This is a genomic window from Deinococcus marmoris, assembly GCF_001949125.1.
GTDB lineage: Bacteria > Deinococcota > Deinococci > Deinococcales > Deinococcaceae > Deinococcus > Deinococcus marmoris_A.
The window spans coordinates 1-55439 of the sequence record NZ_MSTI01000077.1; the positions used below are offsets into that span (position 1 = coordinate 1).

At 64.5% G+C, this 55439-nt stretch carries 56 protein-coding genes, 1 other RNA gene and 1 pseudogene (1 of these 58 running past the window's edge); 36 read left to right on the forward strand and 22 right to left on the reverse strand.

All coding sequences use genetic code 11. From position 1 onward, the window contains the following. Nucleotides 1-334 precede the first annotated feature (334 nt). Entirely contained in the window at nucleotides 335-907 is a 573-nt protein-coding gene (locus BOO71_RS11570; protein ID WP_175607432.1) for a CBS domain-containing protein, read from the forward strand. 29 nt (nucleotides 908-936) lie between these two features. Here BOO71_RS11570 and BOO71_RS11575 read toward each other — a convergent pair whose 3' ends face one another. Beyond that, nucleotides 937-1314: an NADH-quinone oxidoreductase subunit 15 gene (locus BOO71_RS11575; RefSeq protein ID WP_075832470.1), complete on the reverse strand. Its 378-nt coding sequence runs from the start codon at nucleotides 1312-1314 to the stop codon at nucleotides 937-939. Nucleotides 1315-1794: 480 nt separating this feature from the next. Between BOO71_RS11575 and BOO71_RS11580 the strand changes: the two genes are divergently transcribed. From BOO71_RS11580 to BOO71_RS11610, 7 genes are all read left to right on the forward strand, one after another. Then, on the forward strand, nucleotides 1795-2448 hold the full coding sequence (locus BOO71_RS11580) for a GntR family transcriptional regulator (RefSeq protein WP_254843133.1): 654 nt from the start codon (nucleotides 1795-1797) through the stop codon (nucleotides 2446-2448). A 38-nt stretch (nucleotides 2449-2486) separates the two neighbouring features. Continuing rightward, entirely contained in the window at nucleotides 2487-3656 is a 1170-nt protein-coding gene (locus tag BOO71_RS11585) for an ABC transporter substrate-binding protein (protein WP_075832474.1), read from the forward strand. A gap of 220 nt (nucleotides 3657-3876) precedes the next feature. Next, nucleotides 3877-5037: an ABC transporter substrate-binding protein gene (locus tag BOO71_RS11590; RefSeq protein ID WP_075832476.1), complete on the forward strand. Its 1161-nt coding sequence runs from the start codon at nucleotides 3877-3879 to the stop codon at nucleotides 5035-5037. Nucleotides 5038-5154: 117 nt separating this feature from the next. Next, nucleotides 5155-6042, forward strand: a complete 888-nt coding sequence (locus BOO71_RS11595) for a branched-chain amino acid ABC transporter permease (protein WP_075832478.1) — start codon at nucleotides 5155-5157, stop codon at nucleotides 6040-6042. 208 nt (nucleotides 6043-6250) lie between these two features. Next, nucleotides 6251-7255 (forward strand): branched-chain amino acid ABC transporter permease, encoded by a 1005-nt coding sequence (locus BOO71_RS11600; RefSeq protein ID WP_083653366.1) that lies wholly within the window; start codon nucleotides 6251-6253, stop codon nucleotides 7253-7255. Next, a complete protein-coding gene (locus BOO71_RS11605; protein ID WP_075832480.1) occupies nucleotides 7252-8025 on the forward strand; it encodes an ABC transporter ATP-binding protein in 774 nt (257 codons plus the stop codon). The genes BOO71_RS11600 and BOO71_RS11605 overlap by 4 nt, the downstream gene beginning before the upstream one ends. Nucleotides 8026-8136: 111 nt before the next feature. After that, nucleotides 8137-8895 carry an ABC transporter ATP-binding protein gene (locus BOO71_RS11610; protein ID WP_075832482.1) on the forward strand — a complete coding sequence of 253 codons (759 nt, stop codon included), beginning with the start codon at nucleotides 8137-8139 and terminating at the stop codon, nucleotides 8893-8895. 41 nt (nucleotides 8896-8936) lie between these two features. Here the strand turns inward: BOO71_RS11610 and BOO71_RS11615 are convergent, their stop codons facing one another. Then, complete coding sequence (locus BOO71_RS11615; RefSeq protein ID WP_075832484.1) at nucleotides 8937-9677, reverse strand: MBL fold metallo-hydrolase; 741 nt, start codon at nucleotides 9675-9677, stop codon at nucleotides 8937-8939. Next, the gene (locus tag BOO71_RS11620) at nucleotides 9674-10006 is read right to left on the reverse strand and encodes a DUF2568 domain-containing protein (RefSeq protein ID WP_083653367.1); all 333 of its coding nucleotides are present in this window, start codon (nucleotides 10004-10006) and stop codon (nucleotides 9674-9676) included. Before BOO71_RS11620 ends, BOO71_RS11615 begins: the two co-directional genes overlap by 4 nt. A gap of 53 nt (nucleotides 10007-10059) precedes the next feature. On the opposite strand from BOO71_RS11620, the gene BOO71_RS11625 reads away from it, so the two are divergent. From BOO71_RS11625 to BOO71_RS11645, 5 genes are all read left to right on the forward strand, one after another. After that, entirely contained in the window at nucleotides 10060-10647 is a 588-nt protein-coding gene (locus BOO71_RS11625) for a TetR/AcrR family transcriptional regulator (protein WP_075832850.1), read from the forward strand. Between the two features lie 32 nt (nucleotides 10648-10679). Next, complete coding sequence (gene ispG, locus BOO71_RS11630) at nucleotides 10680-11906, forward strand: flavodoxin-dependent (E)-4-hydroxy-3-methylbut-2-enyl-diphosphate synthase (RefSeq protein WP_075832487.1); 1227 nt, start codon at nucleotides 10680-10682, stop codon at nucleotides 11904-11906. A gap of 10 nt (nucleotides 11907-11916) precedes the next feature. Further along, complete coding sequence (locus tag BOO71_RS11635) at nucleotides 11917-12417, forward strand: DUF6843 domain-containing protein (protein WP_075832489.1); 501 nt, start codon at nucleotides 11917-11919, stop codon at nucleotides 12415-12417. 62 nt (nucleotides 12418-12479) lie between these two features. After that, the gene (locus BOO71_RS11640) at nucleotides 12480-12842 is read left to right on the forward strand and encodes a hypothetical protein (protein WP_075832491.1); all 363 of its coding nucleotides are present in this window, start codon (nucleotides 12480-12482) and stop codon (nucleotides 12840-12842) included. 25 nt (nucleotides 12843-12867) lie between these two features. Next, nucleotides 12868-13269, forward strand: coding sequence for a DUF4259 domain-containing protein (locus tag BOO71_RS11645; protein WP_075832493.1), 402 nt, complete (start codon nucleotides 12868-12870; stop codon nucleotides 13267-13269). 52 nt (nucleotides 13270-13321) lie between these two features. Here BOO71_RS11645 and BOO71_RS11650 read toward each other — a convergent pair whose 3' ends face one another. Further along, complete coding sequence (locus tag BOO71_RS11650) at nucleotides 13322-14968, reverse strand: methylmalonyl-CoA mutase family protein (protein ID WP_075832495.1); 1647 nt, start codon at nucleotides 14966-14968, stop codon at nucleotides 13322-13324. A 128-nt stretch (nucleotides 14969-15096) separates the two neighbouring features. Between BOO71_RS11650 and BOO71_RS11655 the strand changes: the two genes are divergently transcribed. Together BOO71_RS11655 and BOO71_RS11660 are read left to right on the forward strand one after the other, a co-directional pair. Further along, the gene (locus tag BOO71_RS11655; protein WP_075832497.1) at nucleotides 15097-16029 is read left to right on the forward strand and encodes a hypothetical protein; all 933 of its coding nucleotides are present in this window, start codon (nucleotides 15097-15099) and stop codon (nucleotides 16027-16029) included. 42 nt (nucleotides 16030-16071) lie between these two features. Beyond that, complete coding sequence (locus tag BOO71_RS11660; RefSeq protein WP_075832853.1) at nucleotides 16072-16983, forward strand: aldo/keto reductase; 912 nt, start codon at nucleotides 16072-16074, stop codon at nucleotides 16981-16983. 64 nt (nucleotides 16984-17047) lie between these two features. Here the strand turns inward: BOO71_RS11660 and crtI are convergent, their stop codons facing one another. The 3 genes from crtI to BOO71_RS11675 all read right to left on the reverse strand — a co-directional run bounded on the left by crtI (nucleotide 17048) and on the right by BOO71_RS11675 (nucleotide 21040). Next, the gene (gene crtI, locus BOO71_RS11665; RefSeq protein ID WP_075832499.1) at nucleotides 17048-18766 is read right to left on the reverse strand and encodes a phytoene desaturase family protein; all 1719 of its coding nucleotides are present in this window, start codon (nucleotides 18764-18766) and stop codon (nucleotides 17048-17050) included. Nucleotides 18767-18875: 109 nt separating this feature from the next. Beyond that, nucleotides 18876-19454, reverse strand: a complete 579-nt coding sequence (locus BOO71_RS11670) for a hypothetical protein (RefSeq protein WP_075832501.1) — start codon at nucleotides 19452-19454, stop codon at nucleotides 18876-18878. Between the two features lie 92 nt (nucleotides 19455-19546). After that, complete coding sequence (locus tag BOO71_RS11675) at nucleotides 19547-21040, reverse strand: serine hydrolase (RefSeq protein WP_083653383.1); 1494 nt, start codon at nucleotides 21038-21040, stop codon at nucleotides 19547-19549. A 260-nt stretch (nucleotides 21041-21300) separates the two neighbouring features. On the opposite strand from BOO71_RS11675, the gene leuS reads away from it, so the two are divergent. Further along, complete coding sequence (gene leuS / locus BOO71_RS11680; RefSeq protein WP_075832503.1) at nucleotides 21301-23778, forward strand: leucine--tRNA ligase; 2478 nt, start codon at nucleotides 21301-21303, stop codon at nucleotides 23776-23778. An 82-nt stretch (nucleotides 23779-23860) separates the two neighbouring features. Here leuS and BOO71_RS11685 read toward each other — a convergent pair whose 3' ends face one another. Together BOO71_RS11685 and BOO71_RS11690 are read right to left on the reverse strand one after the other, a co-directional pair. Next, nucleotides 23861-24820 carry a hypothetical protein gene (locus tag BOO71_RS11685; RefSeq protein WP_254843134.1) on the reverse strand — a complete coding sequence of 320 codons (960 nt, stop codon included), beginning with the start codon at nucleotides 24818-24820 and terminating at the stop codon, nucleotides 23861-23863. Continuing rightward, nucleotides 24817-25500 (reverse strand): M23 family metallopeptidase, encoded by a 684-nt coding sequence (locus BOO71_RS11690; RefSeq protein WP_075832505.1) that lies wholly within the window; start codon nucleotides 25498-25500, stop codon nucleotides 24817-24819. The genes BOO71_RS11685 and BOO71_RS11690 overlap by 4 nt, the downstream gene beginning before the upstream one ends. A 193-nt stretch (nucleotides 25501-25693) precedes the next feature. On the opposite strand from BOO71_RS11690, the gene BOO71_RS11695 reads away from it, so the two are divergent. Then, the gene (locus BOO71_RS11695) at nucleotides 25694-26851 is read left to right on the forward strand and encodes an aminotransferase class V-fold PLP-dependent enzyme (protein ID WP_075832507.1); all 1158 of its coding nucleotides are present in this window, start codon (nucleotides 25694-25696) and stop codon (nucleotides 26849-26851) included. 199 nt (nucleotides 26852-27050) lie between these two features. On the opposite strand, the gene BOO71_RS11700 is transcribed toward BOO71_RS11695, so the two are convergent. Together BOO71_RS11700 and BOO71_RS11705 are read right to left on the reverse strand one after the other, a co-directional pair. Further along, entirely contained in the window at nucleotides 27051-27674 is a 624-nt protein-coding gene (locus tag BOO71_RS11700) for a CBS and ACT domain-containing protein (protein WP_075832509.1), read from the reverse strand. Nucleotides 27675-27925: 251 nt separating this feature from the next. Continuing rightward, nucleotides 27926-28858, reverse strand: a complete 933-nt coding sequence (locus BOO71_RS11705; RefSeq protein WP_083653369.1) for a cation diffusion facilitator family transporter — start codon at nucleotides 28856-28858, stop codon at nucleotides 27926-27928. A gap of 325 nt (nucleotides 28859-29183) precedes the next feature. Here BOO71_RS11705 and BOO71_RS11710 point away from each other — a divergent pair, with 325 nt between their 5' ends. Continuing rightward, the gene (locus BOO71_RS11710; protein WP_075832511.1) at nucleotides 29184-30203 is read left to right on the forward strand and encodes a DUF4384 domain-containing protein; all 1020 of its coding nucleotides are present in this window, start codon (nucleotides 29184-29186) and stop codon (nucleotides 30201-30203) included. Between the two features lie 240 nt (nucleotides 30204-30443). Here BOO71_RS11710 and BOO71_RS11715 read toward each other — a convergent pair whose 3' ends face one another. Both BOO71_RS11715 and BOO71_RS11720 read right to left on the reverse strand, forming a co-directional pair. Beyond that, on the reverse strand, nucleotides 30444-31028 hold the full coding sequence (locus tag BOO71_RS11715) for an NUDIX hydrolase (protein WP_075832861.1): 585 nt from the start codon (nucleotides 31026-31028) through the stop codon (nucleotides 30444-30446). Nucleotides 31029-31063: 35 nt separating this feature from the next. After that, complete coding sequence (locus BOO71_RS11720) at nucleotides 31064-31696, reverse strand: MazG family protein (RefSeq protein WP_075832863.1); 633 nt, start codon at nucleotides 31694-31696, stop codon at nucleotides 31064-31066. A gap of 113 nt (nucleotides 31697-31809) precedes the next feature. Between BOO71_RS11720 and BOO71_RS11725 the strand changes: the two genes are divergently transcribed. From BOO71_RS11725 to BOO71_RS11760, 8 genes are all read left to right on the forward strand, one after another. After that, nucleotides 31810-32298, forward strand: a complete 489-nt coding sequence (locus BOO71_RS11725; RefSeq protein WP_075832513.1) for a hypothetical protein — start codon at nucleotides 31810-31812, stop codon at nucleotides 32296-32298. Between the two features lie 179 nt (nucleotides 32299-32477). Next, the gene (locus tag BOO71_RS11730) at nucleotides 32478-32723 is read left to right on the forward strand and encodes a hypothetical protein (protein ID WP_075832514.1); all 246 of its coding nucleotides are present in this window, start codon (nucleotides 32478-32480) and stop codon (nucleotides 32721-32723) included. 90 nt (nucleotides 32724-32813) lie between these two features. After that, nucleotides 32814-33572, forward strand: coding sequence for an SDR family oxidoreductase (locus tag BOO71_RS11735; RefSeq protein WP_075832516.1), 759 nt, complete (start codon nucleotides 32814-32816; stop codon nucleotides 33570-33572). Nucleotides 33573-33849: 277 nt separating this feature from the next. Then, nucleotides 33850-34326, forward strand: a complete 477-nt coding sequence (locus BOO71_RS27800) for a hypothetical protein (protein WP_175607433.1) — start codon at nucleotides 33850-33852, stop codon at nucleotides 34324-34326. Then, nucleotides 34248-34679: an SsrA-binding protein SmpB gene (gene smpB / locus BOO71_RS11745; protein WP_151846700.1), complete on the forward strand. Its 432-nt coding sequence runs from the start codon at nucleotides 34248-34250 to the stop codon at nucleotides 34677-34679. The genes BOO71_RS27800 and smpB overlap by 79 nt, the downstream gene beginning before the upstream one ends. A 109-nt stretch (nucleotides 34680-34788) precedes the next feature. Further along, the gene (locus tag BOO71_RS11750) at nucleotides 34789-36153 is read left to right on the forward strand and encodes an N-acetylmuramoyl-L-alanine amidase (RefSeq protein ID WP_075832522.1); all 1365 of its coding nucleotides are present in this window, start codon (nucleotides 34789-34791) and stop codon (nucleotides 36151-36153) included. After that, a complete protein-coding gene (locus BOO71_RS11755) occupies nucleotides 36153-36695 on the forward strand; it encodes a GerMN domain-containing protein (protein ID WP_075832865.1) in 543 nt (180 codons plus the stop codon). Before BOO71_RS11750 ends, BOO71_RS11755 begins: the two co-directional genes overlap by 1 nt. A 90-nt stretch (nucleotides 36696-36785) precedes the next feature. Then, nucleotides 36786-40097 carry an AAA family ATPase gene (locus tag BOO71_RS11760; protein WP_075832525.1) on the forward strand — a complete coding sequence of 1104 codons (3312 nt, stop codon included), beginning with the start codon at nucleotides 36786-36788 and terminating at the stop codon, nucleotides 40095-40097. Here BOO71_RS11760 and BOO71_RS11765 read toward each other — a convergent pair. Beyond that, on the reverse strand, nucleotides 40094-40738 hold the full coding sequence (locus BOO71_RS11765) for a CatA-like O-acetyltransferase (protein ID WP_075832527.1): 645 nt from the start codon (nucleotides 40736-40738) through the stop codon (nucleotides 40094-40096). The two genes, BOO71_RS11760 and BOO71_RS11765, sit on opposite strands and share 4 nt — an antisense overlap. Before the next feature lie 112 nt (nucleotides 40739-40850). On the opposite strand from BOO71_RS11765, the gene BOO71_RS11770 reads away from it, so the two are divergent. Then, entirely contained in the window at nucleotides 40851-41234 is a 384-nt protein-coding gene (locus BOO71_RS11770) for a hypothetical protein (protein WP_075832529.1), read from the forward strand. Between the two features lie 100 nt (nucleotides 41235-41334). On the opposite strand, the gene BOO71_RS11775 is transcribed toward BOO71_RS11770, so the two are convergent. Further along, the gene (locus BOO71_RS11775; RefSeq protein WP_075832531.1) at nucleotides 41335-42282 is read right to left on the reverse strand and encodes a carbohydrate kinase family protein; all 948 of its coding nucleotides are present in this window, start codon (nucleotides 42280-42282) and stop codon (nucleotides 41335-41337) included. Between the two features lie 155 nt (nucleotides 42283-42437). Next, nucleotides 42438-43304, reverse strand: a complete 867-nt coding sequence (gene rsmA, locus BOO71_RS11780) for a 16S rRNA (adenine(1518)-N(6)/adenine(1519)-N(6))-dimethyltransferase RsmA (protein WP_075832533.1) — start codon at nucleotides 43302-43304, stop codon at nucleotides 42438-42440. 194 nt (nucleotides 43305-43498) lie between these two features. Between rsmA and BOO71_RS11785 the strand changes: the two genes are divergently transcribed. Then, complete coding sequence (locus BOO71_RS11785) at nucleotides 43499-44281, forward strand: glucose 1-dehydrogenase (protein WP_075832535.1); 783 nt, start codon at nucleotides 43499-43501, stop codon at nucleotides 44279-44281. Between the two features lie 139 nt (nucleotides 44282-44420). Here BOO71_RS11785 and BOO71_RS11790 read toward each other — a convergent pair whose 3' ends face one another. Both BOO71_RS11790 and BOO71_RS11795 read right to left on the reverse strand, forming a co-directional pair. Continuing rightward, nucleotides 44421-44798, reverse strand: coding sequence for a RidA family protein (locus tag BOO71_RS11790; protein WP_075832537.1), 378 nt, complete (start codon nucleotides 44796-44798; stop codon nucleotides 44421-44423). A 61-nt stretch (nucleotides 44799-44859) separates the two neighbouring features. Further along, nucleotides 44860-45945, reverse strand: a complete 1086-nt coding sequence (locus BOO71_RS11795) for a PP2C family protein-serine/threonine phosphatase (protein ID WP_075832539.1) — start codon at nucleotides 45943-45945, stop codon at nucleotides 44860-44862. Nucleotides 45946-46477: 532 nt separating this feature from the next. On the opposite strand from BOO71_RS11795, the gene gatA reads away from it, so the two are divergent. Next, on the forward strand, nucleotides 46478-47947 hold the full coding sequence (gene gatA, locus BOO71_RS11800; protein WP_075832541.1) for an Asp-tRNA(Asn)/Glu-tRNA(Gln) amidotransferase subunit GatA: 1470 nt from the start codon (nucleotides 46478-46480) through the stop codon (nucleotides 47945-47947). After that, a complete protein-coding gene (locus BOO71_RS11805; protein WP_075832543.1) occupies nucleotides 47937-49109 on the forward strand; it encodes a S41 family peptidase in 1173 nt (390 codons plus the stop codon). Before gatA ends, BOO71_RS11805 begins: the two co-directional genes overlap by 11 nt. A 4-nt stretch (nucleotides 49110-49113) precedes the next feature. On the opposite strand, the gene truB is transcribed toward BOO71_RS11805, so the two are convergent. Beyond that, on the reverse strand, nucleotides 49114-50040 hold the full coding sequence (gene truB, locus BOO71_RS11810; RefSeq protein ID WP_075832867.1) for a tRNA pseudouridine(55) synthase TruB: 927 nt from the start codon (nucleotides 50038-50040) through the stop codon (nucleotides 49114-49116). 468 nt (nucleotides 50041-50508) lie between these two features. Between truB and BOO71_RS11815 the strand changes: the two genes are divergently transcribed. The 3 genes from BOO71_RS11815 (at nucleotide 50509) to rnpB (ending at nucleotide 52298) form a co-directional block, all read left to right on the forward strand. Beyond that, complete coding sequence (locus BOO71_RS11815; RefSeq protein ID WP_075832545.1) at nucleotides 50509-50892, forward strand: hypothetical protein; 384 nt, start codon at nucleotides 50509-50511, stop codon at nucleotides 50890-50892. Then, complete coding sequence (locus tag BOO71_RS11820) at nucleotides 50889-51650, forward strand: pseudouridine synthase (RefSeq protein WP_075832547.1); 762 nt, start codon at nucleotides 50889-50891, stop codon at nucleotides 51648-51650. The genes BOO71_RS11815 and BOO71_RS11820 overlap by 4 nt, the downstream gene beginning before the upstream one ends. A gap of 208 nt (nucleotides 51651-51858) precedes the next feature. Next, an RNA gene (gene rnpB / locus BOO71_RS11825) (RNase P RNA component class A) lies at nucleotides 51859-52298 on the forward strand. Between the two features lie 101 nt (nucleotides 52299-52399). Here rnpB and BOO71_RS27805 read toward each other — a convergent pair. Further along, nucleotides 52400-52663, reverse strand: a pseudogene (locus BOO71_RS27805) (DMT family transporter); the annotation flags it as partial. Beyond that, a complete protein-coding gene (locus BOO71_RS11835) occupies nucleotides 52660-52968 on the reverse strand; it encodes a DMT family transporter (protein ID WP_075832549.1) in 309 nt (102 codons plus the stop codon). The pseudogene BOO71_RS27805 and the gene BOO71_RS11835, both read right to left, overlap by 4 nt. A 97-nt stretch (nucleotides 52969-53065) precedes the next feature. Here BOO71_RS11835 and BOO71_RS11840 point away from each other — a divergent pair, with 97 nt between their 5' ends. Beyond that, nucleotides 53066-53662: a TetR/AcrR family transcriptional regulator gene (locus BOO71_RS11840; RefSeq protein WP_075832551.1), complete on the forward strand. Its 597-nt coding sequence runs from the start codon at nucleotides 53066-53068 to the stop codon at nucleotides 53660-53662. Here BOO71_RS11840 and BOO71_RS11845 read toward each other — a convergent pair. After that, nucleotides 53654-54031, reverse strand: coding sequence for a DUF423 domain-containing protein (locus BOO71_RS11845; protein ID WP_075832553.1), 378 nt, complete (start codon nucleotides 54029-54031; stop codon nucleotides 53654-53656). The genes BOO71_RS11840 and BOO71_RS11845 overlap by 9 nt on opposite strands. A 462-nt stretch (nucleotides 54032-54493) precedes the next feature. Between BOO71_RS11845 and mraZ the strand changes: the two genes are divergently transcribed. Next, a complete protein-coding gene (mraZ, locus tag BOO71_RS11850; protein ID WP_075832555.1) occupies nucleotides 54494-54922 on the forward strand; it encodes a division/cell wall cluster transcriptional repressor MraZ in 429 nt (142 codons plus the stop codon). Between the two features lie 3 nt (nucleotides 54923-54925). Beyond that, nucleotides 54926-55439 carry the 5' portion of a 16S rRNA (cytosine(1402)-N(4))-methyltransferase RsmH gene (rsmH, locus tag BOO71_RS11855; RefSeq protein ID WP_075832557.1) on the forward strand. It continues 455 nt past the right edge of the window, so the window shows 514 of its 969 coding nt (coding positions 1-514); the start codon lies at nucleotides 54926-54928; the stop codon falls past the right edge of the window.

The window sequence follows — 55439 nt, forward strand, 5'->3', positions numbered from 1 at the left end:
TCTGGACTCAGCACCGTGGGTGCGCCCTGGTTGTGCGCCCGGCCATCCCCTAAACCGTCCAGCCCCAGGGTGTGATACCGCTGCAAAATGTGACGCGCCCCAGAGACGGAGTATTTGGTCAGTTCCAAAAGCTCAGTTTCTGTTCTGCCTTCCGCAAGGAAGGCAAAGAACTGCGCTCTGCGCCGCTCCACAGCGCAGGTACTGGCCCGATAAATGGCCCAGAAGTCGTCAGCGGAGTGCTGGAGTTGGATGGAAGAGAAGAATTTTTTGATCTGGACAGTCTACAAGATTTAATCGGAGTCCGTATGAGTTAAAAAGAACTAGAGAAATGGGAATGGGCGGTTATAAAGATATATATCTCCAATTATTTGGTTTTGATGTAAAAATTCAAGCAAAAATTGAAAAACTATTCACTCAAATAAAAGACGCCCGCAATGATAAAGCTCATCGTGGGCCATTTGCAAGAAGTGTTGTCAAAAGGGCCAGCGAATTCGCTCTTTTCGTTGAAGGAGAGCTAGCAGAGATGCTATACAACGCTGAAGATTTTATGAGTAGTTCTGTAGTTTTTGCTAGAGAAAAAGATTATTTATATAAGATAAGAGGTATAATTCTTGAGAACTCTTATTCTTATATACCAATACAAATTAAAGAGGATTATTATTTCGTTAGTGATTTTGAAATTTCTAAAATATGGACAAAATTGAGTAAAACCGATAAATATAGCAAGAAATTGAGCGATCTGATCAAGGCAGATCAATTGAAACTACTTCAAGCAGAATTTGTAAATACTAAAGATGATCTGAAAAAAGTCATTGAAAAAATGGAAAAGAGTCAGTTTATTCCAATCTTGGTTAAGGATAAAGACGGTGATGTTGTTGGGATCATCACCGCGTTTGACCTTCTCTAACCTGTATCAAATAAGGACTGAGACTTTCTTTAAGCAACTCCTCTCAAAGCCCCGTCCATTAATGTGTCCAGCCGCTCTTGTGTGAAGGGCCGTTTGCCTTCCAGCAGTCCAGTTTGCCCGGCGTGCAGGTGCCAGTGCTTGCTGCCGCCCATCAGACGCAGGCTGACGCCTTTCAGGTCCACATGGCGGGGGCTGACGGCTGCCAGGATCAGTGGTTGCCCGGCCACGCCCACGCTGACGCTCATGACCGTGGTGGGCAGGTCATAGGGGCGTTCCATGCGGTAGATGTAGTCGGGGAAATCGGCCACCTTCTCAAAGGTCAGGCCGCGCGCCGCCGCTCCGGCTTCCAGCCAGCCGAGCAACTCTATCCACTGCGTATACAGCGCCGAATCTGGTGCGTGTGACATGTGGGAGGCAGCATAGCGCAGCGGGAGGAGTGGGTGGCTCAACCCTCAACCCCGGAGTTGGAAGTTGCCTGCTCGCCGCATTGAGAGTGACCCCGCTGCCCTGAAACATCTCGTCCATTCATCCCGCCACTTTTCTGTAGGCCGTCTGGGTGAGCTTCTCCCCAGTGGCGGGTGACGATGACAGTCCACCCGTTTCCACCCTGTGCTCGCGCAGGAAGGCGATTTAGCCCTGGCATGGAATCCGCCTACTTTGCAGTGCAAGTGGATTCAGTGCCCCGCGCCCTGCCATCTGTCCCCACGTCAACTTTTCCGCGTTCCAGGGCAGCTGCACAGCAATCTGGGCGCGGATCTGCACAGGTCAAGTCTCATACCGCGCTTGCATTCCTGCTTTCTACATGTAACACTCTCCCTGTTCAAAAACTCTTCATGTGGCAGTCGTTCGCAGGTCAGACCTGACGACTGAAAGGAGGTCATCCTCTGTTGCAACCGATTGCCAGCGCCCGTGTCGTGGATGTGGTGCGCGATCAGCTTCGTTCCGCCATTCTGGCCGGAGACCTTGCCCCTGGTTCGCGCCTGAGTGTGCCGGAACTGGCCCGCCAACTGGGCGTCAGCCGCTCGCCCGTGCGCGAGGCCGTGCTGCTGCTGGTGGGCGAGGGTCTGGCCGTGGAGCAGTCGCGCCGGGGCGTGGAAGTCGCGCGGCTAGAGCTGGGTGATGTGCTGGAGCTGTACGAGCTGCGGATCAGCCTGGAAAGTCTGGCTGCCCGTCACGCCGCCGAACGCATGACGAACACCGATCTGGTGGCGCTGCGCGGCGTGCTGGACGCCCAGGGTGCAGCGGCGGTGGGCGACGCCCGCAGCTTCCGCGAACTGGACCTGCGCTTTCACGAGATCGTTTCCCAGACCTGCGGCAATACCCGGCTGGCCCGGCACGCCGCGCTGCTGGCCCGCGAGATGCGGCTGGCCGCGCCGCTGATGGTCAACGAGCCGTGGCACCTGCGCCAGAGCCACGAGGAACACCGCACCATTGAACGCGCCCTGCGCCAGCGCGACGGCCCCGCCGCCGAAAACGCTATGCGCGAACACCTCGGTCGCGTGTGCCAGAGCGTGCGAAACCGACACAGCACAACCCCCTGAATTCCACTGCCGATACCCGGCCTCACAAGGAGAACACCATGCGTACATCTCTCAAAAAGACCGCCCTCTTCACCCTCGCCCTGACCCTCGCCGCCAGCGCCAGCGCGCAGGACACCATCAAGGTGGGCGCGATCACGTCCGTTACCGGGCGTTTCGCCGAATTTGGCAAGATGCAATTGGCCGGGTTCAAGGTGGGCGTGGCCGAGGTCAACAAGAACGGCGGCGTGCTGGGCAAGAAGCTGGAACTGATCATCGAGGACAATGCCAGCGACGTGAACAAGGGGCTGGCCGCCGCCGAACGTCTGGTCAACGCGGGCGTGCCGCTCGTTCTCAACGAGTATTCCTCCAGTCTGGTCAAGGCGCAGGCGCAGTATCTGGCCCGCCAGAAGGTGCCGAATCTGGTCATCACGTCCAGCGGTGACGACATCACCAAGCCCGGCAACGACTACATCTTCCGCCTGAATCAGCCGGCCAGCGCCTACGCCCGCGTGATTCTGGACATCTTCAAGGCCAACAAGTTCAAGAGCATGGCGATCATCGCCGGGACGGGAGCGTTCGAGAAGAGCGTGGCCGACGCCGCCAACAGCATTGCCAAGGAGTATGGCATCACGGTGATGGAGGATCAGCGCTACGACAAGGGCCTGACCGATTTCCGCCCCGTCCTGAACCGCATTAAAGCCAAGAACCCCGACGGCATCCTGATGGTCAGCTATGCCGAGGACAGTGTGGCGCTGATGCGCCAGGCACGCGAGGTGGGCGTCAAGCCGCGTCTGTTCGCCGGGGGCGCTGCCGGATTCGCGCTGCCCAGCTTCGTCAAGGACAGTGGGGCCGCCGCCGAGAATGTCGTGACCGCCACCGCCTGGATTCCGCAGCTTCGCTACCCCGGCACGCAGAAGCTGAATGTGGACCTCAAGAAGGCGCTGGGCGGGGAAGACCCCAGCTACCACGCCGCACAGGCTTACGCGGGTGTGCTGACCGCTGCCGCCGCCATCAACAAGGCGGGCAGCGTGGACCGCGAGAAGGTCCGTGCGGCGCTGGGCACGGTCAACATTCAGACCGCCTTCGGCCCGATCCAGTTCAAGGACTACGACGGCTTCAAGAACCAGAACCCGCTGGAAATGGTGGCGCAGCAGGTGCAGAAGGGCGCATTCGTGCCGGTGTATCCCAAGTCGGTGATCCCCCGCGCACTGACGTTTGAGCGCAAGTAAGAATTTAGCGGCGGGTTTCCGGGGCGGCTACTTGCGACTTAACCCCTCTGCTCCGCAGCTCTGCGAGTCCGCCCCTTCGGGGGACCTCCCCTTAGAAGGGAGGCAAGAGTTTCGGAATTGCCATGCCTGTCGCGCTTCTCGGCTCCCTTTAAGGGGAGCTGGCTGCGAAGCAGACTGAGGGGTTCGCCTTCCAACTCAACTTTCAACTGAGGTCACACCTATGCGCCCAATTCAGACCCTGACCGCCCTCGCCCTCCTCTCCCTCTCGCTGGCCTCTGCACAAAGCACGATCAAGATCGGGGCCATCACCAGCCTCTCGGGGCGATTTGCCACTTTCGGGGCCATGCAGCAGGCGGGCTTCAAGGTTGCCATTGACGAACTGAATGCCAAGGGTGGCGTGAACGGCCAGAAGCTGGAGCTGCTGCTGGAAGACGATGCCAGCGACACCAACAAGGCGCTGAACGCCGCCGAGAAACTGGTGAATCAGAAAGTGCCGGTTATTATCGGTGCGTACAGCAGCGGAATTACCAAGCCGCTGTCGCAGTATCTGGCGCGGGTCAAGGTGCCGCTGCTCGTTGCCACGGCCATCGACGAGACGATCACCAAGCCGGGCAATCCATACACCTTCCGCGTCAACAACCAGAGCAGCGTCTATACCCGCAGCCTGATTGACGAGCTGAAACGGATCGGCGGGATGAAGACGGCGGTGGTGCTGACCAGCAACGACGCCTTTGGCAAGAGCGTGCTGACCGACGCCACCAAACTGTTGCCTGCCGCCGGATTCACGGTGCTGAGCAAGGACACCTACGACAAGGGCCTGACCGACTTTCGCCCGCTGCTGAACCGCTACAAGGGCCAGAACCCCGACGTGGTGATCTTTGCCAGCTATGAGGAAGACGCCGTGGCCCTCGCCAAGCAGGTGAAAGAGGTGGGACTGGCCCCCAGGATCATTTCTGGCATCGCCACCGGTTTCGCCCTGCCCGACTTCCTGAAGGGTGCGGGGTCCACTGCCGAGAACTTTCTGGTCACGATGGTCTGGAACGCCGACGTGAAATATCCGGGCGCGGCCAGCCTGAACACCCGCCTGAAAGCCGCGCTGAACGGTGAGGAACCCTCCCAGCACGCCGCCCAGAGCTACGCGGCGATGCTGGCCGCTGCCGACGCCATCAAACGCGGCGGCACCGATCCCGAAAAAGTCCGCGTTGCGCTGGAAAGCACCAAGCTGAACACCGCTTTCGGCCCGGTCACCTTCCGCGATTACGCCGGATACCAGAACCAGAACAGCGTCGTGGGCCTGATCACGCAGGTTCAGGGCGGTAAATTTGTAACCATCGGCCCGGCCAGCGCGGCGACGGGCAAGATCGTCCTGCCGAAAAAGTAAAGGAGAGCGGAGGAGGGGCTTGCCCGGTGGCCCCCCTCCCAGCCTCCCCCACGAGTGGGCTAAAAAATCAGACCCTCAGACCTCGCTGTCACCCCTATCCCACTCAAGGAGAACGACATGGATCAAGTCGCCGTCACGGCGTTTTTTCAAACCCTGGTTCAAGGCTTGTTGACCGGGGGCCTCTACGCCCTGATCGGCACTGGCCTGAGCCTGATCTTCGGCGTCATGAAGATCATCAACTTCGCGCACGGGGATTTTCTCGCCATCGGCATGTTCATCACGCTGGCGCTGTTCAAGGCGTTCAACCTGGACCCCTACCTGAGCCTGCTGGTGGCCGCGCCCATCGGCTTCAGCCTGGGCTACGTGATCCAGCGCTTCGTGCTGGCACGCCTGGGAGACCGGCTGGGCGAGGGCAGCCTGCTTGCCACGCTGGGCCTGGGGCTGATTATCAGCAACACGCTGCTGCTGGGCTTTGGCGCGCAGCCGCAGAGCATCAACGTGCCGTATGCGATCAACACCTTCAAGTTCGCGGGCGTGCAGGTCAGCGTGTCGCTGCTGATCGCCGGGCTGGGAACGGTGCTGGCGATCTCGGCCCTGAATCTGGTGCTGTACCGCACCGAGCTGGGCCGCGCCATCCGCGCCACCGCGCAAAATCCGCTGGGCGCGGAGTTGCAGGGTGTCAAGACCTCCAACATTCAGGCCATCGTGTTCGGTGTGGGCGTGTCGTTTGCCGCCATCGCGGGCGTGCTGCTGATGCCGCTGCTGTACACCTTTCCCACCGTGGGCGAGAATTACGTGACCAAGGCGTTTATCGTGACTGTGCTGGGCGGCCTGGGCAACCTGCCGGGGGCGATTGCGGGCGGGCTGGTGCTGGGTGTCATTGAGTCGCTGGGAGCCTTCTATGTCAGCAACAACTACCGCGACGCCTACGGCCTGATCGCCTTCCTGCTGGTGCTGCTGCTGCGGCCAGAGGGCCTGTTCGGGAAAACGGTGAAGCGGGTATGAGGGGAGCTGTGTTGATGGTTGATGGGGGAAGGTTGCTGGTGAGGGGCCAGGGCAACTTATTTGAAGTTTCGGCCTGCCCGGTGGCCCCCCCTCCCAGCCTCCCCCGCAGGTGGGGAGGGGCCAGAAGCCTGGGATGCTCAAGCCCTTTGACACTCCAACTGTCGCCCGCTCACTGCTTCCTACGCGCCATCTCGCCCCAGAGGCCCACATGACTGCCATTTCTTCAACCGCAGCCCGCCCCCGCGCCCTCACCTTCGGCAATGTATGGCTGAGCGTCGCTCTTGTGGCCATTCTGTTCATCTATCCGTTCGTGTTCGGCAAGGCCATGAACTTCGGGATTTCCACGCTGCTGTTCGCAGGGTTTGCCATGAGTTGGAACATCCTGGGCGGCTGGGCGGGGCAGACCAGTCTGGGACACGCCGCGCTGCTGGGCATCGGGGCGTACACCATGACGCTGCTGGCGACGCCCGAGCGGTTGCCGCCGTTTCTGTCCTCGCCGCTGGCCCCGTGGTGGGGCGCGCTGATCGGTATTGTGATTGCCGTGGCGGTGGCGGCGGTGTGGGGCTGGCTGACCTTCCGGCTCCAGGGATCGTATTTTGCGCTGTCCAGTATCGCGGTGGCCCTGGTCATCCGTCTGGTGGCCATCAACTCCGACTGGACGGGCGGCGCGGAGGGCCTGTTCATGCCGGAGCTGCCCAAGCTGTTTGGCTTTGACCTGTTTGACCGCAAGACCGAATACTGGCTGGCCTTCGGCTTCGTGGTGCTGACCCTGGTGATCACGCATCTGATCCGCCGCTCACGCATGGGCTACGCGCTTCAGGCGGTGCGCGAGGACGAGGACGGCGCACGGGCGCTGGGGATTGACCCGGCCCGCATGAAGTTGCTGGCGTTCATGCTCAGCGCCGCGCTGATGGCCCTGGGCGGCAGTCTGTATGCCCTCTATCTGCAAGCCTTCGAGCCGCACACGCTGCTGGAATTGCCCGTCAGTATCCAGATCGCGCTGCTGGCGATCATCGGTGGACGCACCACCATCCAGGGGCCGTTGATCGGGGCGCTGCTGCTGAGCATCTTCGGCGAGGTCTTCCGCAACGTGTTCAGCAGCGCCAACCTGCTGATTTACGGCGTTCTGATCCTGCTGGTCACGCTGTTCGCGCCGCAGGGCATCATGGGTCTGTTTCAGAAGGCTGGAAGCAAGCTGGGAACGGCGAGATGACGGCTCCTTCGCTGAGCAAAACCCCCGAGCAGCCCATTCACGCCCCCTCCGGCCCGCCGATTTTGAAGGCCGAGAACATCACCGTGCGTTTTGGCGGTGTGGTGGCAGTCAAGGACATCTCGCTGGCGGTGCGCCCCGGCGAAATCCTGGGCCTGATCGGGCCGAATGGGGCGGGGAAGACCACCCTTTTCAACGCGCTGACGGGTTTTGTGCGTCCCACCAGTGGCCGGGTGAGCTACAACGGGCGCGATATCACCAACATGCAACCGCAGGCCCGCGCCAAAATGGGCATGGCCCGCACCTTTCAGGTGGAGCGCCCCTTTGAAGACCTGAGTGTGCTGGAAAACGTGCTGGTGGCGGCATTTCTGAAGTACCGGGGAAGCAAGGCCGAGGACCATGCCTACGCCGTGCTGGAGCGCGTGGGGCTGGCTGACCGCGCCACACAGCCTGCCTCTGAACTGAATCTGGCCCGCCGCCGCCGCCTGGAACTGGCGAAGGTGCTGGCGCTGGAGCCGAGGGTGCTGTTTTTAGATGAAAGCATCGCGGGCCTGAACCCGCCGGGACAGCAGGAGATGGTGGCGCTGATCCGCACGCTGGCGCAGTCGGGCCTCGCCATCGTGATGGTGGAACACATCATGCACGTCATCATGAGCCTGTCCGATCACGTCATCTGTATGGCCTTTGGCGAACTGCTGGCCGAGGGCGATCCGCATGCGGTGGCAGCCCACCCGGACGTGATCCGGGCGTATCTGGGGGACGACAGTGATTAGGAGTCGCTTTGCTCCGCGTCTGAGGGTCAAAAGGTCTAAGGGTCCAAGAACAGCACCTCTTTTCCTTAGACCCTTAGACCCTCAGACCCTTAGACAGGCCGGAGGCCCGATATGACCACCATCCAAACCCAACCCGCCCGAATCGGCTACGCCCCCGGCGAACGCGTGCTGGAGGCCGATACTCTGGAAGTCGCCTACGGGCAGGTGCAGGTGGTGTTCGGCGTGTCGCTGCATGTGGATAAGGGTGAACTTGTCGGGCTGGTAGGCGGCAACGGCAGTGGCAAAAGCACCATCCTGCGCGTGCTGTCGGGGATGCTGAAGGCGCGGGCAGGAACGGCCACCTACCGGGGGCAGAACCTGAACGCCGTGCCGCCGCACCGGATCACCGATATGGGCGTGGCGCATGTGCCGATGGGCCGCCAACTGTTCGGGCAGATGACCGTGGAGGAAAACCTGATCATGGGCGCGTACCTGCCGCGCACCAAGAAAAACCGCGCTGAGAACCTGCAAAAGGTCTACGACTTCTTTCCGCGCCTGACCGAGAAACGCCGCTCTGCCGCCGCAGCCCTGTCCGGCGGGGAACAGCAGATGGTGGCGATTGGCCGCGCCCTGATGAGCGAACCCGAAGTGCTGCTGATGGATGAGCCGTCGCTGGGCCTGGCCCCGCTGGTGGTCTCCGAAGTCATGCGCGTGATCGGCAGCCTGCGCGAACTGGGCCTGACCGTGCTGCTGGTGGAGCAGAACGTGCGGCAGGTCCTGAAGGTCACGGACAGAACCTACGTGCTGGAACTGGGCAGTCTGGTCAAGGAAGGCCCGAGCAAGGAGTTGATGGGCGACCCGGAGATCATCAAGGCGTATCTGGGCGTATAAGAAAGCTGACCGGGGTGGAGGGGCGCGTTTGCCTCTCCACCCTATTTTGTGGGCCAGCGGGTGACGTCAGCCAGTTCGGCGGGAATTCCAGCGCGGCGGCTGATCGTGGCGGCCAGCCGAAGAATCAGGGGATGGGGGGGGGTATTTTTCTCGGCCAGTTCCACGGCGCGGCGCATGGCGGGCAGCGGGTCACGCAGCACTCGCCCATGCCCCAGCGCCAGAAAACGGGCGGGCACATCCAGAAGTTCCCGCGCGCTGCGAACCGTCCGGGCCAGATCCTCCGTGCCGATGGAGGGCAGCGGGAACATTGCGTTCACGACGCTGGCCACCCGTAAGCTGGGGATGCCTACGAAGGTATCGCCCGCGTACAGGGTGCCGTCGCGTTCATCAAAAAAGGCCAGATGCCCCGGCGAATGTCCGGGTGTGTCCAGCACGCGCAGGCTGCCCACGCTGTCGCCACTGTGCAGCAGCCGGGCAGGCGCGGCGCGGACTCCGTGGTGGGTCATCTGCTCTGCGTCGTTCGCGCCCACCAGGATTTCCAGGTCAGGGAACGCCTTTTTCAGTGCGGCCACGCTGCCGATGTGATCCGGGTGGGTGTGCGTCATCACCACGCGCCGCAGCGCCTTGCCCGTGCGTTTCATCACCGCCAGGACATGCCGCTCAAGACCGGGGACTCCTGCATCGATCAGGGTAAATCCGTCTTCCTCCGGCACCAGATACGAATTGATCACTCCGAACTGGGCGTGGCGGAGGGGCGGCAGGCGCTGAACAGGCTGACTCATCTGGTTCCCCCTTGAAGGACGCTGAGCAGGGCGAGGCCAAGGAACGCGGCGGCGGGCAGTGGGCCAGCGGTGGTCAGGGCAGCGGCGCAGGCCAGCGCAAAGACGGCCAGTTTCGCCAGCGGCCAGGCCGGTCCCCGGAAAGGATGGGAGGCCCGTGGAGACAGGAACGTTCCCCAGAATACTGCCAAAGCCAGCGGCGCGGCGAACAGTCCGGGCCATCCGGCGACTTGATTGCCCCATGCGGCCACAGCGGCCAGCGCAGCAATCTCCAGACTGAAGGTCAGCACCTCCCACGGGCTGACCCGTAAACGAACGATGTCCGTAGTCATAGTGAACACTGTACGTCTACAGATTATCACTGTCAAGACGTACAGTGTTCTTGATGCCCTATCCCGCCAAGCTGAACCCCGAACAGATTCTGGATGCCGCCCAGGACTTGCTGGAAACTTCCGGCCCCGAGGGACTGAGTATGCGGACATTGGCTGACGTGCTGGGCGTGCGCCCCAGCAGCCTGTACCGCCACCATGCCAGCCGCGAGGCGTTGCTGCTGGCGCTGGGCGAGCGGGCGGCGCTGGCCTTGCGAGAGGCGTTGATTGGGGGCGCGAATGGAGAAGACGCCAGAGCTGAGGCCGAAGCCGCCTCGCACGCCTATCTGGACTACGCCCGGCAGCACCCGCATCTGTATGCGCTGCTGCTGCTCAAGCTCGATCAGTTGCCGCAGGGACAGCGCATGGGTACGGCGGGCAAGCAGCTCTGGAACACGTTGCTGGATGTGGTGGGCCGCCTGAGTGGCAACCCCGACGACACCGCGCACGCCGTCGCCCTGTGGACTTTTCTGCACGGCTTTACGGAACTGGAACGCAGCGGCATGTTCGGCGCGAGTGGCCCCAGAGGCGGGCTGGAGGTTGGATTAGCGGCCCTGCTGGGCGCAATGGAAGCGGCGCACCCCACCCGTAACCCGGCTTCCTGAACCTCCTGCCCGGCCCCGCGTAAACTACGGGCATGAATCCCCGCCGCCAGACCGTCACCGCCAACGTGGGAGGCGTCCTGATCGGCAGCGCCCACCCGGTTGTCGTGCAGAGCATGACCAACACCGACACCGCCAATGCCGAGGCCACCGCTATTCAGGTGGCCCAACTGGCCCGTGCCGGATCGGAGCTGGTGCGCGTGACCGTCAACACACGCGAGGCCGCCGCCGCCGTTCCAGAGCTGATTGCCCGGTTGGAAGAGGTGGGCCTGAGCGTTCCCATCGTGGGCGATTTCCACTACAACGGCCACATCCTGCTGCGCGAGTTTCCCGAAACCGCCCGCCTGCTCGCCAAGTACCGCATCAATCCGGGCAACGTCGGAGCTGGGCAGCACCACGACGCCAACTTCGCCACCATGATCGAAGTGGCAAAAGAATTCGATAAACCCGTCCGCATCGGCGTGAACTGGGGCAGTCTGGATCAGCAGGTCCTGGCGCGATTGATGGATGCCAACGCGGCGAAGGGCAGCCCGAAATCCGGCACCGACGTGATGATTGACGCGATGGTGGTCTCCGCGCTGGAAAGTGCCGCCTACGCCGAGGAACTGGGGCTGGCGCACGACAAGATTCTGATCTCGGTCAAGGTGTCCAGCGCGCCCGAGCTGTGGCAGGTCTACCGCCAACTGGCCGCCGAATGCGATTACCCCCTCCACCTGGGACTGACCGAGGCGGGCATGGGCATGAAGGGCATCGTGTCCTCGTCGGTGGCCCTCGCGCCGCTGCTGAATGAAGGGATTGGCGATACCATCCGCGTCAGTCTGACCCCCGAACCCGGTGCCTCGCGCAAGCTGGAAGTGGAGGTGGCGCAGCAGATCCTGCAAAGCCTGGGCATCCGCCAATTCTCGCCGCAGGTCACGAGTTGCCCCGGCTGCGGGCGTACCACGTCCATTTTCTTTCAGGAACTGGCGCAGAAGATTCAGGATTACATCCGGGACACCATGCCCGACTGGAAGGTCAAATATCCGGGGGTGGAGGACATGCAGGTGGCCGTGATGGGCTGCATCGTCAACGGCCCCGGCGAGAGCAAGCACGCCAACATCGGCATTTCACTGCCCGGCACCGGGGAAGACCCGCGCGCCCCGGTGTACCAGGACGGTAAGCTCCTGACCACGCTGAAAGGCCCGCGCATTGCCGAGGAGTTTCAGGAGTTGATGGAGGCGTATGTGGAGCGGCGCTACGGGCATCAGGAAGTCGGTGCGTAGGTTCTGGCCGTTGGGCCTTGCCCCACTGCTGCTGGCAGGGTGTGTCGGGTTCCCGGAGCGCACGCCAGACCTCTTTCTGATTCCGCAGGGGTACAGCGGCTGGGTGCTGGTGGAATACGAGGTCAAGGGTGCGCCCTCACTGAAGCTGCTGGACGGTTACCGGGTTTTTCCGGTGTCCAGCAACAGTCTTCTTAAGACCTCCTCTGGTCAACCGCAGGGCTGGGCGCAAGACGTCTATAAATTCGTGGACGCCAGGGGCAAATTCACGGACTTGCCGCAGACTGGCTGGGGCAAGGGCGGTCTGGTCTGGGGTGCGTCGGTCAACGGCGGCAAGGTGAGCGTGTCGTCCGCACGGGAAGGCCAGGAGGCCATCACCTGTAAGTTTCGGACCTCGCCCAGCCTGAAATTCTTCGTGGGCACCGAGGCCCAATTCAGGGGGTTGCCCGAGACAGGGAGCATTCCTCTGATTCCAGCGGACCGGCTGGCGCAGTCCTCTCCTCGTTGCCCCTGAACAATCCAGTGCCGGAATGGACTACCTTCCCCGTTCCCCTAGAAGAGGCAATATGGCCGCGTGTGTTGGAAGCAATCGTCGCTTTCCTGAACCGGTGTGGTATTGAGCGCATAGAGGTCATGCATGGGTGGACCGAATCTGCATTGGAAGATCACCCGGACTTCCCTGCGTTGCAGTGGCAGCCTCAGATGATAGCCATATCCGACTTGCTATCCCTGATTGCGGAGCGGCAGCAGTTTGGAATGCAGTTGGGCCGAGATGACCTTTTTCTTGAGGGTGAAGCCCCGATACCGTGGCAAGTCCTGCTATGTCATGAGGGAGACGTGCATATCAGGGCAAGTGATGACGGCCTGATTGCTGGCTTTCAGGCCCTGCTGGCACCTTTGGGAGTGTCCCTCGTTCGCAATCCTAAACAACTGCTCTAGGCCCTGAAATGGCTAAACTTGAAGCATGGACATCTGGGGAACTGGCCCAATGGAAAACGAGGCAGGGGCGGCCTTTGCCGATGAAGTCGTGCAGGACGGCGCGTTCGCCCTGGCTGAGGCTTTCGACGTGGCGCTGGACCCCGACACCGACTTTCTGGCCGCCGAAGAAGGCCACCGCACCCTGGCCGCCGCCGAGATTCTGGCTGCCGTGCTGGACGGCGAAACGCAGAACATTACCAACGCCGGATTGCGCGTCTGGATTCAGGAGGCGGACCCGGCAGACCTGGCCCACTTGCAGGAGCTGGCGCAGGAAGCTGTGGCCCGCGTTCTCGGCCCGGATAGCGAATTGCCGGACCAGTGGGCCGACAATGCCGATGCGGACGAGTGGATGAGCGGCGTTCAAACCTTGCGGGCGCGTCTGGAATGACCTAAAAAATGGACCGCAAGATTTCCCCAGCGGTCCATCTTCAGATCAGCCGTTACACCACTGCGGGTTCCACATACTCGCCATATACAGTTTTTAGTACGTCCATCTGCTCACCCAGCGTCACGTAGGCGTGGGCGCACTCCAGAAAGGCGGGCATGGAATTGGCCCCGGTCACCGCGCTCTGGCGAAGATCCTCAATAGCTTTTTCCACCCGCGCCGGGTCACGCTCGCGGCGCACCCGTGCCAGCCGCGCTTCCTGCACGCGCTCCACCTCGGGGTCGATCAGTTGGATCGGCACCTGCACGGCGTCCTGCACGAAGTCGTTGACCCCCACGATGATGCGGCTCTTGGTCTCCACCTCACGCTGGTAGCGGTAGGCGGCCTCAGCCATTTCAAGCTGGAAGAAGCCGTTGTCGATGCCCTCTTCCACACCGCCCATCATGCGAATCTGCTCGATGTAACCCATCGCAGCCCGTTCGATGTCGTCGGTCAGTTTTTCCACGTAGTAGCTGCCTGCCAGTGGGTCCACCACCCCCGCCACGCCCGTTTCATAGGCGATGATCTGCTGGGTTCTCAGGGCGATGGTGGCGGCGTCCTCGGTGGGCAGGGCCAACGCCTCGTCGAAGGCGTCGGTGTGAAGGCTCTGCGTGCCGCCCAACACGGCGGCCAGCGCCTGAATCGCTACCCTTGCGATGTTGTTCAGCGGCTGCTGCGCGGGCAACGAGACCCCGGCGGTCTGCGAGTGCGTTCGCAGCATCCACGATTTGGGATTCTTCGCGCCGTAGCGGTCCCGCATCTGCCGCGCCCAGATTCGCCGGGCGGCCCGCAGCTTGGCAATCTCTTCAAAAAAGTCGTTGTGAATGTCCCAGAAAAAGCTGATGCGCGGCGCGAATTCGTCAATGTCCAGCCCGCGCTCCAGCGCCTTTTCCACGTAATGGAAGCCGTCGGCCAGCGTGAAGGCCAGCTCCTGCACACCCGTCGCCCCGGCCTCGCGGATGTGGTAGCCGCTGACGGAAATGAAGTTCCATTTTGGCACCACTTTCGGACCCCATTCAAAGGTGTCGATCACCAGTTTCACGCTGGGCGCGGGCGGATAGATAAATTCCTTCTGGGCGATGAATTCCTTAAGAATGTCGTTCTGGATGGTGCCGCCGATCTTGTTCAGGTCCTTGCCCTGCTTCTGGGCGTTGGCGATGTACATGGCCCAGATGGCGTTGGCGGGGCTGTTGATGGTCATGGACGTGGTGACGGTTTCGGGGTCAATGCCGCCGAATAGAATTTCCATGTCGGCCAGCGAACTCACGGCCACCCCGCACTTGCCCACCTCGCCGCGCGAGAAGTGGTGGTCCGAGTCGTAGCCCATCAGGGTGGGCAGGTCAAAGGCGGTACTCAGGCCCGTCTGCCCGGCCTTCAGTAGCGCGTGGAAACGCTCATTGGTCTGCTCGGCGCTGCCGAAGCCCGCGAACATCCGCATGGTCCACAGCTTGCCCCGGTACACGCTGGGCTGCACGCCGCGCGTGTACGGAAACTCGCCGGGGTAGCCCAGATCGCGCTCGGCGTCCCAGTCCTTCTGGTCATCTGCCGTATAGATCGGCTCGGGGTCCATGTCGGACAGGTTGGTGAAGTTGTATTTGCGCTCGGGGAATTTCTGCGTGGCAGGGCCATAAACGCTGCTCATCCACTCGTTCTTGGTCTTCATACGGTCCTCCGGCAGTTGGTGCAACTGGGGAAACTAACGCTCGTTAGGTTGGTCTTCAGGGTAGCAGAAGCGCGTGTAAGCCATGCGGCCCATGCCTTCGGCGTCGCTTGTGATTTACGCTGGAGTCAGTGATTTCTGAACACCTGCCAACCCCCGCCGAACTGGCCCGCTTCTCTCTGGCTGTCCAACACCCGCTGACGCTGAACTGGTGTCCTGAACCTGAACGGCTGGCGAATCTGGCCGGGGAACACGCCTTTGACCTCCAACTCGCCACCGATCTGGAACTGGCGGGGAAGCGGGCCGAATTTATCAACGTCGGCCCGCCCGCAGAGGCGTATCTGAACCGCTGGGTCACGGTTTCGCCCGGTCTGGATGCCATGCTCAGCATCCGGTTTAAGGGAATGGATGTGGGCAAACCGTTCGTGGATGTCAGCGTGACCTCTCGGCCTGTCCTGGCCCAGGATTTCCCCGCGCTGATTGAATCCGCTCTGCGCGAATACGGCGACTTCCCCCCGCCCCGCCTCCGCATCTGGAGTGCTGCCGAGGGTTTCTCTGGTTTGCGCCCCGATCAGCGTGTGCTGGCCGCGCCGCTGGCTGAGCTGGCTGGGGGAGAGGTTGCGCCCGAATTGAGCCTCAAGCCGACTGCTGATCTCTCTAATTATGCCGATGCTCAGGCCGCCTACGCCGCCGTGGATGCGGCCCATCCGAAGCATCCCGGTCAGGCTGGCCTGCTTTCGGAGGAAGATTTGCAGGACACCATTGACGCCGGGACCATGTTTGACGTGATCTGGCGCGGCGGGTGGAGCGGGTACGCGGGAACTTTGCCCGAAACTCAACTCGGTTTGTCCGCGCAGGTGGTTCAGGAAATGCTACTCGCCCCGCACGCACGCGGCCACGGCCTTGGCTCCTCCCTCTCCATTCTGCTGGCCCGTCACCTGCCCGCAGACGGACGGGTGCTGAGCGGCACCATTCACGGGGAGAACCGGGGCGCACAGACGGCGGCGCGGCGGGCCGGGCGGCACGACATCGGCGGCTGGTGGTGGGTGCCGACGGTAAACTGAAGATGAGACCTCGCGGGCCAGTTTTGACGCACAATGCAGGTCATGAGAACAATCAAACTCGGAAGCAGTGAGCTGGATGTGCCCGTCGTCGCCGTGGGCATGATGCGAATCAACACCATGAGCAAGCCAGAAGTGCAGACGCTGATCGGCACGGCGATGGACGCGGGCGCGAATTTCTTTGACCATGCCGACATTTACGGCAAGGGAACCTGCGAGGAAATCTTCGCCGACGCCGTGGGCAGCAGCGTGCGCGAGACGATGATTCTGCAATCCAAGTGCGGCATCCGCCCCGGCATGTTTGACTTCTCCAAAGAACATATCCTGGCCTCGGTGGACGGCATCCTGAAACGCCTGAACACCGATTATCTGGACATTCTGTTGCTGCACCGCCCCGACGCCCTCGTGGAGCCGGAGGAAGTGGCCGCCGCCTTTGACCAGTTGGAGCAGGAGGGCAAGGTGCGGCACTTCGGCGTGTCCAACCAGCACCCGCGCCAGATTGAATTGCTCAAGAAATACGTGCGGCAGCCTTTAGTTGCCAACCAACTGCAATTGAGCATCACCAACGCCACGATGATCACGCAGGGCTTCAACGTCAACATGGAAAACGACGAGGCCGTCAACCGCGACGGCGGCATCCTGGATTACTGCCGCCTGCACGACATCACCATCCAGCCGTGGTCTCCCTTCCAGTTCGGATTCTTTGAAGGTGTCTTTCTGGACAACCCCAAATTCCCCGAACTCAATGCCAAAATTGATGAAATTGCTGCCAAGTACGGCGTGAGCAACACCACCATTGCCATTGCCTGGATTCTGCGCCACCCGGCCAAGATGCAGCCCGTGACGGGGACCACCACCCCGCAGCGACTGGCCGATTGCCTGAAAGCGGCGGATGTTCACCTGACCCGCGAGGAGTGGTACGCGATCCTGCTGGCGGCGGGGAATACGCTGCCCTGAACGGAGTGACTTGAAAAACGCCGCCGAGATTCAGCTTCTCGGCGGCGTTCTTGTATGGATTGGCTCAGTCCGTCGCGCTCGCCACTTCCCTGATCAGTTCCTCAACGACTTCTGGCACGCCGTCCCGCACATCCTTGTGGATGCCGAAATCATCGGCGATCAGGCGGGCCGTCATCTTGGCCGACATCATCACGCTGGGGGTGCCGCCGCCGGGCTGCGCGCCCGCGCCCACCATGTACATGTTGGCGATGTCCTCTGAGCGGTTGTGCGGGCGGAAATACGCGCTCTGAATCAGCACCGGTTCCGGGCCAAACGCGTTGCCCAGGTAGCTGTCCAGCGTGCCCGCGAAATACTCGGGCGTGATGTACTCGCTGTGCGTCAGACGTTCGCGCAACCCTGGGATGTAGCCGCGCTCCTCCAGGAAGGTGTAAACCCGGTCCACCAGCTTCGGCCCCTCCACCGCCCAGTCCAGACCGCTGGCGTTGTGTGGCACGGGAACGAGGGTGTACGCGGCGTGGTGTCCAGCGGGGGCCAATGTGGGATCGGTCAGCGTCGGCACATGCAGGTACTGGCTGAAGTCCTTGCTCATCACCTTCTGCCCGAAAATCTCGGTCAGCAGTTCCTCGTAACGCGGCCCCAGGATGATGTTGTGGTGGCGCAGGTCCAGCGGGCGGGCCGGATCGTCGCGGAAGCCGAAGTAGATGACCAGCAGGCTCATGCTCTGGCGGGCGGCTTTCACGCGCACGTCGCTGTTGACCAGCCGGGCGGCGGCGGGAATGCGCTTGAGGTTGGTGTTGGCCCAGTCGCCGTTGCTGACCACGATATCGGCGTGCAGTTCCTCGCCGTTTTCCAGCCGCACACCGCGCGCCGTCCGCTTGCCGACTGGACGCTTTACGGGCTGGCCGCGCCCGTCCGTGACCAGAATCTCTTCTACGCCCGCATTCAGGCGCAGCGTGCCGCCCAGTTCCTCAAACTTCTGCACGAAGGCGCGCACCAGCGCCCCGGTGCCGCCCATCGCGTAGTGGATGCCCCAGGTTTTCTCGACAAAATGGATCATGGCGTAGATGGCCGGAACGCTCAGTGGGTTGCCGCCCACCAGCAGCGTTTCAAAGGAAAAGACCTGCCGCATCTTGGGATTCTTGAAATACTTGCTGGTAAACGAGAACAGCGTGCGAACCGCGTCCAGGCGCATCAGATCGGGCACGACGCGCAGCATGGACGGCATATCGCCGAAGTGCGTGTAGCCCAGCTCCAGAAAGCCGCGTTCGAAAATGGCGCGGGCGTCGGCGTGGAAGCGCTCGTAGCCCTCTAAATCCTCCGGCGCGAGTTCGCCGATCTGGCGGCGCGTACTTTCGGGATCGCCATCGTAGTCGAAATAGGTGCCGTCGTCGAAATAAATGCGGTAAAACGGCAGGATCGGCACCAGCTTCACGTAATCGCGGGTGCGTGGGCCGCCGCTCTCGCCAGACTTGACGCGGGCGTCCTCGGTCAGCGTGTGGGGCGGGTAATCTGGCTCGCCCAGCATCCCCTTGTCGCGTTCCAAAGCGAATAATTCCTCAATGAAATGCGGCACGGTGATCACGGTTGGTCCCATGTCGAACACGTAACCGTCCTCGGTGCGCTTCTGGTAGGCGCGGCCTCCCGGCGCGTCCAGGCGCTCCAGGATGGTGGTGTCGAAGCCCAGGCTTTGCAGCCGGATGCCCAGCGATAGCCCGCCGATGCCGGAGCCGATGATGATGGCGGTCTTGCGCCTGCTGTTGGAGGAATTGGGAGTTGCAGTCATGCTGCGTCCACTACAGCACGTTCAGGGGCGCGGGTCTGTAGCAAGGGGTCAAAGGCAAGATGAAGCGGAGGCCGTTTGCTTTGGCCTCCGCTTCCTGTCTGAGTCTGGATCAGCGCACGGTGATGGTCAGGTCTGCCGGGCGGATCAGCACGCCGTCGCCGTTGAACACCGAACGGATGGTGTAGGTTCCGGCGGGCACGTTCTGGTTCTGATCGTCCTTGCCTTCCCAGCGGATTTTCTGCAACTCGCCCGTTGCGCCGGGGGCCACGTCGGTCCCCACGATTTGCAGCGTGCAGATGGCGTCTTGCGGCGTGGTGCGGACCACCTGACCTGCTGCGTTCACCACCTCGAAACGCACGTCACATGCGCCGTGTTGCAGGTTGATGGTCTTGTCACCCGTGTTGGTCAAAAGAACATTCCACATGCTGTCCTGTCCTGCCTGCACGCTCTGCGGTCCCTCTAACGTGGCGGTGTAGGGCTGTGCCAGTGGCGGGTTGACGGCGGGCAGGGTGGTTACGGTGGGCGGCGTCACGGGAGTTCCCTGGGTGGGCGCAGGCGTCGTGCTGGGGCGGGACGCGCCGCTCTGGGGCAGGGCGGGAATATCGGTCACGCTGACCTGCGCGTGGGCCTGCATATTCATCAGGGTGCCGCCCAGTAGGGCCAGGGTCAAAAGAAGGTTTCTGCTCATGCCCCCAGCCTGACGCGCCGGGCCTGACCGGGGGTGAGACCCGGTAAAGAAAGGGCCATGCGTTCATCAGGCAACCTTCAGCCCAGGTTCCATCAGCGCAGCAGCTTCAGCACACCCGCGTACATGGCGACGAACTGTTGCTCGTTCAGTGGTTCTGGGCGGTTCCAGGTGGCGCTGATACACAGCGTCTTGCCCGCCTTCGTGGTGACCTGGGTAGTCAGGTTCAGGACACCGATCTCGGAGCCGCCTTTGAAGCTCACGGTCTTGAACTCGTTACGGTCAGCTACGCCGGGATTGATCTGCGTTTCGGGCAGCGCGGCCACATCGGCCATCAGGCGGCACAGACGTTGGTTGCTGGCGAACCATTCCACGTCCTGCGCGGTGGTTTTGCCCTGCGCGAAGAGGCCCGCATTGGGCAGCGGCGCGGTGTCGGCTTTTTGAAGCACCTCGCGCCGCGCGGCCCGGTTCAGCCCCGCCGAACGGTAGGCGCGCAGCAGTTCAAGATTGGCCGGATTCTTGAGGGCGAAGAACTCGCGGGTGCTGGGCATGGCGGTCTGCCCCAGCCGCGCCTCTACCCCTTCGCGCCCTACGGCCTTCAGCAGCAGGTCCGTGGCCGTGTTGTCGCTCTGGGAAATCATGCGGGCAGCCAGATCGCGCAGGGTGTATTTGCTTCCGGCAGGCGCATCTTGCAGGGTGCCGCTGGGCAGGCTCTTGTCGGCGTCGGTCAGCGTGACCTCATCGGTCCATTTTTTCTCGCCGCGCGTAATCTGCGCCTGCAACTCGCCCAGAATCGCCAGCTTGAAGGCCGAGCCAATCGCCAGCAATGTGCGGCTGTTCAGGTCGGCCAGCGGCTGCGGCTTGCCCGCCTCCTGCACCAGCAAGGTGACGCTACCGGGCAGGGCGGCGAAGGCGGCGCGGGCCTCGTCCAGAGTCTTGTAGGTGATGACGGGTTGCAGTTGCAGGGCGGTGATCAGGTCCTGGGCGTCCACGGTGAGGGCCGTCACGTCCAGTTGGCCTTTCTCGAAGGTCAGTCGCCAGCCGTTGCCCAGTGGTTCGATGCTCTGGAAAGCACCGTTCTCGGCATGGAGACTGGCGAACTGCGCGGTCAGTTCCCCGGCGCTGACCTGGGCCAGAAACTCCGGGCTGAACAGCGCCGTATCGACGGGATCAGACTTGAACAGTTCCTCGATCAGCGCCGCTGCCTTCGCCTGTGCAGCCTGCGTGGCTGCCGGGTCAGCCGCCGCCGAGGCCGGGCCGGGCACTGCGCCGAAAGTGGTCAGCCGCCCCTGGTCGTCCAGCGCCGCCGCCGAGATAACCAGTGTGCCGCGCTCATAGACGGCCAGCGGGCGATCCTGCAAGATGTCCAGCCGGACGAACTTGCCGTACGTCCCCGTGATTCCCTTGAACTGCGCGGCAATGGTCTCAAACGACACCTGTACCAGAAAGTCCGGTGCAAACCACTCTGCCTTGATCTCCGGCGCAGACAGCAGCCGCGTAATGGCCTCGGTTTGCGTGATGGCCTGCGCCTGAGCCGAAGCTGAGGCAATCAGGGCAATGGTGGTCAGGGACAGCATGGCTTTGTTCATGCCTCCGAATATGGGATGGGCAGCAGAAAAGTTGCCCCGCATACACTTCACGCGGTCTTAACCGCCCGCCTTCCCTCCACGCGGCTTGATGCTTTAGACTGAAGTTATGATCCGCTCTGCGCTTACTCCCAGGGGACCCCGCGACTAGCCCACGCTAGAGCGCCCGTCCCCGGCTGTGTCGCGCCGGGGCTTTTTTTGGTCCTTGCCTTCCGTTAAACCCTCAGACTTTTAGACCCTTAGACCTCCGCAGGAGCCTTCCCATGACCCAGACCGACGAACACCCCATCAATATTCAGGAACCCCGCGCCGAACGCTACAACCCGCACGCCATCGAGCAGAAGTGGCAGGACCAGTGGGCCGAGGACGGGCTGTACCGTTTCGACGAGAACGGCCCCGGCGAGAAGTTCTACGCGCTGACCATGTTCCCGTATCCCAGCGGCAATCTGCACATCGGCCACTGGTACGCCAACGTCGCCCCGGACGCCCGCGCCCGCTGGATGCGGATGCGCGGCTACAACGTGCTGTTCCCGATGGGCTTCGACGCCTTCGGCCTGCCCGCCGAGAACGCGGCGATCAAGAACAACGTGGACCCGGCGGCGTGGACCTACGGCAACATCAAGTCCATGACCGCGCAGTTTCAGCGCATGGGCACCATGATCGACTGGAGCCGCCAGTTCGCCACCTCTGACCCGGAGTATTACCGCTGGAACCAGTGGTTTTTCACCGAGTTCTTCAAGCGCGGGCTGGCCTACAAGAAGGGCGGTCTGGTCAACTGGTGTCCCAAGGATCAGACGGTGCTGGCCAACGAACAGGTGGTAGGCGGTGCGTGCGAACGCTGCGGCACTCCCGTCGAGCGCCGCAACTTGAACCAGTGGTATCTGAGAATTACCGACTACGCCGACGAATTGCTGAACTTTTCTGACACCGACATGCCCGAGCGCGTGCGGGCCATGCAGACCAACTGGATCGGCAAATCGGTGGGCGCGGAGATCGTGTTCGACACCCCCGCCGGGCCGGAAACCGTGTTCACCACGCGGCCCGATACCATCATGGGCGCAACCTTCCTGGTGCTGGCCCCCGAACACGCCAAGGTGGCCGAACTGACCACCGATGAACAGCGGGCAGATGTGGAGGCGTACATCGCGGCAGCGGGTCGCAAGACCGACGTGGAGCGCCAGCAGGACGTGGGCGAGAAGACAGGCGTGTTCACTGGCTCTTTTGCCACCCATCCCATCGGCGGCCATCAGGTGCCGGTTTGGGTGGCGGATTACGTGCTGGTCACCTACGGCACGGGTTCCATCATGGCCGTCCCTGCCCACGATGAGCGCGACTTCGCCTTCGCCCGCAAATTTGGGCTGGACATCACCGAGGTCATCCGCGCCGAGGGGGCCGAGCCGATGGGCGCGGACGCGGAGGGGGCTTACAGCGGCCCCGGCATGATCGTCAACAGCGGCGAATTTGACGGTCTGCCCGGTGGCAAGGTCAGTATCGACGCTGTGATCGAGAAGCTGGAGGCGCAGGGCGTGGCGAAGGCCAAAACGACCTACCGCCTGCGCGACTGGCTGCTGGCCCGCCAGCGCTACTGGGGAACTCCCGTTCCCATCGTCTACTGCCCGGAACACGGCGCACAGCCCGTCCCCGAAGATCAACTGCCCGTCAAACTGCCCGAATTCAAGGGCTTCACGGCATCCGGCCAGAGTCCCCTGAAACTGGACCGCGAGTGGGTCCAGACCACCTGCCCCATTTGTAACGGCCCTGCCGAGCGCGACACCGACACGATGGACACCTTCGTGGACAGCAGTTGGTACATGTACCGTTTCCTGTCGCCGCACGACGATCAGCACCCGTTTGACCCGGCCAAGGCGAACCTGCTGCCCGTGGACCTGTACACCGGGGGCATCGAACACGCCATCCTGCACCTGCTGTACAGCCGCTTCTGGACGAAGGTGATGCGTGACATGGGCCTGACCACCCAGAACGAGCCGTTCGCGTGGTTGCGTAACCAGGGCATCATTCTGGGTGAGGACGGCGAGAAGATGAGCAAGTCGCGCGGCAACGTCGTGGACCCCGACGATCTGGTGCGCGAGTACGGCGTGGACACGGTGCGGACCTACCTGCTGTTCATCGCGCCTTGGGAGGTGGGCGGCCCCTGGGATCCGCAGGGCATCAACGGCCCGTCCAAGTGGCTGAGCCGGGTGTGGACGCTGTTCTTCGGCGAGCGCACGGCAGGACCGGACGAGGCGGTGACGGTGGCTGATCTGCGCTACGGCATTCACAGCACGCTGAAAAAGGTGACGGGCGACTTTGACCGTCTGAGCTTCAACACGATTGTCGCCGCGCTGATGGAACTGACCAATATTCTGGTGCGCGCCCGCCGCTCGCCCGCTTATGGCACCCCGGAATGGGACGAGGCGCTGAACATCTTCAACCTGATGCTGGCCCCGGTGGTCCCCCACATCGCCGAGGAAATCTGGCACGAGCGCGGTCTGGAAGGCAGCGTGCATGTCCAGTCTTGGCCCGCCACTGATGAGGCTGCCGCCGTGCGCGATACGGTAACAATTGGCGTGCAGGTGGGCGGTAAGGTACGCGGTCAGGTCAGTATTTCCAAGACCGCCACGCAGGATGAGGCCCTGGCCGCCGCCCGCGCCGAGCCGGATGTGGCCCGCTTTCTGGAGGGCAAGGCGGTGGTCAAGGAGATTTACGTGCCGGGGCGGATCATCAATATCGTGGTGAAGTAGCAGGACCGAAAGGAGCGCTCTGGAGCTGATGGCAGAGCGCCCTTTCAATTGATGTTTCAGCGTTAGAGCGGTTCTCCCCGCCTCACGGCAAAGTCAGCACCCACACATTCCCGTCCTTCGCGCTCAGGAAATTCAGCAGTTTGCCGTCCGGGCTGACATTCCAGTCGCCCTGCCGCACCTGATCGCCCAAATCTCCCAGCGTGTTCCAGCCATTCAGACTCACCGTGTACTGCCGCAGCACATGCGCGTCGCCATCCGTCTTCAGCGGCATCAGCAGAAAGCGTCCTGCGTCGCGCCAGCGGTAAGCGCCGTAATCGTTGATCTCGGTTGGCGTGCTGCCCGCCGTGCTTTGCAGCCACAGGCCGTTACGCGCGGCGCTGTCGAAGGAAATGGTGTACAGCACCCGCGCCCCGTCCGGGCTGAGGCTGATGCCCCGGAAGCCCAGCGCCGTCCGCAACGTCTTTTTCGCGCCGCTGCGGGTGTTCAGCGTGAACAGCTCCCGGTCCCGGTTGCCTGGCGCGCTCTTGCCCGAGAGCAGCAGCGTGGTGTCGTCCACCCAGCCGCTAACCCCGCCGCCGTAGAGGGTGGCGACGTTGCGCGGGGAACCGAAGGCGTCGGCCACGTAGACCCGCGTAGCGCGGCGGTCATAGTTGCCGCTGGTGTCGCTGCGGGTGTAGGCCAGCCCGTCCTCGGCGTCGTTCCAGGTCACGTCCGCGCCGAAGGTGGGCAGCGTGAAGCGTTTGCCGTCGGCCAGCCGCTCCAGCACCGTCGCCTCCCCGGAACCGGGCCGCACCGCCCAGCGCAGTTTGGGCGAGAAATAGGCGATGCTGGAGAATCTGCGTGTGACCTCGCCTCCCGTGGCTGCCACCTCGTAAAAGCCGGTGCTGGCGCGGGCGGGTGGCCCATCCAGAAAAAGCAGGGCTTTTGAATCTGGTGTCCAGACCGTGCCGGGGCAGCACTCGCCACTCAGCACGGTGCGAGAGGGGAGGGTGGCGGCCACGGCAGAGGTGCCTAGCAACAGTGCTATGAAGGCGAGCTTCACCGTGCGCCTCCCGGAGCAATCGGCCAGGGCCGGGCAAACTCGTTGAGCAGGCGGCCCCCGCGCAGGGCGGCGGGTTGCGAGTCCGGCGACTGCCACTTGCGCGGGGCGCTGAGGTCATACTCGTAGCCGCGCCCGAAGCTGCCTGCCAGCGCCAGCGTGTCCCAGTCGGCGGCAATGTACGGCAGCGGGTTGAAGAAACGCTGATGCGCCCGGTCCCGCAGTTCCAGATGCAGGTGCGGCGCGCTGATGCATGTTCCCTGCGAGTCGCCGCTCTGCCCGATCACCTGCCCGCGTGTGACCTTCTGCCCAATTCGCAACGGAGCCCGCTTCAGCAGGTGTCCGTACAGGCTGCTCAGGTTGCCCGCGTGGTCGATCACAACGTTGTGCGGCAGGCTGCCGTGTGGGCCGTCCACTTCGGCCACCGTGCCGTCGCCGATGGCGCGCACCGGGGTGCCACACGGCGCGCTGAAATCCAGCCCGGCGTGGATGCCCTGCAAGTTGCCGTAGGTGCTGCGCCGCTGCCGGTACGCGCCGGTGGTATTGCCATAGCCCTGACCCAGCAGCCAGGAATCGGGGCCGGGCGCACCTGCGAAGGGCAGTCCGAACTGCCGGGAAGGCTGGGCGATGGCGCTCAGTGGCAGGGCCGGGGCGTAGTGGGCGGCGGCCAGGGAAGGGAACATCAGGCCGCAGAGGGCAGCTACGGTTCGTCTTGCCGGGTGGCCGCGCCAGGGGGCCGGGGTGGGGGAGGGCATACGCGATCTTGCCTTAATTCGTCATCTGGAGGCGTGCCAGCGGCTACGGTTGCAAGGCGGAGGGTGCGGGCGGTTCAGACCTCTGCTCCGCGTGTCGCCGTGCCGGGTCTACTCTGGACCCATGACCCAGACGGCCCCCGCTGCCCATATTCCGCTGAACCGCGAACGCCTGATCGCCCCCGGCCCGGTGGAGGTGGACCCGCGCGTGCTGCTGGAACTGGCCCAGCCGCAGATGCACCACCGCAGCCGCGACGCTGCTGCCAAATTGATGGAGGCGCGGGGGAAACTGAGCCGTCTGCTGGGCGATCCCTACGAGGCAGTGATCACCACCAGCAGCGGCACCGGGGCCTTCGAGGGCGCGCTGGTCAGCACCACGCCCGCCGGGGCCAAAGTGGTCAACGCGCAGGCCGGAAAATTCAGCGAGCGCTGGGGCGACATGGCGAAACGCTTCGGCTACGACGTGGGGATCGTCGCCCGGCCCTGGGGCGAACTGCTGGACGCCGATGAAATCGCGGAGGCCAGCCGCGACGCCACAACGTTGCTGATCACCCACAGCGAGACCAGCACCGGGGCGCTGCACGATCTGGAAGCGATTTCGCGGGCGGTCAAGGCCCAGAATCCCGATCTGATCATCATTGCCGATTGTGTGACCTCCTACGGCGTGGCGGAGTTGCGGCCTGCCGCATGGGGCGTGGACGTGATCGTCTCGGGCAGCCAGAAGGGCACAGCCACCCCGCCCGGCCTGGGCTTCGTGCTGTTCAGCCCGGAAGTGCAGGCTCGCATGGTGCAGAACACCGCCCACGGCTACTACCTGGACCTGACCCGCGAATTGAAGGGCCAGAAGGCGGGCAACACGCCGCAAACCCCCGCCATCAACCTGATCTACGCCCTGTCCACGGCGCTGGACCGCCCGCTGGGCGTGCCGCTGGAAGTGCTGTGGGCCGAGCAAAAGCGCAAGGCCGACGCCCTGATCGCCGCCGGAACCGCGCTGGGTTGCCCGTCCTGGACCACCCGCCCCAGCCCTGCTGTCGCCGTACTAAAAGCCCCCGAAGGCTTGACGGGCCGCCAGATCGCCGCCGCCCTGACTGGATTGGGCCAGCGTGCCCTGGCTGGTCAGGCTCCCCATGAGGACACCGTGTTCCGCGTCAGCACGATGGGCTACGCGGACCGCTACGACGCTTTAGGTGTCGCCGGAATGCTGGAAGACGCCTTCGCCGCTCTGGGCCATGAGTTCGAGCGGGGCGTGGCCGTGTCGGCGGCGTGGGCGGCGATGAAGTAGAGCAGGTTTCCGAATGACGTCACCGGAAAAAGAGACTTCCGGCGACTCCATTCTCCATCCTGCGCGGCAAAAGTCTCTCGTTCCACTCGGTCATAAAAATGGTCTTTTTATGACATCTGCTGTAGGCGAGAGGGAGAAACGTCAAACCGCCAGAGCGACGAAACTCGCTGCTGGCGGCTTGACTTCAGACTGACTTTGCTCAGTCCAGAACAGTAATCCCCGAATCGCGCACGCGCGGCTTGACATCCTCCGTGCCCTCACCACTGACGCGGATCACGAAGCGGCGGCGGTTCTCCCGGCCATCGTAGGTGGCGACGCTAATGATGTTGCTGGGTGCAATCGCCCGCGTGGCCTTTTCCAGATTGCCAGGGGTGTCGGGCATCTCCAGCGTGATGCGCTGGCCGCCCTCGCGCATGCCCAGGATCTCGGTGAAGGCGCGCAGCACGTCCATCGTGGTGATGATGCCGCTGAGCTTGCCGCTGTCATCCAGCACGGGCAGGCCGCCCACATGGTGTTCCTGCATCCGCAGTGCGGCGTCTTCCATGTACTCGCCCTCGGCTGCCGTGATCACCGGGCGGGCCATCATCTCGGCCACCGTCAGCTTGCTCAGCAGGTAATTCAGCTCCCACACGCTCAGGGTGGTGGCCTTGCTGGGCATGGCGTCCTTGAGGTCCTTGCGGGTGGTGATCCCGATCAGCTTGCCCTTGTCCATCACCGGCAGACGGCGGAAATTGCCGTCCTTAAGGGTCTTCAGCGCTTCCATGACGGGCGTGCTGGGGGTCACGGTCACGGGGTCACGGGTCATCCAGTCGCGTACAAGCATATTAAAAGTCTACTGGATTACGCTTGGACAAACATGCCGTTAATTCCCGGTTCCGGCCTGCTGGCTGTGGCGGCTGGGTTCAGAGGTGGGACGTAGAGGGGAGGACCACCCGCGCTACACGGGTTCCGGGCGTGGAGTGCAGGAAGCGGCGCTGTCCCGATTTCTGCACGGAACAGACGGAATCCGTTTTTCTCCCACTCACTCCGTTCGGATTTCCAGGTGTTTCCAACACCTTTCAATCGGAGTCCTTATTACAGCACCAGCACGCCGTGGTGCTTGGCCTTGTCCTGCGGCTCCACATGGATGGTGATGCTGCTGTCGGGCATCTCGGCGCGGATGGCGTCTTCCAGGCGGTCACAGATGGTGTGGGCCTGCTGCACGGACATCTCGCCGGGGACCACCATGTGGAATTCGATAAAGGCCAGCCGTCCGGCGTGGCGGGTCCGCAGATCGTGCATTTCCAGCGCGCCGTCGCCCTGCTCGCTCATGATCCGGCGGATGCGCTTCTCGGTCTGTGGGTCCACGGCGGCGTCCATCAGGCCGCCCACGCTTTCGCGCACCAGACCAAAACCGCTCCAGAGAATGTTGACCGCCACCAGCAGCGCCAGCGCCGGGTCCAGCCAGGTCAGCCCGGTCAGCTTGGCGGCCAGCACGCCCAGCAGCACGCCCACGCTGGTCAGCACGTCGGTCCTGAGATGCCGTCCATCGGCCAGCAGCGCCGGGGAGCGCAACTCGGCCCCCACCCGCAGCAGCAGCCCGGCCCACAGCATGTTAATCACGCCCGCCCCCGCGTTGACCAGCAGGCCCGCGTAGGGGGCGTCCAGCTCGCGTGGGTTCATCAGCCCGCCAATCGCCTCGCGCCCGATGCTCAGGGCCGCCAGCACGATCAGCACGCCCTCGGCCACCGCGCTGAAATACTCGGCCTTGGTGTGGCCGTAGGGATGGTTCTGATCGGCGGGCAGGGCCGCCACGCGCAGCGCCACGAAGGCCGCCAGCGCCGCCGCCACGTTCACCACGCTTTCCAGTGCGTCCGAGTACAGCGCCACGCTGCCGGTCATCAGGTAGGCCACAAACTTCAGGCCCAGCACCACCAGCGCCACCCCCACCGTCCACAGCGCCAGTTGTGCCGCCCGCCCGGCTCCCTGTGGCCGGGGGGTGTTCTGGGCAGAAGACGGCGCGCTCATGGCATGAGGCTAGCAGGGTTAGGCGTGACAAAAGACGTGGTGGGGGGTGTGGAACTGGCCCGGAGACAGTGTGGAAGCGAGTGGATAGGGGTGCCTGATCTGTCTGCGGCAGCGGCGCGAAACTCTCAGAGCGCCGATCTTAATGAAACTTCGGTCAGATGGGGGTGAAGGGCAACAGCGCCCGCGTCGGAACCGCCCACTGACACGCGCGTCAGCCGTCCGTCATGCTGCTGACGGTAAGCTGAAGCACTATTAACGTTGCCCCCTGGCGCACTCATGGCCCGTCATGTTGCCCGGCTTAACCTGCATCTCGGAGGTACCACCCGTGAAGAAACTCTTGATGATCCCCGCAGCCCTGCTGCTGTCTACCGCCGCCGCCGCCCCCAAGATCAGTGCCCAGAGCATCATCGTGAACCCCACCACCCCCGACCTGAGCGTCAGCGTGCGCGTCGATAAGGACTCCAGTGGCGCACAGAACCCGGCCTACAAGGTCGGCGACAAGGCCGTGATCAGCGCCACCGTCAACCGTGACGCCTACGTCTACCTGTTCAACGTCAACCCCGACGGCAGCGTGGACCAGATCCTGCCCAACCGCCTGAGCGAGGCCAACTTCGTCAAGGCCAACACCACCCGCAGCTTCCCCGCCCCCGGCGACAAGTTCACCTTCGACATTGCTGGCCCCATCGGCCAGAACAAGGTGCTGGCGCTGGCCAGCTTGACCGAACTGAACCTGGGCCAGATCAGCTCCTTCAAGACCACCCAGGACCAGTTCGCCACCGTGAATGCCAAGAGCCAGGCCGGTCTGGCCCAGGCCCTGAGCATCGTGGTCACGCCCATTCCCCAGAACTCCTGGGTCTCCGATACGGCCTTCTACACGGTTGCTGGCGTCACGCCGATCAGCACCGGCAGCCTGTTCGTGGGGGCCAACGTGGACAACGCCACCGTGACCCTGAACGGCCAGCGGCTGGGCGGCGCGAACGTCACCTACAACGATCTGCGCCCCGGCAGCTACCCCGTGCGGATTCAGGCCCCCGGCTACCGCGACATTTCCACCACCGTCGCCATCCGTGCCGGAGCCACCACCAACGTGAACGCCGAGTTCGCCGCCGTGGTTGTGACCCCGCCTACCCCCACCAAGCTGACCATCACCATCCGCAGCAGCGTGAACAACGCCCGCGTGTTCGTGGACGGTCAGGAAGCCGGGACCATCAGCAGCGGCGCTCTGAACGTGCAGGTGGACCGGGGCAGCCACGAGATCGTGCTGATCGCCCCCGGCTACCGCACCTTCCTGAGCACCTACAACGTGACCACCAACGGTCAGATCACCATCAACCCCACCCGCTAAATTCAGCCCTGTGGTTGTGATGCCCCGCCTCGTTGGCGGGGTTTTTTCTGTGCCAGGGAGGCGGGGGCAGGCTGCCGGATATGCAGGCCGTTTCAATGCCGCCTGTTCAGCGCTGCCTAGAGCAGTTCTCCGAATTACGTCACCGGAAAAAAGACTTCCGGTGACTCCATTCTCCGTCCTGCTCGGCAAAAGTCACTCGCTCTGCTCGGTCATAAAGGTGGTCTCTTTATGACAACTGCTCTACAGCGGCCCGTCCGTCAGCAGATCGTGCAGCACCCGCGCGGTCATGCCCCAGATGTCGTGGCCCTGCCAGGGGTAGCGGTACAGGACCACCGGCTGCCCGTCCGGCATCTGGCGGTTTTCGCGGGTGGGGGTCAGGGCGCGCAGCTCCGAGAGGGTGGGCAGCAGAAGCTGGGCCACCTCCCCTGACAGTCTCAGCGCGGGCTGGGCCGGAACGCGCGCCAGCACCGGGGTGACATGAAAGCCTGCCGGGGTATACACGTCGTCCATCTCGCCCAGTACGGTGACGGTGGCGGGGTCCAGGCCCACCTCCTCCCACGCCTCGCGCACGGCCCCGGCGATCACGCTTTCTCCGGCCTCCAGACTGCCGCCCGGAAAGGCGATCTGGCCCCGGTGGGTGGGGAGTTCCGAGGACCGCACGGTCAGCAGCACGCGTGGGTCTGCCTCACGCGTCAGGGCCACCAGCACGGCGGCGGGGCGGTAGTCGGGCAGATGCAGCGTCTGACGGCGGCGCGCGGCCAGCCAGCCTTCCCAGGGGTCCAAATTGCCTCTGGTGTCGCCTCTGGTTTGAACATCTTCGAGCAGCGAAACGTCCAGTGGGTCCGTGCTGGGCTGATCGCTCACGAAGCGGCGCTCTCGTCCGGCAGCCCTTGCAGGGTGCGTGTCGTGTGGTCCCGCAGCGCCAGTTCGGCGTCCACACCCTGCGCGCGTGCCCAGGCCACCACGGCGGCCAGCACGTCCGCGACGCCCTGCGGTGAATCGGGGGCGGCCTCCAGAATCCCGGCCACATCTTCCCGCCCTCCCGAAACGCCCGCCAGTTTCTGCGTCGCTGCCTCGCGGGCCAGTGCGCCCAGTGCCGACGGAACCTGGTCCAGTGCGCGGCGGGGTTTGCCGCCCTGTTCCGCCGCCTTGATGGCCTGCCAGTTGCTGACCACCTCGGCGCTGCCGCTGACCACCGCGCTCCCAAAGACATGCGGATGCCGCCGCACCAGCTTCTGCACGATGGCCCCCTCCACGTCCGCATAAGAAAAAGTGCCCTCTTCCTCGGCGATCACGCTATGGAAGGCCACCTGAAGCAGCACGTCACCCAGTTCCCCGGCCAGTTCCGCCGGGCTTCCGCTGTCGATGGCGTCCACGGCTTCCGCCGCCTCTTCCAGCAGATACGGGCGCAGCGAGGCGTGGGTCTGCTCGGCGTCCCAGGGACAGCCGTCCGGGGCGCGCAGGCGGCGCATGGTGGTCAGAAGGTCCTGCATGCGGGCCACTGTAGCGCCTGGGTTCGGGGGTCTTTGTGGGAGGCGTCTGCCCGGCAGCATCTGCCTCATCCCCGCTTCACGGCCCATCAGACAGGGTGTGCTGGACTGTGCAGATGAAGCCCCAGACCCGCCTCGTGCCCGCCGTAGTCCTGACCGCTCTGCTGCTGCCTGCCCAGATGTCTGCCCAGGCCCAGACGCCCGCCACCGCCCTGCCCGCCGCCTGGACTGGTGCCCGGCTGGCCACGGCCACCTACGTGATCCTGGACCCGCAGATGGTGGGTCCCAATCTGCTGGGCGGCAGCGATCAGGCCAGCGTGCTGGACGCCATGCGGCGGGACTCGGGAAACGCGCTCAAGCGGCGGTATCCAGGGGCCACCATCAGCACTGACGCCACCAATGCCGGGGCCATCCGCGTGACCCCGGTGCTGAATACCCCCTCTGCGCTGTTGCCGTGGCTCAAGCTGACCGCCCGCCTGGACCTGACCCTGCCCGAAGGCGACAGGGTCAGCGTGGGTCAGGAATTTACCCTCTGGGACGTCTATCAGCACCGGGCAGAGGCCGCCAACTTCGTGTATGACCAGTTGGCCCAGCGCCTTCCCTGAGTGGGCCGTACTTCGCGGACTACTATCCCGTTTAGTTTCCCTGCGCCATTCCTGATTATTGGTCTCCTGCCAGCCGATGAAGCGTGCGGGTGTTGCTGACCCACAGCCCAGTCTTGCCTTATGCTGAAGTCCAGATTAAGGGAGGCCACATGAATAGGAATGCATATTTGAGGCGCTGTATGACCATCAGCCTGCGCCACCGGGCGGCCTGGGTGGTGCTGGGCGGGGCAGTTGGGCTGGTTCTTGCCGCCCTGCTGGGCCTGAGCGTGGCCGAGCTGATTGTCCTGACCGTGCTGGGGGCCGTTGCCGTCGCGCTGGCCGTTGCCGTGAATTCCTACCTGCGGCATTCGGCAGACCCGGAAGCCCAACCGGAGGACGGCTATCCGGTTGCGGCGAACTCCCGGAACGGCAATCCCCCGCGCTGAGGTCCGCGCCCGTCTCCGGTTCATGGCTGCGCTCAGGTACTGCGCCCGTTCATTCAATGGCCTGCACCCGGAGCGTGTTAGCGTCGGGGAATGACTGACCAGACAGCACAGAACCAATCGGCGCAGAACAAAACAGAACAGGGCAAGGCAGGCACGCGCGGCAGCGCCTTTATCACGGGGGCCAGCAAGGGCATCGGCTACGAGGTGGCGCGTTCTCTGACAGAGGCGGGCTACGCTGTGACCATCACCAGCCGCAACGAGGCCGAGATTACCGAGGCCGCCCGCAAGATCGGCGGCACGGCGCGCGGCGTGGTCTGCGACGTGCGCGACCCGGCGGCCTTGGAGCGTGAGGTCAGCGCCCACACTGAGGCTTTCGGCGGTCTGGATGTGCTGTTTGTCAACGCGGGCGTGGGCAACTTCGCCAACGTGGCCGACATGAGCATCGAGCAGTGGCAGGACGTGATCGACACCAACCTGTCGGGGGCTTTCTACACCATCAAGGCGGGCATTCCGGCCCTCAAGAAGCGGGGCGGCTACATCTTCACGCTGTCCAGTCTGGCGGGCAAGAACCCCTTTGCGGGCGGGGCGGCCTACAACGCCAGCAAATTCGGGCTGAACGGTCTGTCCGAGGTACTGACCCTGGACCTGCGCCAGCACGACATCAAGGTGACGCAGATCATGCCCGGCAGCGTGGCCACCCACTTCGCCGGGCACACGCCCAGTGACGCCGATGCCTGGAAGATCCAGCCGGAAGACATCGCGCAGCTCACGGTGGACCTGCTGAATATGCCCGTGCGGACGCTGCCCAGCAAGGTGGAAGTGCGGCCCAGCAAGCCGCCCAAGAAGTAGGCGTAGCGCTTAAAATAAGGGTTGATTTGGGGCGGGGCAGCGTGTCGCATGGCCGAAGCTGTCCTGCCCTAATCTATCGCACACAACATTCTGGCCAGCCGGGTGAATGGCCTCAGCGACGACGTCTTTGCCATCGTGTTCACGCTACTGGTGCTGGAATTGCGCGTGTCGGAAATCGCACGGACGCTGGGCAGCGCCGAACGTGTCCAGGCGGTGAACAGCGCACTGGTCGATCTGCTGCCCCGGCTGTTTGTATTCCTTCCTCACAAATTTTCTGATGGTGGACATCGGTTGGGTCAGCCAGACCCGCTTTCAGGCCCGCCACTCGCACGTTGGTCCCAGGCTGGCCCTTCTGAACATCGTCTCCCTGATGTTCGTTGCGCTGCCGCCGTTTACCTCGCCGGTGATTGGACTGGTCTTCCTGTTGATGCTGCGGCACGCGGTCAGCCATGCCCTGATGCCTCCCGGTTGGCGGGCCGAACGGCTCGGGCAGCGGACGCTGATCAACCTGAGCGTCTTCGCCCTGATGATCGCGCTGGCTTTCATGGCCCACGCGCTGGCGCTGTTTGTCCCGTTCATGCTGCTGATGGCGCACCCGTTGTTGCCGCGTTCGCGCAGGCCGGGATGGGGCGAGATGCTGAGGATGTCAAAACACCTCACACCAGCTTTGCTAGACTGCGGGGCGTGTACACCAACCGCCGCGCCCATTACGAGTACGAGTTGCTGGAGCGCTTCGAGGCGGGCATCAGCCTGACCGGCAGTGAGGTCAAGAGCGTCCGCGCCGGGGGCGTCGATTTCCGCGACGCCTTTGCCCGCCTCGCGGGCGGCAACGTCGATCTGGAGGGCCTGTATATTCCCACTTACAACGAGGCCACCTACAACAACCACGAGCCGCGCCGCACCCGCCGCCTGCTGCTGCACCGCGAGGAAATCGCCAAGATGAAGCGCGGGCTGGAGCAAAAGGGCCTGACCCTGATTCCCACCCGCCTGTACGCCAAGGGCCGCTATTTCAAGGTGGAACTGGCCCTGGCACGCGGCAAGAAGCTGCACGACAAACGCCGCGCCGAGGCCGAGAAGACCGTGCAGCGGGAACTGCGTGCGCTGTGATGTGGGCGCTGTGAAGTGGGTACTGTGATGTGTGTACTGTGGTCAATGTGATGTGGACGCTGTGAAGTCGTTTCTTCCAAAGTCGCCCCCTGGCAACAACCGTGGTGGGATGCGGCGTTCCTGGCCCCTGCTGGCGGCGGCCCTGCTGCTGGCCGGGCTGGCGGGCGCGCAGATCACCTACGGCAAGCTGAATCTGGCGGGTCAGCAGGTCGACAGCATCGGGCTGTACGGCGCGGAGTACGTCAATGTGGACGCGCTGGGCAAGCTGGTCAATGTGGTCCGCGACGGTTCGGTGATGAGGATTACCGGCCTGGGCCACACGCTGCTGCTGCCCATCGATCTGGATCAGGAGCGCGCCACCACGGATTTCAACACGGTGCAGTTCGACACCCGGCGGATTCAGGGGCAGGCGGCGACGTGGGTGAACGGTTCTGTGTATCTGCCGCTGTCCACCCTGGCCACCGGGCTGGGAGCCAGGTACGAGCAGGGCAAGCTGACGCTGGTGCAGCCCGAACTGCTGGGCGTCAGCAGCCGCGCGGGCCAGGACAGTGACCGGCTGGTGCTGGACCTCAGCCGCGACGTGCAATTGACCGACGAGGCGCGCGGCAGCCGCGTGGTGGTGCGTCTGCGCGGCGTGAAAGGCGAGGCCCGCAAATACACCACGCGCGGGGCCTTCCTGCCGTCCGCAGAGGTCAGCCGCGACGGCGATGACCTGATTCTGAGCGCCCCGATCACCGCCGCCAGCGGCTACCGCGTGTACAAGGTGGTGCGTCCCGGCGGCGTGCGGGTGGTGCTGGACCTGGGACCGGGTATCCCACGCGGCAGCCCGGCGATTCTGGAGCGGGTCACGCGCCCGCTGATCGTGCTGGACCCGGTCAAGGTGGCCGGAATTGGCCGCGACCCCACGCTGGATGTGGCCCGCCGCGCCGCCGAGATGCTGACCAAGGCAGGCTGGCAGGTGCAGGTGACCCGCGACACGGGCAGCGCCCTGAGCCGCGATCAGAAACAGCAACTGGCCCGCCAGAGCGACGTGTATCTGGCGCTGGACCTGGGGCGCTTTCCCGGCTCGACCCGCAGCGGCGTGACCGTCTACGAGCCGAGCGGCAAGGCCCCGTCCCAACTGGTCAACAGCGTGCGGGTGGGCAGTACGTTGCCCTACGGCTCGCTGGTGGTGGGCGACACCGGGGGCACACGCCGCCTGAGCGAACTGCTGCGCGGCGAACTCAAGGGCGGCAACATCACGGCGGGGCAGGGCAACCTTTCCAGGGTCATGACCCTCAGCGAGGCTCCGCAGGCCGCACTGCTGCTGGAACTGGGCTGGGCCAGCAACTCCAAGGATCTGGCGAATCTGAGTGTGGAGCGGCGGTTGCAGGCGCTGTCGGTGGCGGTGGCCCGCTCGGTGGCCACCTACCTGACCGCCCGCGCCAACAACAACGCCAACGTCACGGCCACCACGTCTGGAGCGACGCCATGATCCGCCGCCTGTTCTCGCTGTTCAACGTGATCTGCGCCGCGCTGCTGGCCGCTGCCGTCCTGGCCTATCAGGCGGTGCAAAAGCCGCCTGCGCTGCCGGAAGCCCCCAAATTGCAACTGGCCGAGCGCACCGCCATGAAGGTTCAGGTGTATTTCACCGATCCCCAGGTCCGCACCCTGAAAGCCGAGACCCGCACCGTGCAGGTCACCCAGAGCAACCCGCGCGCCGTGGCCCAGGCGGCCCTGAACGTCTGGGCGGCTGGCCCCAACAGCTCGGCCAATCTGGCGGTGGTGCCTGCGGGAACGGCGGCCCCCAAGGTTTACCTGCGCGGCACGCATTATTACGTCGATCTGCCTGCCGCCTACGCCAACCTCCGCTACGGTGCCAGCGGCGAGCGCATGCTGCTGTGTACCCTGACTCGCACCCTGCTGGACACGCGCGGCGACGATGTGTCCTTTGTGCTGAATGGTCAGCCGGTGGATACCCTGGGCCAGATCAACATGCGCGATCCGTTCACGCGGCAGGACTGCGCCGATGAGTAGGGGGGAGGTCTAAGGGTCTGAAAGGCTGAGGGTGTCAGGGAAACTCGCCTTTCCTGCACCTTCAGCCCCTTGACCCTTAGACCCGCAGCCATGCTGCGCTCCATCACCCTGCAAGGTTTCAAGAGCTTCGCCGAACGCACCCGGCTGGAGTTCGGTCCCGGCGTCAGCGCCGTGATCGGTCCCAACGGCAGCGGCAAGAGCAACGTCGTGGAGGGCCTGCGCTGGGTCACGCACGGAGCGCGAGCGCGCGAGTTGCGGGCCGGGCGGGGCAGCGAACTGATCTTTCACGGCAGTGGCGGCAAGGCTCCGCTGGGGCTGGCGGAGGTGCAACTGGAATTGCAGACTCCGGAGGGCCGCGTGAACCTGTCGCGCCGCATCTACCGCGACGGCGCGGGCGAACAGGATCTGAACGGCAAGCTCGTGCGCGCCCGCGACATTCAGGCCGCTCTGCGAGGCACCGGGCTGGGTCCAGGGGGGCTGGCGGTGATCGGCCAGGGCGAGGTCAGCGGCGTGGTGGGCGCGGAGGGCCGCACGCTGCTGGGCTACGTGCAGGAGGCCGCCGGGCTGTCCCGCGCCGTCAGCGCCCGCCAGGAAACTGAGGCCCGCTTGAAGGAGGCCGACACCCATCTGGCCCAGTTGCGCCTTCCGCTGGATGAGCGCGAGGCGGCGGTTTCGAGATTGGAGCGCGCCGCCCAGCAGGCCCGCCGATGGCGTGAATTGAGCCTGCGGATGCTGACGTTGGAAGACGCCCTGAAACGCGAACGTCAGGCCGCCCTCCACCGTGAGATTGCTGGGGCGCGGGCCGAAACAGCACAGCTCGACATTCAGAGTGCCGCGCTGGCCGCCGAAGTCCAGACCGCCGCCGCTGGAGTGGAGAGTGCCCGTGAGGCTGCCCAGGATGCCCGTGTCCGGCGGGATGCCCACGCTGGGGCGCTGGACGCACTCAAGGCCGCGCGAGATGCCCACGCGCAGGCGGAACGTTACCGCGCCCATTTGCATAGCGAGGCTGAGGGCTTGCAGGCGGAACTCGCCAGCCTTCCCACTTCGCCCCCAGCCCAGCCTGCGCCCGATCTGGCCGCGCTGGAAACTGCTTCCGCCCAGATTCGCAGCGAGGCTGAGACGGCAGAACGCCGTGCGCGCACGCTGGACGCCGAACTGGCCCGTGCCCGCACGCTGGCTGCCCGCGCCGCCGAGGGTCTGGCCCGTGCGGATGCCAGCCGCGAAACCCTGCGCGCCGAACTGGAGCGGGCTGAGGGCAATCTGGAAACGGCCTCTGAAAGCCTGGAAGCGGCTGCCGAACGGCTGACCACCTCGCGCGACGCCCGCGAATACGCCGAATCGCAGTACGCCGCGCTGGCCGCCGAACGGGAGGCTGCCGTGAATCAGGAACGCCACCTGACGAATGAACTGGCCCGCGTGAATGCCAGCGTGGCCCCCCTACGCCGCGAACGCGAACGCCTGCAAACCGCCCTCAACGGCTACGCCCGTTACGGCGAGGGCGCGCGCAATGCCCTGCGGCTGGACCACCCCGGCATCGTGGGTTCGGTGGCGGACCTGCTGACGGTGCCTGCCGAGTACGAAACCGCCATCGGCGCGGCGCTGGGGCGGCGGCTGGAGCAGGTGGTGGTGGGCCGCGCCGACGACGCCCGCGACATCATCGAGGAGCTGAAGCGTTCGGGGGGGCGAGCCACCTTCCTGCCGCTGGACCTGATCCGCGCCCGCCCCCGCCGCGACGCTCAATTTCTGCACGAATCGGGCGTGGTGGGCAACCTGGCGGACCTGTGCCCCAGCGATCCGCCGCTGGTGGGACAGGCGATTCTGGCCGATACACTGTTGGTGCAGGACCTGCGCGCCGCCAACCGCATTGCCCGCTCCCACAGCAATCGCCCGCGTCTGGTCACCCTGGACGGCGAACTGGTGGAACCCGGCGGGGCCATCACTGGCGGCAGATTGCGCGACAGCGGTGCGGGTGTCCTGAGCGATCAGCGCCGTTTTCAGGAGCTGGAGGCGGAACTGGAAGAGGCCGATGCGCTGGGAACGCAGTTCTCTGCGGATCTGGAGCGGTTGAGGCTGACGCTGGGCGGCGGCAACGAGCGCCACGATGGATTGCTCGCCGCCCGCGAACGCGCCGCCCGTGAGGAACGCGATGCAGAGCGCCGCGTCACCGAACTGACCGCGCAGGCCCGCAGCCTGGGCGAGAACCGGGACCGCCTACTGGCGCGGCTGGGGCCGGAAGTGGAGACCGTGGCTGGCCTGGACCTGCCAGATGTGGCTGCGCTGGAAGCTGAGCTGGCCGCTGCCCGCCACACCGCCGAGACAGGCCGCGCCGCCGAACGCGAGGCCGCCGAGGCGCTGGCCCTGGCCCGCGAATTATCCGCTGCATGGCGCGCTTACGAATCCGCCCAGACTCGCGCCGCCGATCTGCGCGCCAGGCTGGACGCCAACGTCGGGGCCGCCTCCACCCAGGACGCCCACCTGAACGCCGCCGCCGCCGAACGCTCCCGCCGCGAAGCCGCGCTGGGCGAACTGGACGAAGCCGAATTCCCGCGTGCCGAGGCTGCCCGCGAAGCCGCCGCCCTGGCCTACGCCAACCTGATCGGCAGCCAGAACAAGGTCCGCGCCCGCCTGGACGACTTGCGCGTGCTGGTGGCCCGCCGCGAGGGCAGCCTGGAACCTCTGCCCGACGGCTGCACCCCGCCCGGCACCCCGCGCGAGTGGACGGCGGAACTGGCCCGCGCCCGCGCCGAATTGGAAGGGCTGGGCACCGTCAACGCCCGCGCCGAGGCCGATCACGCCGCCGAACTGGCCGAACTGTCCACCCAGCGGGCTGAGGCCGCCGACGCCGACGGGGCCACCGCCGAACTGCGCGTCCACCTGGGCGAATTGCAAGACGCGGAAGGGGCCGCCACCCGTGCCGCTTTCATCCGCGTGAACGCCGCCTTCCGCGACTACAGCACCGAGCTGCTGGGCGGCGAGGGCGAGCTGGAAGGGGAGAGCGACGACTCGGGCCGATTGACTGGCCTGCGTTTGGCCGTGCAGCCCAAGGGCAAGCGCACCCGCAACCTCAACCTCCTGAGCGCCGGGGAACGCACGATGGCGGGGCTGGGCTTCCTGTTCGCGCTGAACCATGCGGGCGGCGACGGTGGGGCGGGAGGATTACCGCTGGCCGTGCTGGACGAGGTGGACGCCCCGCTGGACGAGGCCAACATCCGCCGCTTCACCGCTTTTCTGGAACGCTTCAGCGCGCGCGGCGCGCAGTTCCTGCTGGTCACGCATCAGAAGGCGACGATGGAGGTCGCCACCGCCCTGTGGGGCGTGACCACCGACGGCAGCGGGGCCAGCCGCGTCCTGAGTATCAAGCAGGCCGAGGATGGCGCACGGCGGGTGATGGTGGAGGGCTAGGGCGTGGGTGTAAAGGTGTCCAGCTCCCGTTGCAGCTCTTGATAAAACTGCGCGATGTGAAAGCCGTCGCAGGCCGCATGGTTGGCCCGCAGCGCCACCGGCATCAGCAGTCGGCCCGCGCTTTCCTCGTACCGTCCCACCGTGAAAATGGGCAACAAATAATCCGCTCCATCCTGAATGTTCAGCTCGAAGGCGCTGAAGCCCAGCCACGGCGCGACGGAGATATTCAGGGCGTTGGGCGGCGTTCCTGGTTTGGGCAGGTAGTCCAGCAGCGAACTGTAGTTCTGCGCGTCGGCCTGATGGTTGTCCAGAAACTCGGCGAAATCCCCGCCCAACTCGGTCCACAACGCCGAGAAAGTTTCCGTCTCCGGGTGAAAGACCGTGTAGAGGGGCAGGACACTGTCCCAGACGCCCGGCTGTTCTCCGTCGATCAATCCCATTCGCAGCGCGGGCAGCCGGTTAACCACCGTGCAGATGGCATAGATCAGGGCGGGAACGAAGGGCAGCCCCGCCTCCTTTAGCCTGCTTTTGAACGCCGTCACGTCCACGGAAACGGTGACGTTGAAGGTGCAGGGGTTCTGCCGGAAGTGCTGGAAAATCTGGCGGCGAGGCCAGACGGTCAGGTCAAGGGGACGGAGCATTTCAGCACTCTAGCGGGACCACATCGGCACTCCCTTTGCCAGATTGCCGCCCCCCCCCGAATACGCCACAACGCTCAAGGCAACGTGAGGCCGGATTTGAGATAATGGCGGTATGAATACTCCCACTCCGCAACAGGCACTGACCGAATTCCTGTCCTGCTGGCAGAAGCGGGACTATTCCAGCATGTCGCGGCTGCTGCCCGTCCACGGCACGCCGCCCAAGAAGCAGACCGTCAAGGCCACCAAAGAGCTGTACGGCACCCAGAAACTGACCGATTTCAACCTGCTGGCCGCCCGCGACACGGACCCCGCTGCCACCAACCTGGACGTGGAAATGCATTACCGCGAGGCTGGGGAACTGGAGGTCAAGCGCTGGCGCTTCCGCATGGTGTACGTCAACGATGCCGGGCAGCCGATTCCGCGCAACCAGCCGCTCGGGAGCTGGAAGCCGTATGTCACGCGTGTGTTGCCGGACCCGCCTGCGCTGCGGGCCTGAGCTGGGACAGGAGAGAGGCACCGAGAATCTGTCGGTGCCTCTTTTTTTGATGCCTGTACGTTTTGATGCCTACTCGTTTTGATGCCTGCGCGGAGAAGGACTACTTTTTCTTGGTCTTTGGAACGGCCACAGCCAGATCGGCGGTGGTGATGGGATGCTCCTGCGCGCCGAAACCGGTGGCGGCCAGCGCTCCGGCGGCGTTGGCGGCGCGGGCACTCTCGGCCATGCTGGCCCCCGAAAGAATGGCGTGGGCAAAGGTGGCGGTGAAAGTGTCGCCCGCGCCAGTGGAATCCACCACGACTGCGCCTTCCGGCGGCACGGCGTCCACCAGTTCGGTCTCGGTGGGGGTCCAGATGATGCTGCCCATCTTGCCCACCTTGACCACCACCTTCTGTGCCCCGGCCTCGCCCAGTTGCTTCAGGGCGGCGCTGATCGAACGGGTGCCCGTCAGCGCCTGCAACTCGTGCTGGTTGAGGGTCAGGTAGTCCGAATTCAGCGCCTCTTCACGCAGTCCGGTGCCCACCTTGTTGACTGCGCCTGTGCCCAGATCGATAAATACAGGTACGGGTTTCTTGGCGCTGCGGGCGTACTCGACGGCCTGCAAGGTGAACTCGCGCTGCGGTCCCTCAATCAGGCTGTAGGCATTGACGATCAGGGCGTCGCACGCCTCCACATCCTTTTTCTTCAGTTTGGACGGATCGAGCTGGCGGTTGGCTGCGCCGTCGCTGATCATGGTGCGCTGGCCGTCCGCCGTCTGCATCAGGGTGATGGTGCTGGTCAGGTGGTCGGCGCTGCGCTGAATGGCCGCCTCGCCCACGCCGCTCTCGCGCACGCGGCTCAGGGCGTAGTCGGCAAAGGGATCGTCGCCCACACACGCGGCCAGCGTAACGGTGTGGCCCAGCCGGGCAAGCGTGACGGCAATGGTGCCGCCCGCGCCGCCGGGCTTCATGCTCGCGCGCAGGGGCGTGACTTCCTCGCCGGGTCTGGGCAGCTTGTTCAGATGGTACAGGTGGTCAACGGTCACGTCGCCGATTACGTAGAACTTCAAGGGGAAACCTCCGGGGCGGACCCCGTATTGAGAAGAAGATGGTGTTGGAGCGGGGTGATGGTCACGGGGCCATTAAAAAACCGGGGCATGCGAGGCGAGCGGCCCCATCACAGAGAGGGTCAGACAAAATGTTCACGGGCATAGAATCGTAACTGTTACCCTAGCACGCCCAGCCGCTCTGCCAGTTCCCGCAGGGCGTCCAGCGGCACGTCCTCGGCCCGCACGTCCGGGCGCAGGCCCCCCGCCGCCAGCGCCGTATCGATGGCCTCTGCATCCTGGCCGATCATGCGGAGGTTGTTCCGCAGGGTCTTGCGGCGGTGGGCCAGGGCCGCCTCCACGAATTTCAGCAATTCTGGCGGTGGGGGTGGCCGCGAGCGGTCAAAGTCCAGCCGGATCACGCTGCTGGTCACGTCCGGGGCTGGAAAAAACGCCCCTTTCGGCACGTCGCGGACATGCTTGACCGTGCCGTACAGCGACGCCAGGGCCGTGAGAAAGCCGTAGTTGTCCTCGCCGGGCCGGGAGGCCAGCCGCTGCCCGACTTCCTTCTGCACCAGCACGGTGGCCGACACGATGGCGGGCGCACGCATGAAGCGTGACAGCAGCACTCCGGTGATGTAGTACGGCAGATTGGCGATCACGCGCGTGCCGGGCGGCAAGGAGGAATAATCGAACTCCAGTGCGTCGCCCCAGACCACGTTGACGTCCAGCCCGGCCAGCGTCTCGGCCAGCACCGGGCGCAGTTTCTGGTCTTTCTCCAGTGCCGTGACCTGTGCGCCGCGCGTGGCCATCTCGCGGGTCAGCACGCCCAGGCCGGGGCCGACTTCCAGCACGGGTGTGCCCTGAGCCGGGCCGCCGCTCAAACCCGCCTCGGCAATCGCGCGCAGGATGTTGCCGTCGATCAGAAAATTCTGGCCCAGGCTCTTGGTGGGTTTCAACCCGTGCTGGGTCAGCAGTTCCCGCACCCGCGCGGGCGAGTACAGCGGAGCGCTGGCGGATTCGGGAGTGGTCAGGTCATCGGGCATGAGGCGCGTCAGTATAGCCGCGCAGTGGTGCGGAAAGCTGCGTCCCGAATTTGCCGCGAACCTCTCACCCTTCCCATCCGTTTTCGGCGCGTGGGCCAACACTCTTGATCGTCTCTTGCCACTCCCGGCATCTGGAAAAGCGTCCGCTAGAGTCGGGGGAGACCGGCAGATTTCGTGCCACAGGAGGAACAGACATGGACACACAGGACATACGGAAGCTCTTTGATCTGGACGGCAAGGTGGCCGTCGTGACCGGGGGTGGCAACGGCATTGGCCGCGCCTCCACGCTGATGCTGGCGGGTGCGGGTGCGGCGGTGGCCGTGGGTGACCTGAAAGTGGGTGACGCTCAGAAGGTGGCCGATGAGATCACGGCGGCGGGTGGACGTGCCATCGCAGTGGCCTGCAACGTGACCGTGGACGCGGATCTGGTGAACCTGGTGGAGCGCACGGTGGCCGAACTGGGCGGCCTGCACATCCTGGTCAACAACGCCGGGGGCGGCGGCGCGGGCCGCGAGAATCCCTTCAAGATCAGCGTGGAAGATTTTGCGCGGGTCTTTGAACTCAATGTCTTTAGCGCGTGGCGGCTGTGTCAGTTGTGCGTGCCGCACATGAAGGACGCGGGCTACGGCTCGGTGGTCAACATCACTTCGATGGCCAGCATCAACCGCAGCCCCAACATCAGCGCCTACGCGTCGTCCAAGGCGGCCCTGAACCACATGACGGCCAATCTGGCGTTGGACTTCGGCCCGGAAGTTCGCGTCAATGCCGTCGGCCCCGGCGCGACGCGCACCCACGCCCTGTCCACCGTCCTTACGCCCGAAATCGAGGCGCAGATGCTGGCCCACACGCCCATCAAGCGCCTGGGCGAGCCGGAGGACATCGCCGGGGCGGTGCTGTACTTTGCCGCGCCGATTTCGGGCTGGGTCAGCGGTCAGACGCTATTTGTCAACGGCGGCGGCGTCCAGACGCTGGAGTAGCAGGAGATTGGATTAGGGCGCGGCCTTCCTGCCGCCCCCGTCTACGGAATCACGCAAAGCCCCTCTGCCTTCACAGGAGAGGGGCCATTTTCTGTCGCAGGAGTTCTGCATGGATCTCCATTCTCGCCCCGCTACCTGCTCAGTGCAGTTCGGCCATCACCTCGATCTCCACGCGCACGTCACGGGGCAGTCGGGCCACCTGCACGGTGCTACGGGCCGGGGCCGGGGCGGGAAAGTGGCGCTCGTAGACGGCGTTCATGTCAGCGAATTCGTTCATGTCGGCCAGAAACACGGTGGTTTTGACCACGCGGTCCATGTCGGTGCCTGCCGCCCGCAGCACGGCGCGCAGGTTCTGCATGACCTGCTCGGTCTGGGCGGTGATGTCCTGCGCCACCAGTTGGCCGTCGGGGGTCAGCGGGATCTGACCGCTGGTGACCACCAGATTGCCAAAAACGACGGCCTGGCTGTAGGGGCCGATGGCGGCGGGGGCGTCGGCGGTCTGGACAATGTCTTTCATGCCCTGAGCATAGCGGTCTATGGGCTGAGAGGCATCATCCTGTTTCAGGACTGTCCCGGCGTCAGGTGTCGTGGGTGGAACGCTGGGGTGTGGAGGGTGGTGCGGGGCGGGTGGGTACGCTCCTGGCCTGTTCGAGGACAGCGCTGGGACGGCCCAACTGTCCGCTAGCCCGGCGGATCAGGGCCAGCCGCTGAATCAGCAGAATCCCGGCCAGCAGCGCGGTGCCCACGACAGCGATCAACACACGCTGGCCGGGCAGCAGGATCACGCCCAGCAGGGTGAAATAGGCCAGCATCAGCAGCAGGTAGGTGTTCAGGCTGTTGCCCCGCTGCGCGCTCAGCAGCGCGTCCACGTAATCGGGACCGCTGTTCTGGGGGGCGGGCAGGTTGTAGGTGGGCAGGTGCTGGTCCTGCTGCACGTCGATCACCAGCGCCGTGATGTTGTCAGGGCCGCCCGCGTCGTTGGCGGCGTCGATCAGACAGCGCACCACCGAGTCCGGGACCAGTGGACGGGCCAGCAGTTCCAGCAGTTCGGTGTCGGTAACCACGCTGCTCAGGCCGTCGCTGCACAGCAGGACCCGGTCCCCGGCGCACAGCCGCAGCCCGAACAGTTCCAGCCGCACCCGTTCCTCGCCGCCCAGCGCATTGCTGACCACGCTGCGCCACTGGTGGTCCCTGGCTTCCTCCTCGGTCAGGTGGCCCAGCCGCACCTGCTCGCTGACCCAGGAGTGGTCCTCGGTCAGGCGGTGCAGTTGGCTGCCGCGCAGCAGGTAGGCGCGCGAATCGCCGACGTGGGCGATCATCAGTGCGCCCCGGTCGATCAGCGCGGCAATCAGGGTGGTGCCCATGCCCATGTACTCGCCGACGGCGTGGCGCAGCACTGACACGTTGGCCGCCTGCACAGCCTCCGCCAGCCGTGCGGGCGGCGAGGTGCGGCGGGACAGGTAATGGCTGCTGAGGGCTTCCAGCGCCAGCGTGGCCGCGAGTTCCCCGGCGGCGTGTCCCCCCATGCCGTCGGCCACCGCAAAGAGGCCGCCCTGGGGCAGGTTCAGCGCCAGGGCGGCGTCCTGATTGACCCCACCTCGTCGCTGACGACCCACATCCGTCAGCAGGCCGTATGACCAGTTGGACGCTCCAGCAGCCTGCATGCGCCCACTATATGTCACCCGCCCTTACTCAACTCTATAAAACATCTCATCTTTCTGATAAAGCGTCGTTTGCGGCAGTTTTATGTGTTCAGACACCAAATTTTTGCCGTACATGGTCAGGGAAAAGATCATTCTGGAGCTGTTTTCTGGAACGGAGGCCAGCTTGCGTGAAGGTTGGCAGCGTGGAGGATGATCTGGTCCCCCGATACGGATTCCGTCTAGAACGCGGCAGAAATCGGGACTGCGCCGATGCCCATACTCCACGCCCTGAGCCTGTTTTTCCCCTGCTCACTGTCCGCTCCAGAACAGCGCCTACGACTGGGACAGCTCGGAGCGAGGATGCCTGGACGCCTGCTCGGATCTCTGGCATTTTCAATCCCTCTCAATCGCAGTCCGTATCGCCTGCGGCGGCGTGCTGGGCCGCCCTTGACCTAGTCACGGCTGGATAGACAAGTTTGCAGGGGCCTGCGGCGAGGCGGGACTCCTGGTGGCGGCACTTGCGCCTGTTCACAGCCCGGTACACTGGCGCGGTATGTCGCTGCCGTCCACTGACCCCCACTCTGCCGCCGAACTCGTCCGCACCGTGCAGGCGGGTGAAACCACCGCTGCCGCCCTGCTGGCCGCCGCCCGCGCCCGCGCTGAAGCGGCCAGCGGACTGAATGCGCTGATCAGCCTGAACGACCACGCCGACGAACAGGCGGTGGCCGTGCAGTCGCGTCTGGCGGCGGGCGAATCCCTGCCGCTGGCGGGTCTGCCAATGGTCATCAAGGACAACCTCAACCTGAACGGCACGCGCACCACCTGCGGTAGCCGGATGCTGGAGCATTATGTCAGCCCCTATACCGCCACCGCCGTGCAGCGCCTGCTGGACGCGGGCGCGGTGATCGTGGGCAAGGCCAATATGGACGAATTTGCGATGGGCAGCTCCGGCGAGAGCAGCGCGTTTGGCCCGACGCTGAATCCCTGGGACACCTCGCGCGTGACCGGTGGCACCAGCAGCGGCAGCGCGGCAGTGGTGGCAGCGGGTCTGGTGCCCGTGAGTCTGGGCAGCGATACGGGCGGTTCGGTGCGGCAGCCTGCGGCGCTGTGCGGGGTGTACGGCCTCAAGCCCACCTACGGGCGGGTCAGCCGTTACGGTCTGGTGGCCCATGCCAGCAGCCTGGATCAGATTGGCCCGGTGGCCCGCAGCGCCGCCGATCTGGCCCTGCTGATGAACGTCATCGCCGGACACGATGGGCGCGACGCCACCAGCCTGGACGCGCCGCCCGCCTTTGCCGCCGGAACGCCCGAAGACCTGCGCGGCCTGCGCGTTGGTGTGATCACCGAGAGTCTGGGCGGCAACACGGCGGGCGTCAGCGCCGTGCTGAACGCCACCCTGGACGCGCTGCGTGGTGCGGGTGCAAGCGTGGCCGAGGTCAGCCTGCCCGCCCTGAAACACGCCATCGCCACCTATTACCTTATCTCCATGCCCGAAGCCAGCAGCAATCTGGCCCGCTATGACGGCATGGTCTACGGCAGCCGCGAACCAGGGGGCGACGTGCTGGGCAGCATGACCCGCACCCGTGAACGCGGTTTCGGGCGCGAGGTCCAGCGCCGCATCATGATCGGCACCTACGCCCTCAGCAGCGGCTATTACGACGCCTATTACAGCAAGGCCACCCGTGTACGCAGGTTGATCGCCAATGAATTCAGCGCCGCCTTCGCAGACTTTAACGTGCTGGTCACGCCCACCAGTCCCTTTCCGGCCTTCCGACTGGGCGAGAAGATGAACGATCCGCTGACCATGTACGCCGCCGATGTGGATACGGTAGCGGTCAACCTCGCGGGCCTGCCTGCCCTGAGCGTCCCCGCCGGATTTGAGGAAGTGGACGGCAAGAGGTTGCCCGTGGGTGTGCAATTTATCGCGCCCGCCTTGCAGGACGAATTGCTGGTCAGAATCGCGGGCGGGCTGGAAGGGATCGGTGCGGTGCGGGCGGAAGAGGCTCCGGGCTATGCGGGCTGATCTGGAGGCGTATCTGGATGGTGCGCTGGAGATCATTCAAAAGGAAGCGCTATACGCGGGCCGGGTGGACTGGGCGCAGATGACGCGGGAATGCCAGAAATTGTGCGCCGACGCGCAAACGACGATGGACTGTTATCCCGCGCTTCGGCACGCGCTGGCGGCGCTGGGCGATGGGCACAGTTTCCTTGGGGAACCCGGCTGGCAGGAGATCATTCCAGGCGATTTTGGCCTGACCTGGATGGGCGGCGTCGTGGTGGAACTGCATCCGCAGGGGCCAGCGGCACAGGCTGGCCTACGGTTGGGTGACAGGCTACTGGCGGTGAATGGTCAGGCGATTGGAGCAGGGTTGATCGCCGGGTATCCGAAGGACGTGGTGAGGACAGGGCAGAGCATGACCGTCACCGTTCAACGCGGCGATATCGTGCTGGAGGCTGCCGATCTACCGCGCTTCACCTTCACGCCTCAATCGTCGCTCGTCCGGCCAGGAGTGGGCCTGTTGGTCTTGCCTAAGCACGGGGGCAGCGGCCAGCTCAGCGAGGGCGGCACCTATCAAAGCGCTGTGCAGTCGGCATTGCTGGACCTTGCCAGTCAGGGCGCAACTCGCTGGATTGTCGATTTACGCCTGAATCTGGGCGGCAACTGCTATCCCATGCTGGCCGGACTGGGGCCGCTGACTGGCGAGGGTCTGCTGGGATCGTTCGTGAGGGGTGAGCAGCGCTGGCCCTGGCACTACGAGCGTGAGGACAGAGACGGCGTGGATACGGCAGTGGCCTTCATGCTCGAACAGGCCGATCAGCGTGCCTGCGAGGTCTGGGTTTCCAGCCGGGTCTTTCCCACTGTGTCAGACGACGTTCCGGTGGCCGTTCTCCTCTCTGGGATGACCGCCAGTTCCGGTGAGGTGGCTGCGCTGTCAATGCTGGGCCGCGCGGGGACGCGCACCTTCGGCCAGCCGACGCGCGGCAAGACCATTGGAAACAGCACGCATGACCTGCCAGACGGCGCGGCACTGGTGATCTCTGGCGTACTGGAGGCCGACCGTACAGGCCAGATTTACGACGGCCCCATTCCGCCCGATGTCCACATTGAGACCGACTGGGCCGAATTTCAGACCGCTGCCGATCCGGTACTGGCCGCTGCCCTGGAATGGCTGGAAACGGCCTGAAGGCTCACGCCCACACCCGTACCACCTTCAACTGCTCCCCATTCCCGTCCACCACGGCCACCAGTTCGCCGCCCAGCGTGACCACATGCCGCCCGACTTCCGGGCGCTGGGGGCGTTTTCCCTGGCGCAGTTCGCGGGCCATCAGGTCGTCGGCTTCAATGCACGGAAAGTCCAGTGCGTTCAGATCGCTCAGACCCGTGGCGTCCTCTAAATTCTCCATCTGCACGGCGTCGGCAAGGCTGTAGCGGCCCACCCGCGTCCGCACCAGACCAGCCAAATGGGCTGGCAGACCCAGCGCCGCGCCCACGTCCCGCGCCAGTGAGCGCAGATAGGTGCCGCTGCCCACGCTGGCGCGCACCAGCAGCGTGGGAAACTCGCCCAGCGCTTCCGGTAGGAGAAAGGTCAGGCCCGTTTCGGCAGGCGTCCAGTCCTGCGGGTCAAAGGTGCGCGGCGCGTCCTGCACGCGGTCATAGACGCCCAGCAACTCCAGCGAGTGGATCACCACGTTCCGCGCGGGCAGGTCCAGCTCGCCCCCGGCCCGCGCCACCGCGTAGGCGCGCTGCCCGCCCACCTGAATGGCGCTGTACTGCGGGGGAATCTGCTTCTGAAGGCCAGTGAACTGTGTCAGGAGTGCCCCGATTGCATCGGCGTCCAGCAGTGAAACGTCCGCCGTCTCACTGATCGGCCCCTCGGCGTCCAGCGTCGGCGTTCCCGCGCCCAGGCTGATCCAGGCCAGATAGTCCTTGCTGTCGGCCTCCATGAACTGCACCACCTTGGTGCTGCCCTCTACCGCCAGCACCAGCACCCCGGTAGCCAGCGGGTCCAGCGTGCCGGTGTGGCCCACCCGCTTGGTCTTGCGGGCGCGGCGGGCGCGGTTCACCACGTCGTGCGAGGTCAGGTGCAGGGGTTTATCAACGGCAATCACGGGCATGGGCGGAGTGTAGAGGGTGAAGGAAGGCACGAGGCTTAGCGGCCTCTATGACTTGCTGGAATTTATGGCCTGCCCGTCTGGAGTAGACCCTCGCTGTTGCCGCGCCGTCCCTTTGTTCCTGGAGCAGAGGGGAAAAGACCATGCCTGCGTGCCACCGCCCTTTTTCAGGGCTGCCGCAAAGTCAGTTTTTAGGGTGGCTCCCACGGCTTAACCCCTCTGCTCCGCAGCTTTGCAAGTCCGCCCCTCCAGGGCACCTCCCCTTGAGGAGAGGCAAGGAGATAGCGTGTGGCACAGTGAATTGTCATTCTTGGCCCCCCTTGAGGGGAGCTGGCAGTGAGGCTGACTGAGGGGTTATCTCTTTGCCTTTCAGTCCATGTTTTGTCCAGATTCCGTGACTTTGCGGTAGCCCCGCCGCCCTTTTTTCCATAGCCCACATCCCACACCCCTCAACCCCCTAAACTACCGGGCGTGCTGCGTGCCTCGTTCTGGTTGACTGCCCTGTTGTTCATTCCGCTGGGGCTGCTGTTGTATTTTCTGCCGCCTGCGCTGGCGGCCACGCTGGGGGTTTCACCGCTGTGGCTGCCGCGTTTTGCGGGTGGGCTGCTGCTGGCCTGGGGAGCCTTTCAGGTGGCGGCGGGATTTGAGCCGGACGCGGTCCGGGTGGGTGGGCTGGCCGGGGGCAATCTGCTGACGGTGGCCGCCCTGCTGCCTGCTGCCCTGCGCGGCGACGCCTTGCCGCCCGCTGTGCGGACGCTGATGCTGGCGCTGTCGGGGGCGTTGCTGTTGCTGGCGGTGGTGGCCCTGCTGGCCGTGCCGTCCCGCCGCAGACCGTCCGCTAAGGTGGAGCAATGAGCGGTGAGAGATTACAGAAGCGGCTGGCCCGTGCCGGGGTGGCTTCCCGCCGCGCCGCCGAGGAACTGATCAGGGCTGGGCGCGTGCAGATCAATGGCGTGGTGGCCACGCTGGGCCAGACGGTCACCGAGGCCGACGACATTCGTCTGGACGGGCAGTTGCTGGACACCGGGGCGGTGCAGAAGGTGACCTACGCGCTGTACAAACCGCGCGGTTATGTGACCACCGCCAGCGACGAGTACGGGCGCAAGAACGTGCTGGACGCCATGCCGAATATTCCCGGCCTGCACCCCATCGGACGGCTGGACCGCGACTCAGAGGGGTTGCTGCTCCTGACCACCGACGGCGATCTGACCCTGAACCTGACCCACCCGCGCTACGGCCACGAGAAGGCGTACCGCGCCTGGACGCACGGCGAGGAGCCGCCCACGCAGGACGAGCTGGACCAACTGGTGGAGGGCGTGATGCTGGAAGACGGTCTGGCCACCGCCATCACCGCCACCCCCGCCAGCGACGGCGCGTTTATCACCCTGGGCGAGGGCCGCAAACGTCAGGTGCGCCGGATGCTGGAAGCCATCGGCCACCCGGTGGGCCGCCTGATGCGCTACCGCGTGGGCGGCTACTGGCTGGGCGACATGGACGTGGGCGAATACGGCGAACTCAGCGAGCGCGATTTGCAGGGGCTGCTGGACCCGCAGACCATCCCGGCGGTCATCTGGGACGGCAACTGGGAATTGATGGGACGCCGCTGGGGATAGGGGGGTTGATGGTGGAAGGTTGAGGGTTGATGGAAAAGGAATGGGGACAAGTGCCTTCATCCCTCGCCCTCTGCGGGAGATGGAGTCGCAACTGCGGCAGGAAGAGGGGGCCACTCAGCGGGCCGCGACCTCAAACAAGTCACCCTGGCCCCTCTCCATCACCCATCAACTTTCAACCATCAACGCCCCATCTGCTATCCTTCCCCGCGCGGGGGAATGTTCGGTCGCGCTTCCTTCAGTTCACTTGTGGGCTGGGGGGGTGAGGAAAGTCCGGGCACCGCAGGGCAGGATGCCAGTTAACGGCTGGTCGGCGAGTCAAGTGCCCACACGCGCGCCTGCGAGTGGGTGGCGGCGAAGCCGAAGGACAGTGCCACAGAAACTTAGACCGCCAGTTCCATATAAGCCGGGCGTGGGCCGGGGCTGGTCAGGGTGAAACGGTGCGGTAAGAGCGCACCAGGCCGCAGGGAAACCTCGCGGCGTCTGGTAAACCCCATCCGGTGCAAGACCCGATAGTGCGCGAGGAACGGCCCGTTCCATTGACCGCCAGGATGGTCGCAACGAGGCGTGGCGGCGACGCCCGCCCCAGAGAGATGGCCGAACAGTCACGAAAGTGATGGACAGAACCCGGCTTACAGTTCCCCCGCACCACCCGCCGCCTCTTCCTTTCCGGGAGGGGCGGCTTCTTTTGCTGGTTTCTGTCCGGGCTGGGCCAGCTTCAGGCCGATCAGCACGGCGATCAGCAGCGTCAGCAGCACCATACGGATGGGGGAGAGGCTTTCCCCGAACATGCTGGCCCCGACGATCACTGTGCCCACCGCGCCGATGCCCGTCCACACGGCGTAGGCGACGCTCAGCGGAATGGTCTTGATGGCCCGCGACAGCGCCTCGAAGCTGAAGACGGCGCAGATCAGGAAAGCGACGATGTATCTGGAATCCTGCTGCTCCAGCTTCAGCGCCGTGGTGAAACCCACCTCGAACACGCCCGCCAGCGCCAGCCATAGCCAGCCGTTCACGAGGTCACCTTGAGGCCGATGATCAGCAGCACGGCGACGCCCAGCAGGCCCAGGCTCAGTGCGTTGGTGCGGTCCTTGAAGATCAGCGTGCCGACCAGGGTGGTCCCCACCGCGCCGATTCCGGTCCAGACCGCGTAGGCGGTGCCCAGCGGAATAGTCTTGATCGCCTCGGCCAGGAAGCTGAAGCTGACGACAGCGCATAGCAGGAACAGCCAGACATAGTTCTTATTCTTCTGTTCCATCTTCAGGGCGGTGGTAAAGCCGACTTCAAACAGTCCGGCCAGCAGCAGGGCGATCCATCCCACGGGGGGTCTCCTTGATTTAGCAAGAGCGTGCTAAATGCATGGGATAGAAATACCACAGTTTCTTGGTTATCGCAAGGGTGTGCTAAAACATGTGCATATGCCCCGCATCGTCGACCACGATCAGCGCCGCGCCGAACTGACAGAGGCGGTCTGGAGTCTGATCCGCGAGCAGGGGCTGGCCGGGGTGACCATCCGCAACCTCTCGGAACGTAGCGGGTGGTCCAGCGGGGCCATTCGCCATTACCTCCCCAACCGCGAGGCCATCCTCAATTTTGCGGCGCAGCAGATCGGCGAGCGGGCCTGGCAGAGGCTTCAGGCCATCCCCACCAGTGACGATCTTTTCCAGGATTTTCTGAACCGCCTGGAGGTCACCCTGCCGCTGGACGAGGAAGGCCGCGTGTGGCTGGAGGTCTGGCTGGCCTTTGTGGGCGCGGCAGTCAGCGATCAGGACTTCGCGGATGCCCAGGGCGTGCTGTACCGCGATCTGAACGCCGTTTTCGTGGAAGCGTTCAGCGGGTTTGCACAGCGCGGCTGGTTGCCCGCGTCTGATCCCCAGGCGGCGGCCACCGAGATTCACGCCCTGCTGGACGGCCTGAGTGTGCATCTGCTTCTGCACCAGATCACGCCGCAGCAGGCCCGCACGACGCTGCAAGTCGCGCTGTCGCGGATGCTGATCGATCCTGGCTCAGCCTGAGCGCCGGAAATCCACTGCCGCCAGCACGAATCCGGCGATCAGCAGCACGCCGCCAATCGGGGTAATCGCGCCCAGCCACTTCACGCCCGTCAGCGCCAGGATGTACAGCGTGCCGCTGAAGATCACGGCCCCGCCCAGCAGCAGCATGGGCGCGCGCCGCTGCTCCGGCTGCGTGCCCAGCGCCAGCAGGGCCAGCGCGGCGTACATCTGATAGCGCACGCCAGTCTCGAAATCGGCCAGCAGTCCCGGTTCCAGCGTGCCCTTCAGCCCGTGCGTGGCAAAAGCCCCCAGGGCCACGCCCAGCGCAGCCAGAATGGCCCCGGTCTGAAACGCGGGCAGCGAGGCGGCGGGGCTTGCGGAACGGGTCATTCGCATGTCTTCAGCTTAGGCGGGTGGCGGTGGGGATTTGTCCTGACGGGTGGGGGAGAGGTGGGAAAGGCGCGATGCCCCCACAGGTGTTTGCAGAAGTGCTAATTTGCCGTCAACAGCGGCTTTCCCTGGCCCGCGCAGCACCCGAAATCCCGCTCTCGGCTCCAATGTCTGGGAAGACAGGTGGGAAAAAATAGAGAACCAGGGGGAATCCAGGGGAAATTGTGGGAGCAGGTGGTAATTCTTGGGTGGGCTTGTTACACTCCTTAAGACAACCTGAAGTCCTTCACATTGCGCCTTTCAGGTTGAGAGGCTGGCCTCGCCCCTGCGTCTGCCATGTGGGAGCGGGTGGGAAAAGTCGAACGGCGCTTCAAAAAGAGTGTGCTTCACAAAAACTGTGTTTCAGAGAATTGCGCTTCAGAGAACAGCGCTTGATAAGAGGAAAAAGGAGAGGAGAAGGATTTGCCGTTCGGAGAATATCCCTACACCATCGACGACAAGGGGCGCGTGGTCATGCCACCGGCCTTTCGGGAATTCGTCGAGGACGGCATGATCCTGACGCGCGGGATGGAAGGCTGCCTGTACGTCTTTCCGCTGGCTAGTTGGCGGCGGGTCGAGGAACAGCTTGAGGGTTTGCCCCTGACCGACGCCGAATCCCGCTCTTTTGTTCGTTTCTTTTACTCCGGGGCCAGCAAGGCGCGGCTGGACAACCAGAGCCGCGTGTCCGTTCCCCAGCCCCTCCGCACCTTCGCGGCCCTCGACGGCGACGTCGTCGTGGCGGGCGCACCGGGCCGTCTGGAACTGTGGACCCCGGCCCGCTGGGACGCCGCCATCAGCGCCGTTCAGGACAACCCCCCCAAACCCGATCTGCTCATCAACTTCGTGGCGTGACCCATGAACAACAATGTTTCCGACCCTTCCCGCGACCCTCTTGACGAAACTGCCTCTGCCACCCTCTCTCCAACCCTGACCCATACCCCTGTTCTGGCTGCCGAAGTGCTGGCGGCGCTGAATCCCGCCCCCGGCAAGATCATCGTGGACGGCACGCTGGGCGGCGCAGGCCACACCCGCCTGCTGCTCTCGGCGGGCGCAACCGTCTACGGCATCGATCAGGACCCCTTCGCCCTGGCCCGCGCCCGCGAGGCCGGTCTGGACGGCCTGAATGTGCTGGAAGGCAATTACCGCGATATGCAAAAGCTCCTTGCAGATGTCGGCGTGACCCAGATCGACGGCGTGCTGCTCGACATCGGCGTCAGCTCGTTTCAACTAGACGATACGGACCGGGGCTTCTCGTATCACTCCGAGGCCCCGCTGGACATGCGGATGAGCCAGTCCGGCGAGAGCGCTGCCGAGGTGGTCAACACCTATCCCGAAGAGGAAATTGCCTCGATCATCTACGAGTTCGGCG

Bases quoted from the DNA above. Each gene is read 5' to 3' on its own strand.
- BOO71_RS11570 (WP_175607432.1), top strand. From the start codon at position 335: ATGGGCGGTTATAAAGATATATATCTCCAATTATTTGGTTTTGATGTA.
- BOO71_RS11575 (WP_075832470.1), bottom strand. From the start codon at position 1,314: ATGTCACACGCACCAGATTCGGCGCTGTATACGCAGTGGATAGAGTTG.
- BOO71_RS11585 (WP_075832474.1), top strand. From the start codon at position 2,487: ATGCGTACATCTCTCAAAAAGACCGCCCTCTTCACCCTCGCCCTGACC.
- BOO71_RS11590 (WP_075832476.1), top strand. From the start codon at position 3,877: ATGCGCCCAATTCAGACCCTGACCGCCCTCGCCCTCCTCTCCCTCTCG.
- BOO71_RS11595 (WP_075832478.1), top strand. From the start codon at position 5,155: ATGGATCAAGTCGCCGTCACGGCGTTTTTTCAAACCCTGGTTCAAGGC.
- BOO71_RS11600 (WP_083653366.1), top strand. From the start codon at position 6,251: ATGACTGCCATTTCTTCAACCGCAGCCCGCCCCCGCGCCCTCACCTTC.
- BOO71_RS11605 (WP_075832480.1), top strand. From the start codon at position 7,252: ATGACGGCTCCTTCGCTGAGCAAAACCCCCGAGCAGCCCATTCACGCC.
- BOO71_RS11610 (WP_075832482.1), top strand. From the start codon at position 8,137: ATGACCACCATCCAAACCCAACCCGCCCGAATCGGCTACGCCCCCGGC.
- BOO71_RS11615 (WP_075832484.1), bottom strand. From the start codon at position 9,677: ATGAGTCAGCCTGTTCAGCGCCTGCCGCCCCTCCGCCACGCCCAGTTC.
- BOO71_RS11620 (WP_083653367.1), bottom strand. From the start codon at position 10,006: ATGACTACGGACATCGTTCGTTTACGGGTCAGCCCGTGGGAGGTGCTG.
- BOO71_RS11625 (WP_075832850.1), top strand. From the start codon at position 10,060: ATGCCCTATCCCGCCAAGCTGAACCCCGAACAGATTCTGGATGCCGCC.
- ispG (WP_075832487.1), top strand. From the start codon at position 10,680: ATGAATCCCCGCCGCCAGACCGTCACCGCCAACGTGGGAGGCGTCCTG.
- BOO71_RS11645 (WP_075832493.1), top strand. From the start codon at position 12,868: ATGGACATCTGGGGAACTGGCCCAATGGAAAACGAGGCAGGGGCGGCC.
- BOO71_RS11650 (WP_075832495.1), bottom strand. From the start codon at position 14,968: ATGAAGACCAAGAACGAGTGGATGAGCAGCGTTTATGGCCCTGCCACG.
- BOO71_RS11660 (WP_075832853.1), top strand. From the start codon at position 16,072: ATGAGAACAATCAAACTCGGAAGCAGTGAGCTGGATGTGCCCGTCGTC.
- crtI (WP_075832499.1), bottom strand. From the start codon at position 18,766: ATGACTGCAACTCCCAATTCCTCCAACAGCAGGCGCAAGACCGCCATC.
- BOO71_RS11670 (WP_075832501.1), bottom strand. From the start codon at position 19,454: ATGAGCAGAAACCTTCTTTTGACCCTGGCCCTACTGGGCGGCACCCTG.
- BOO71_RS11675 (WP_083653383.1), bottom strand. From the start codon at position 21,040: ATGAACAAAGCCATGCTGTCCCTGACCACCATTGCCCTGATTGCCTCA.
- leuS (WP_075832503.1), top strand. From the start codon at position 21,301: ATGACCCAGACCGACGAACACCCCATCAATATTCAGGAACCCCGCGCC.
- BOO71_RS11690 (WP_075832505.1), bottom strand. From the start codon at position 25,500: ATGTTCCCTTCCCTGGCCGCCGCCCACTACGCCCCGGCCCTGCCACTG.
- BOO71_RS11695 (WP_075832507.1), top strand. From the start codon at position 25,694: ATGACCCAGACGGCCCCCGCTGCCCATATTCCGCTGAACCGCGAACGC.
- BOO71_RS11700 (WP_075832509.1), bottom strand. From the start codon at position 27,674: ATGCTTGTACGCGACTGGATGACCCGTGACCCCGTGACCGTGACCCCC.
- BOO71_RS11705 (WP_083653369.1), bottom strand. From the start codon at position 28,858: ATGAGCGCGCCGTCTTCTGCCCAGAACACCCCCCGGCCACAGGGAGCC.
- BOO71_RS11720 (WP_075832863.1), bottom strand. From the start codon at position 31,696: ATGCAGGACCTTCTGACCACCATGCGCCGCCTGCGCGCCCCGGACGGC.
- BOO71_RS11725 (WP_075832513.1), top strand. From the start codon at position 31,810: ATGAAGCCCCAGACCCGCCTCGTGCCCGCCGTAGTCCTGACCGCTCTG.
- BOO71_RS11730 (WP_075832514.1), top strand. From the start codon at position 32,478: ATGACCATCAGCCTGCGCCACCGGGCGGCCTGGGTGGTGCTGGGCGGG.
- BOO71_RS11735 (WP_075832516.1), top strand. From the start codon at position 32,814: ATGACTGACCAGACAGCACAGAACCAATCGGCGCAGAACAAAACAGAA.
- BOO71_RS27800 (WP_175607433.1), top strand. From the start codon at position 33,850: ATGGTGGACATCGGTTGGGTCAGCCAGACCCGCTTTCAGGCCCGCCAC.
- BOO71_RS11750 (WP_075832522.1), top strand. From the start codon at position 34,789: ATGCGGCGTTCCTGGCCCCTGCTGGCGGCGGCCCTGCTGCTGGCCGGG.
- BOO71_RS11760 (WP_075832525.1), top strand. From the start codon at position 36,786: ATGCTGCGCTCCATCACCCTGCAAGGTTTCAAGAGCTTCGCCGAACGC.
- BOO71_RS11765 (WP_075832527.1), bottom strand. From the start codon at position 40,738: ATGCTCCGTCCCCTTGACCTGACCGTCTGGCCTCGCCGCCAGATTTTC.
- BOO71_RS11770 (WP_075832529.1), top strand. From the start codon at position 40,851: ATGAATACTCCCACTCCGCAACAGGCACTGACCGAATTCCTGTCCTGC.
- rsmA (WP_075832533.1), bottom strand. From the start codon at position 43,304: ATGCCCGATGACCTGACCACTCCCGAATCCGCCAGCGCTCCGCTGTAC.
- BOO71_RS11785 (WP_075832535.1), top strand. From the start codon at position 43,499: ATGGACACACAGGACATACGGAAGCTCTTTGATCTGGACGGCAAGGTG.
- BOO71_RS11790 (WP_075832537.1), bottom strand. From the start codon at position 44,798: ATGAAAGACATTGTCCAGACCGCCGACGCCCCCGCCGCCATCGGCCCC.
- BOO71_RS11795 (WP_075832539.1), bottom strand. From the start codon at position 45,945: ATGCAGGCTGCTGGAGCGTCCAACTGGTCATACGGCCTGCTGACGGAT.
- gatA (WP_075832541.1), top strand. From the start codon at position 46,478: ATGTCGCTGCCGTCCACTGACCCCCACTCTGCCGCCGAACTCGTCCGC.
- BOO71_RS11805 (WP_075832543.1), top strand. From the start codon at position 47,937: ATGCGGGCTGATCTGGAGGCGTATCTGGATGGTGCGCTGGAGATCATT.
- truB (WP_075832867.1), bottom strand. From the start codon at position 50,040: ATGCCCGTGATTGCCGTTGATAAACCCCTGCACCTGACCTCGCACGAC.
- BOO71_RS11820 (WP_075832547.1), top strand. From the start codon at position 50,889: ATGAGCGGTGAGAGATTACAGAAGCGGCTGGCCCGTGCCGGGGTGGCT.
- BOO71_RS11840 (WP_075832551.1), top strand. From the start codon at position 53,066: ATGCCCCGCATCGTCGACCACGATCAGCGCCGCGCCGAACTGACAGAG.
- BOO71_RS11845 (WP_075832553.1), bottom strand. From the start codon at position 54,031: ATGACCCGTTCCGCAAGCCCCGCCGCCTCGCTGCCCGCGTTTCAGACC.